Genomic DNA, 55,125 nt, shown 5'->3' with positions numbered 1-55,125 from the left:
TAGCTCGGGATGCATGAACACCCGACCCATGATGTTGGCGACCAGCACGCGCGCGCCGTTCCTGGCGATATAGACGCCTGAGCCGCGCCCCGGCGTACCCTTGGGGAAATTGGACGGACGCAGGAAGCGTTCTTCGCGCGGCGCGAAAATCAGCGCATCGCGCTGGTCCCAGACATGGTTGCCGGTGGTGACGACATCGGCGCCGGCCGAGATCGTCTCGCGAAAAATCTCCTCGGTGATGCCGAAGCCTCCGGCGGCGTTCTCGCCATTGACGATGACGAAGTCGAGTTTGAAATCCGAGATCAGGCCGGGCAGTTGTTCCCACACCGCCGTACGTCCTGTCTTGCCGACCATGTCGCCGAGGAAGAGAAGTCTCATATAAGCGCGATCCCGAACCGAAGGTCAGCGAAGCAAAAGCTGCATGACTTTCGGAAAAGACCATGCGTCCAGGAACTTATCTACAATTTCGGCGCGAACCGGCGCAACCCGCTCTCGGTGAGTATTTCGGGAATGATCACGTCATGCGGCTCGTCCGGCACCAGGGCCACCTCCTGGCAGTCGAAGGCAATGCCGATCAGCCGCGGCTGCTGGCCCTTGTCGGCCAGCCGCCCGATCGCCCGATCGTAATAGCCTGCGCCGTACCCGATTCGGTGCCCGCGCGCATCGAAGGCGGCAAGCGGCACCAGCATAAGCTGCGGATCGAGCACCTCGGCTTCCTCATGCGGCCCGACTGTGCCGAAACCCATGTCGATCATCGGCGCGCCGCGCACCAGTTCGCGAAAAACGATGGTGGTCTTGTCGAGGATGGCCGGTAGGCAGAGCCTTGCGCCCTTCTCGCGCAGGGCAAACATCAGCGGCCGGACGTCGACTTCCGAGCGCATCGGCCAGAAACCGGAGACGATCTGGCCCGGCTCGACCGTGATCCGGTCGCGCGCCGTCTCGGCCATTTCGAGTGCTGCCTCCACACGCCAGAAAGGATCGAGCGCATCGCGGCGCCCGAGGGCTTGGTTGCGGAGATTTTTTTTCAGGTCTTTTGGGGATGCCATGCGCCGACGGTAGAAAAGGTCAGATTTGGATGGAGTGTTACGAGCGACGTTTTGGAGGAGCGGGGCGAACTTGTCGTTCGTGAGCACCGCACAAAGCGGCGCGACGACAAGATCCGCCAGATGGCCTTTTCGATAGGTGACGATCCACACAACCGGTGGAGAGAGCGATCCCGGGAACCTACAAAGTAGGTGGGCGCCGTATGAGAAAACCCACGGGTCTTCCCAGGGACAGCTCCCTAGGGATCATTAAGGCCCCGGGGAAAATGTTCTCCTGCCGGGAAGCGCAGACCGTCATCCCCAATATAGGCTGACGCCACACCAAGCGCCAGAGAGGCGACATGTTTCGAGGCGTAATTCGACGCAGAACCCCTCGGCGAGGGCCGCGCCGGTAGATCCCCGCTTCGCCAGCGACGCCTTGCACAGCGAAGGCCGCGTCCTTAGGGTCGCGCGATGAACTCGGGAGCAAAAATGGGTTTCGAAGGCACGGCGGCCTATGTTGCCGACAAGGATCTGATGGTGGCGGTCAACGCGGCGATCGCGCTTGAGCGGCCATTGCTGGTCAAGGGCGAGCCCGGCACCGGCAAGACCGAACTTGCCCGTCAGGTGGCGGCAGCGCTCGGCCTGGATTTGATCGAATGGCACGTCAAATCGACCACCCCGGGCGCAGCAGGGCCTCTATGAATATGATGCCGTCTCGCGGCTGCGCGACAGTCAGCTCGGCGACGAGCGCTTCAACGACATCCGCAATTACATCAAGCGCGGCAAGCTGTGGGACGCCTTCGCCGCCGGCAAGAAGGTGGTGCTTCTGATCGACGAGATCGACAAGGCCGATATCGAATTCCCCAACGATCTGTTGCAGGAACTGGATAGGATGGAGTTCTTTGTCTACGAGACCGGCCAGACCATCCGCGCCACCGTCCGGCCGATCGTCATCATCACCTCCAACAACGAAAAAGAGCTGCCGGACGCCTTCCTGCGCCGCTGCTTCTTCCACTACATCCGCTTTCCCGACGTCGAGACGCTGCACAAAATTGTCGACGTGCACTATCCCGGCATCAAGCAGAACCTGGTGCGCGCCGCACTCACGCAATTCTATGAAATCCGCGATGTGCCGGGCCTCAAGAAGAAGCCGTCGACCTCCGAGGCACTCGACTGGATCCGCCTGCTGGTTGCCGACGACATCGCGCCCGAGGATCTGCGCGCCGACGCGAAGAACGCGCTGCCCAAGCTGCACGGCGCCTTGTTGAAGAACGAACAGGACGTGCATCTGTTCGAGCGCCTGGCCTTCATGGCGAGACGGCAAGGGTGAGGGGCGGTCGACGAAAGCCGCCGGACAGCGCTTTCCCGTCGCTGGACCGTTGCCGCCAGCGAGGCGTGAAGGCAGCTTCGTGTTGCCGAGTTCAGAGGGAAATGAAATGACCGAGATCACCGTCCGCCCGCTTGCGCAATCCGACCATGCCGACTGGCGGCGTCTGTGGACCGCCTATCTCACCTTCTACGAAACCAAGCTGCCGGAAGACGTTTACGCCGTCACCTGGAAGCGGCTGTTCACGGCGGGCGAGTTCGAGCCAAAGGGTTTTGTCGCCACCCTCGACGGCAAGGCCGTCGGCCTGACGCACTATCTCTACCATCGCTCCTGCTGGTCGCAGATAAATAACTGTTATCTGCAGGACCTGTTCGCCGACCCCGATGTGCGCGGCAAGGGCGTCGGCGCCGCCCTGATCGAAGCGGTCAAGCAGGAAGCCGGCAAGATCGGCGTCAAGAACGTCTACTGGATGACGCACGAAACCAACACCACCGCACGCAAGCTCTACGACCACGTGGCGCGCAGGACCGGCTTTATCGAATATGATCTGCTCTGATGAAGCCAACGATTGAAATAATCACCTGTGCGCAATATATTGCGCACGATCAGGGGCGACAGTGCCGCGGATCGAGACCAACACGCGCAAGATTGTCACGAGGCTTTTACGTGACGGCTGGGTGAACGTAGGCGGCGGCAAACACGAGAAGTACGAGCATCCGGAAAGGCCGGAGATCATGATTATCGTGCCGCGGCATCGCGAACAATCTCTGGGTGTTGCGCGGTCGATCGCCCGGCTTGCTGGATGGATTTAAGGACGAATCATGACGCACTATGTCGGAATTCTTGACGGCGCAGATGAAGTCTGGGGAGTGCGGGTGCCTGATCTTCCCGGATGTCACGGCGGTGGCGCAAGTCCCGAAGAGGCGATAGCCGATGCGACTTCTGCCGTTCGCGAATGGGCAGAGACACGAATGGCGAAGAACTTGCCCTTGCCCGCCGCGCGCACTGTGGCAGATCTGCTCCGACTGGGCGAAGTCGATAGCGCTGCCGGTGAATCCGCCGTGATGATCCCTGTGCTGATCGATTCCGGACGGCCTGTCCGGGCCAATCTGTCGCTCGACGCAGGTCTTTTGGCGGCAATCGACGAAGAAGCGGGTCGGCGTGGTCTGACGCGTTCCGCCTTTATCGCCAGCGCCGCACGGGAGAAGATCGAGGGACACAGATAAAGTCGGACCATGTTCATCCCCTTCTTCCTCGAACTGAAGGCAGCGCGGGTTCCGGTCTCGCTCCGCGAATATCTGTCGCTGCTGGAGGGGTTGGAAGCCGGGCTGGTCGACTATGATGTCGAGGGCTTTTACTATCTCGCCCGCGCCGCGCTGGTGAAGGACGAGCGCCACATCGACCGCTTCGACCAGGTCTTTTCGCACATCTTCAAAGGTGTCGAGACGCTGGCTGGCGAAAACGCGGTCGATGTCGAAAACATCCCTGAGGAATGGCTGCGGAGCCTCGCTGAAAACCACCTGTCGGACGAGGAGAAAAAACTGGTCGAGGCGCTGGGTGGCTTCGAAAAGCTGATGGAGACGCTGAAGAAGCGGCTGGAGGAACAAAAGAGCCGGCATCAGGGCGGTTCGAAATGGATCGGCACCGGCGGCACCTCGCCCTTCGGCGCCTATGGCTACAATCCCGAAGGCGTGCGCATCGGCCAGCACGAAAGCCGCAACCGCCGCGCGGTAAAAGTCTGGGACAGGCGCGAGTTCAGGAATTTCGACGATGCCGTCGAGCTCGGCACCCGCAACATCAAGGTCGCGCTGAAGCGGTTGCGCCGCTGGGTGCGCGAAGGCGCCGAAGAGGAATTCGACCTGCCTGGCACCATCCACGCCACCGCCGAGCACGGTTATCTTGACGTCAAGACACAACCCGAACGTCGCAATGCCGTGAAGCTGCTGATGTTCTTCGATGTTGGCGGCTCGATGGACGACCATATCAGGAGTGTCGAGGAGTTGTTTTCGGCCGCCCGCGCCGAGTTCCGCCAGCTCGAATATTTCTACTTCCACAACTGCCTCTACGAAGGCGTGTGGAAGGATAATCGCCGCCGCCATGCCGAGGTGATTCCGACCTTCGACCTCATCTATAAATATGGGCCCGACTACAAGGTGATCGTCGTCGGCGACGCCTCGATGAGTCCCTATGAGATCGCCCATCCCGGCGGCTCGGTCGAGCACTGGAACCAGGAGGCCGGCGCGGTCTGGCTCGGCAGGCTGCTGCAGCAATGGCCGAACGCCATTTGGCTCAATCCGGAAGACGCGAAGAACTGGGGCTATACCCATTCCATTGCCATGATCCGCGATATCTTTGGCGGCCGCATGTTTCCGCTGACGCTCGCCGGCCTCGAAGCCGCGACGAAGCAACTTTCAAGGAAGCACTGAATGGATCCACGCAAAACAGGACGGTCGACCTGTTTCCTTTGCCTGCAATGCGGTGTCCAGTTCGCGGCGACAGCGACGCCGCCGCAACATTGCCCGATCTGCGAAGACGAGCGGCAATATGTGCGCTGGGAGGGCCAGGCCTGGATCACGCCGGAAGAGCTCGCGGCCGGCCATCGGATCGTGATGAGGGACGACGCCGGCGTGCTCGCCTTCGGCATAGAGCCGCGCTTCGCCATCGGCCAGCGGGCGTTGCTGGCGCAAACGCCGCACGGCAATGTGCTGTGGGACTGCATCTCGATGGTCAGCGACGAGGCGGTGGCCGAGATCAACCGCCGGGGCGGCCTGGCCGCCATCGCCATTTCGCATTGCCATTATCATTCGGCAATGGTCGAGTGGAGCGAGGCGTTTGGCGGCGTGCCGATTTATCTGCATGCCGATGATCGTCAGTGGATCATGCGGCCGCATCCGGCGATCATCAGCTGGGAAGGCGAAACGCGCGCCATAAACCCGTCGCTGACGCTCATCCGCTGCGGCGGCCACTTTGCCGGTGGCCAGGTGCTGCACTGGAAGCGCGACGGCGGCAATGCCATGCTGGCCGGCGACATCCTGCAGGTGACGCCTACGCGCCGTCATGTCAGCTTCATGTACAGCTACCCGAACTATATCCCGCTCAATGCGACGAAAGTGCTCGGCATCAAGGCCGCGCTGGAGCCTTTCACGTTCGACCATATCTACGGCGCATGGTGGAACCAGAATGTCATCGGAGACGCAAAGGCGGCATTTTCAGCATCGGTTGGGCGCTATCTCGCGGCCATCGCCTGAGGAATTCGTCGCATCAGGATAGGAAATACGAGCAAACGCCGTAACAAATGCCTATTTCAGGCGAAGTTGGGAAGGCAACCCAAATAGCGACATAAGCTAAGAGGAAAAAATGGACAGCCACACCTACCCCGTTAACCGCACCGATGCCGAATGGCGCGCCCGGCTGACGCCCGAGCAATATGCGGTGATGCGCAACCATGGCACCGAGCGGCCGGGAAGCTGCGCCCTGCTGCACGAGAAGCGCGCCGGCACCTTCTCCTGCGTCGGCTGCGACCAGCCCTTGTTTGAATCCAAGCTGAAATTCGAGAGCGGCACCGGCTGGCCGAGCTTCAACGATCCCGTGCCGGGCTCGGTCGAGACCACCGTCGACCGCAGCTACGGCATGGTCCGTACCGAGTGCCATTGCGCCCGCTGCGGCAGCCATCTCGGCCATGTCTTCGACGACGGCCCGCCGCCGACCGGCCTGCGCTATTGCATCAACGGTGTGGCGCTCAAATTCGAGCCGGCCGCCTGACCGTCAGGCCACAACCACCAGGATCAGCCACAACGTGGCGCCAAGCGTCATCAGCGAGGCCTTGGCGCCACTCGATTTTCCGGCAGTTCGCCAAACGGCAAAGGTCAGGAAGATATTGTAGGGCACCGGCGCGAAATGCACCGCCAGGACTAGCGCGAGCGGCAGCTTCAGCCCAAGCAGAATGAGCGCCGCCGCCGACAACGCGACGTTGATCGCTGTGCCGACAACGACCATGTCGCGCCAGAACAGCCGATCGAGCGGCACGCCGCCCAGCCAGCGTGAGCGGAAGAAGGCGGCAACTCGCGACATAATCGTCATCGATCGACCGGCTCCCTCGCTCTGCTCACCAGAGCGGTTCTAAGGATTGCGTCTGGAAATCCTGCTTTATTCCTGACCCAGAACTTCGGCAATCGCGCGCTCGAAACGTGAGGCTTCCGTAACCAGCCAGTCGGTCATCGCCGGCCAATTGTCTTCGGCAAAACAATTCACCCGCCACATCGAATTGATGCCGAGGCCGTCGCAACTTTGTTCTGGCCTGAGCTTCAGCCTGTCTTCGATGGCCGGCTGGAACGGCTTCAACCGTGACCAGGCTTGCGTGGCACCGAGTTTCTCGTTGCGGCCGAAGAAGACGCCGACATGATTGTGCGCAGGCGCGACATACATGGAAATGACCAATGCGAAATCGGGCAGCCCACGCTGCCAGAACCACGGTCCGCGCCTCGCCAGCAGAGCCCTTTCATCCGGATGCCGTTCCGCGAACAGCGTCCAGAAGCTGCGTTGGCGGAATTCAGAGGCGCGGCGGGCGCCAAAATCGAATTCGCTCATGGTTCGATGCTCGCTCCAGCATCAGGCCGAGATTGTTGCCGAGACTGTTTCGAAATTCGCTCTGGCGAGTCATATGGCGGTGGTTTCGAGAACCGGAGCGCAGCGGACTTTTAGGTCCGTGAGCATCGGAAGCGCCGAAACACCATCGGATTGCCGCCGGAGTAGAATTTCCAGACAGTCTCTACACCATTCCAAGCGCGGCCTTGTAGAGGTCGAGAATGGATTCCTCTTCCTGCCGCTCGGCCTGGTCTTTCTTGCGCAGCCGGATGATCGACCGCATCGCCTTGGTATCGAAGCCGGTGCCCTTGGCCTCTGCGAACACTTCCTTGATGTCGTCGGCAATCGTCTTCTTCTCTTCCTCGAGCCGCTCGATGCGTTCGATGAAGGCGCGCAGCTGGCCGGCGGCAACAGTCTGGCTGGTCTCGGTGATGTCGTCGGCCATATTCTTCTCTCCGCGTCGTTTCTCGCCGCGACTCGGGGTAACCCGAGCGGCGAATTGCAGCGGTTCGATGCCCGACCGGGCGCGGCGGGTCAAGGTGCTATCGATGCGGCATGAAGGGGTTGGGCACGCCTTAAGGTGTGTTGAGATTCAGGTCAGGCCGAGCCGAAAACGATGGCTGCCGAGAACCGGAGCGGAGCGTACCTGAGTACGTGAGCACCGGAAGTGCAGGAAGCCGGCGTTTGCAGGCCGGCATCACCTGAATATCAGCACACCTTACCCGAATGCGATCAGCAGATCCTTTGCATCGATCTGGTCGCCGGCCTTGACCAGCACCTCGGCAATGGTGCCGTCGCGTTCGGCATGCAACGCCGTTTCCATTTTCATCGCTTCGATCGACAGCAGCACGTCACCGGCCTTTACCGCCTGGCCGGCAGCGACCGCAAGCGCCGAGACGACGCCAGGCATCGGCGCGCCTACATGCGCCTCATTGCCCGGCTCCGCCTTACGCCGTACCTTGGCAGCGGAGGCGCCATGCGCCCGGTCCGGCACCTTCACCCGGCGCGGCTGCCCGTTGAGCTCGAAGAACACCGTGACCATGCCCTTTTCGTCGACGTCGCCCATGGCAAGGCAGCGCACCACCAGCGTCTTGCCTTTTTCGATATCGACGAAAATCTCGTCTTCCGGCTTCATTCCGTAGAAATAGGTCGGCGTCGGCAGCACGCTGACCGGACCGTAGGTCTCCTGCGCGGCGGCAAAATCGGAAAACACCTTCGGATACATCAGCCACGACGCGAACTCGAACTCACTGAGCTTGCGCTCGAGTTTTTCCTCGACGTCCGTGCGACTGGCCTTGAGGTCCGCCGGTTTGAGCAGCGAACCCGGGCGCACCGTGATCGGCTTTTCGCCCTTCAGCACCTTCTTCTGCAATGGCTTTGGCCAGCCGCCCGGTGACTGGCCGAGATCGCCGCGCAACATCGACACCACCGAATCCGGGAAGGCGATGTCCCGCGCCGGATTCTCGACATCGGCGACGGTCAGGTCCTGGCTGACCATCATCAGCGCCATGTCGCCGACGACCTTGGACGACGGCGTCACCTTCACGATGTCGCCGAACATCAGATTGACGTCGTGATAGGTCTGCGCCACTTCATGCCAGCGTGTCTCCAGCCCGAGCGAGCGCGCCTGTTCCTTGAGGTTGGTGAACTGACCGCCCGGCATTTCGTGCAGATAGACCTCCGATGCCGGCCCCTTCAGGTCGCTTTCGAAGGCTGCATATTGGTTGCGCACCGCCTCCCAGTAGAACGAGATGTGCCTGATCCATTGCGGGTCGAGACCCGGGTCGCGCTCAGTGCCTTTCAGCGCCTCGACGATCGAACCCAGGCATGGCTGCGAGGTGTTGCCCGATAGCGAATCCATCGCCGCGTCGATGGCGTCGACGCCGCTCTCCACCGCCGCCAGCACGGTTGCCGCCGACAGGCCGGATGTGTCGTGGGTGTGGAAGTGGATCGGCAGATCCGTCGCCTCGCGCAGCGCCTTGAACAGCACGCGGGCCGCCGCCGGTTTCAAAAGCCCGGCCATATCCTTGACGGCAATGATATGGGCGCCCGCCGCGTGCAATTCCCTGGCCAGGCCGACATAGTATTTCAGATCGTATTTGGCCCGCGCCGGATCGAGTATGTCGCCGGTATAACAGATCGCCGCTTCGATCAGCTTGCCCTCGGCGCCGACCGCATCCATGGCGACCCGCATGTTCTCGACCCAGTTCAGACAGTCGAAGACGCGGAACAGGTCGATGCCGCCGGCAGCGGCCTGGCGGACGAAATGCTGGACGACGTTGTCGGGATAGTTGGTATAGCCAACGCCATTGGCGCCGCGCAGAAGCATCTGCAGAAGAAGGTTGGGTGCCGCCTCGCGCACTTTGCTCAGCCGCTCCCATGGGTCCTCGGTGAGAAAGCGCATGGCGACGTCGAATGTGGCGCCGCCCCAGCATTCGAGCGACAAAAGCTGCGGCAGAGCACGCGCATAGGTGCCGGCAATTCCGGCAATGTCATAGGTGCGCACACGCGTCGCGAGCAAGGATTGGTGCCCGTCGCGCATTGTCGTGTCGGTGACCAGCACCTCTTTTTGCTCGCGCATCCACGCGGCGAATTTCTCCGGCCCGAGCACGTCGAACTTCTGCTTGCTGCCTTGAGGCACATTGCCGTTGAGATATGGCACCACCGGCGGCGCCGCATCGGCCTTTGGCTGCGGCCGGCCGCGTGTCTCGGGATGACCATTGACCGAAACGTCGGCAAGATAGTTGAGCAGCTTGGTCGCGCGGTCCTGCCGCTTCACACTGGCGAACAGTTCCGGCGTCGTGTCGATGAACTTGGTGGTGTAGGAGTTGTCGGCGAAGCTCGGGTGATTGATGATCGCCTCGAGGAAGGTAAGATTGGTCGCCACGCCGCGGATGCGAAATTCGCGCAGCGCCCGGTTCATGCGGGCAATGGTCTCGGCCGGCGTCGGCGCCCACGCCGTCACCTTTTCCAGCAGCGGATCGTAGAAGCGGGTGATCACCGCGCCCGAATACGCGGTGCCCCCATCAAGGCGGATGCCGAAGCCGGTGGCACCGCGATAGGCGGTGATGCGGCCATAATCGGGGATGAAATTATGTTCGGGATCTTCCGTCGTGATGCGGCACTGCAGGGCGTGACCGTTGAGCCTGATGTCCTTTTGCGCCGGCACGCCCGATTCCGCCGTGCCGATGGCAAAGCCGTCGAGGATATGGATCTGCGCCTTGACGATGTCGATGCCGGTCACCTGTTCGGTGACGGTGTGCTCGACCTGGATTCGCGGATTGACCTCGATGAAATAGAATTTTCCGGTGTCGGCATCCTGCAGGAACTCGACCGTGCCGGCGCCGATATAGCTGGTTTGGCGCGCAATTCTCAGCGCGTAGCCGCAAAGCTCTTCGCGTTGTGACATTTCGAGATACGGCGCCGGCGCCCGCTCGACGACCTTCTGGTTGCGGCGCTGGATCGAACAGTCGCGCTCGAACAGGTGCACGGCGTTGCCTTGGCGGTCGCCCAGCACCTGCACCTCGACATGGCGGGCGCGCTCGATCAGCTTTTCGAGATAGACCTCGTCCTTGCCGAAAGCCGCCTTCGCCTCACGCTTGCCCTCCATGACCTCGCGGGCGAGATCGGCCTCGGAGCGGATGGCGCGCATGCCGCGGCCGCCGCCGCCCCAAGATGCCTTGAGCATCACCGGGTAGCCGATCGTCTTGGCGAGTTCCCTTACCGCCGCCATGTCGTCCGGCAAGGGATCGGTAGCGGGAATTACCGGCACGCCGACTTCGATCGCGAGATTGCGCGCGGCGACCTTGTTGCCCAGCCTGCGCATCGTATCGGGCTTTGGCCCGATGAAGATGATGCCGGCCTTGGCGCAGGCCTCGGCGAATTCCGGGCTCTCCGACAGCAGCCCGTACCCCGGATGGATGGCGTCGGCGCCCGAAAGCCTGGCGACGCGGATAACCTCCTCGATCGACAGATAGCTTTCGATCGGCCCCATATCCCTGGCCAGATGCGGCCCGCGCCCGACCTGGTAACTTTCGTCGGCCTTGAAGCGATGCAGGGAATATTTGTCCTCCTCTGCCCAGATCGCCACGGTTTTAAGGCCGAGCTCATTGGCCGCGCGGAAGACGCGGATGGCTATTTCGGAGCGGTTGGCGACAAGGATCTTCGAGATTGCCAAGGACAGGGCTCCGGACGCGGGGAAGGGAACTGCCGGACATGATTAGCGCGAAAATGCTGCAGTGCAAACAAAATCGAAAAGAGGGATTAAACCGATTTAGTTAATCTAATCGCGTTGACGCATTGCGTGTCGATCCGGACAACGCCTGGGCAGTTCCGATCCAGGCTTTCGGGAACTCTCATAAAAAATGCCCGGCGCGAGGCGCCGGGCATTCTCATGTAGCAACGTCCGGTTATTTGCCGGGTTCGTTCTCGACATAGGTGTACTTGCCGTCGTCACCCTTCTTCCAGGTGTACATGACGTAGTCCGGACGGGTGATATCGCCCTTTGCGTCGTAGCCGATCTCGCCGATCGCAGTCTTCCAGGGGCCGGCCGACTTGATGGTCTCGGCTACCTTCTGAGCGTCATCGGCTGAGCCGGTCTTGGTGATGGCGGCCGCGATGATTTCCATCGCTGCGTAGGAGTAGAGCGTATAAGCCTCAGGCTCGAAGCCGGCCGCACGGAACTTCTCGACGAGTTCCTTGGCGTTCGGATTCTTGCGCGGATCCGGAGCGAACGTCATCAGCGTGCCCTCGACGGCGTCGCCGGCGATCGAGGCCAATTCGTTCGAGACGATGCCGTCGCCGGACATGAAGGTTGCCTTGAGGCCCTGGTCGGCGAGCTGGCGTATGATCAGGCCGGCTTCGGTGTGCAGGCCACCATAGTAGACGACCGAGACGCCCGCATCCTTCATCTTGGCGATGAGGGCCGAGAAATCCTTGTCGCCGACATTGATGCCTTCATACATGGCCTCAGTCACGCCGTTGGCTGCGAGCGCCTTCTTGGTTTCGTCGGCGAGGCCCTGGCCATAAGGCGTCTTGTCATGGATGACAGCGATCTTGGCATCCTTGAAGTTCGCGGCGAGATAGTCGCCAGCGACCTTGCCCTGCTGATCGTCGCGTCCGCAGGTGCGGAAGGTGTTCCACATGCCACGTTCGGTGAACTTCGGATTGGTCGCGGCCGGCGTGATCTCGAGGATGCCGTTCTCGGCGTAGACTTCCGATGCCGGGATGGAGACGCCGGAGTTGAAGTGGCCATCGACGTACTTGACGCCGTCGGCGACGAACTTGTTGGCGACCGAGATGCCTTGCTTGGGATCGGAGACGTCGTCGCCGACTTCAAGCTTGAGCTGCTGGCCAAGAACGCCGCCCGCCGCATTGATATCGGCGACCGCCTGTTCGGCACCCTTCTGAAGCTGGGCACCGAACGCTGCGTTCGGACCGGTGATCGGACCGGCAACGCCGATCAGGATGTCAGCCCACGCGTTGCCGCTGAACGCGACAAGCGCGGTCAGTGCGACGGCGGACAAAAGTGACTTTTTCATTGAAACGCTCCCATTTACCGAGTGGGCGTGGATGTTGCTTTCATGCGATGCCCACTCTTGCTCGCAGAAAGAGTACTTTGCCGATTTTCAGGCACTTGTCACGCCGATTCATCCCTGAAACGCCGTTAATGATAAATGTCAACCTTTCGGTTTCCAGCTCAAAAGAGAGGCTCTTTCGTAAAGCCAATTATACTGCGTTACCATCTGGTTCGTGCGCGTGTATTGGTAGCCAATGAAGCCCAATATCATCAGCACGATGGTATCGACCACATAGTAATGCAGCGAAAACATCGTTCCGCCGAACAGCGCATGATGGATGAATCTTACGCCGATGCCGAGCCCCAGCATATAGGCGAATAGCTGGGCGAAGCTGCGCCATGTCTGGGCACACGCCTTGCCCGTCATCCAGGCCGCCCAGCCGCCGAGCAGGCAGGTGACGAAAAAGAACTGCCAAATCGAGGGTTCCTCATAAAGAATGCCCTGCATGATGAAGACTCCTGAAACTCAGTGATGGCCGCCCTCGAGATAGGCGGCGCGCACTTCCGGATTGGCGAGCAGTTCCTTGCCGGTGCCGCTCATCGTCACATTGCCGTTGACCATGACATAGCCGCGCGTGGCGAGCTTCAGTGCGCCGAAGGCGTTCTGCTCGACCAGGAACACGGTCAGTCCCTGCGTGCGGTTCAGCTCGCGAATGGCGTCGAATATCTGCTTGACGATCAGCGGCGCCAGGCCTAGCGACGGCTCATCCAGCAAGAGCAGCTTCGGCCTTGCCATCAGCGCGCGGCCGATCGACAGCATCTGCTGCTCGCCGCCCGAAAGCGTGCCGCCACGTTGGCCGACGCGTTCCTTGAGCCGCGGGAACAGCGTGAAGACCCTTTCGACGTCCTCGTCGTAATGCTTGAGACCGTCGAGGCTGGCGCCCATCTGCAGGTTTTCCATCACCGTCATGCGCGGAAAGATGCGCCGGCCCTCCGGCGACTGCGCGATACGCATGCGCGCGATCTCGTGGGTTGGCATCTGGGTGATATCGGTGCCGGCGAAGGTGATGGTGCCGGCACGAGCGCGCGGAGCACCGAAGATGGTCATCATCAGTGTCGATTTGCCGGCGCCGTTGGCGCCGATCAGCGCCACGATCTCGCCCTGTTTGACGGTGACGTCGACGCCGTTCAGCGCCCTGATGTTGCCGTAGTAGGTCTGGACGCCCTTGATATCGAGCAGCGTTGTGCCGGCCATTATTTCCGCCCCCCACGCCGATTAGAGGTGCCGGGAGTTTTCGACTTCGCCGGAGCCTTGCCCGGCTTTGCCGTGGAAGATTTCGCGGCCGATTTGGTTTTGGCCGGCGATCCGGACTTTGCAGCAGCAGCGCTCGACCTTGCATCGATCTGCCCGGCCTTCGAAGCGCCCTTTGACACTGTGACGCGTTCGCCCTCGCTATGGCCGACGGTATCGGCCACCGGTCCGGCGAGATAGGAAGACGATGTGCCCGGTCCATGCGCGGCATCCGGACCCGTATCCAGTTGCTCGATGACGTCCTCGTCGCCGACTTCGGTCAGTACCGTCTCGACGTCCTCGTCTTCGACGCCGAGATAGGCGGCAATGACGCGCGGGTCGGTTCGTACCGATTGCGGGTTGCCGTCGGAGATCTTGCGCCCGTATTCGAGGACGACGACATGGTCTGAAATCTGCATGACCACCGCCATGTCGTGCTCGATCAAAAGGATCGAGGTGCCGGTGTTGTCCTTGATGTCCATCAGCAGCGCATTGAGCGCCGCCGATTCCTTCGGATTAAGGCCGGCGGCCGGCTCGTCTAGGCACAGAAGCTCAGGGCCGGTGCACATGGCGCGAGCAATTTCGAGCCGTCGCTGCGCGCCATATGGCAGATCGCCGGCAGGATCGTCGGCGCGGTCGACGAGATCGGCCTTCTCCAGCCAGTGCTCGGCGAGTTCAACCGATTCCGCCGAAGCCTGTCTGTATCCGCTATAACCGAACAGGCCGAGAACGGTATAGCCGGACGCCTTCATCAGTTTGTTGTGCTGGGCCACCAGCAGGTTCTCCAGCAGCGTCATGCCCGAGAACAGGCGGATGTTCTGGAAGGTGCGCGCCACTTTGGCCCGCGCCGGGATCTCATGGTTCGGCAGGCGTTCGAGCAGGAAGGTCGAGCCGTCGCGCCGGTTGAGCGTGATCATGCCTTCCGACGGCTTGTAGAAACCGGTGATGCAATTGAACACGGTGGTCTTGCCGGCGCCGTTGGGGCCGATCAGCGCGGTGATCTCGCCACGTTTGGCCTGGAATGACAAATCGCCGATGGCGATGAGACCGCCGAACTTCATCGACAGATGCTCGACCTGCAGGATGGCATCGTTCACGGAGGGGCTCGCGTTCATCAGCCGTGTCCCTCCTTGGTGAAGGACCCGGACACCGCCCTGCGCACCTTGAGGAAGGCTGTCGGCTCGCGGCTGCCGACGAAGCCACGCGGCTTCCACAGCATGACGATGACCATGGCCATGCCGAACAACAGCATGCGATAAAGCTCCGGCGTGAAGTCGGGGCCGAACCCGGGTATGACCTTGATGTTGCCCCAACTCAGGCCGGTCTTGAGGAAATCCAGTTCGCGCAGGATTTCGGTGCCGCCGATCATCACCATGGCGGCGACGGCAATGCCGACCAGCGAGCCCATGCCACCAAGCACGACGATGGCAAGGATGATCGCCGATTCCAGGAAGACGAAGGATTCCGGGCTGACGAAGCCTTGCCGCGCCGCGAAGAACGAGCCGGCGAAGCCGCCGAACATCGCACCCGTGGCAAAGGCCGTGAGCTTGGTGGTGGTGGTGTTGATGCCGAGCGAGCGGCAGGCGATCTCGTCCTCGCGCAGCGCTTCCCAGGCGCGGCCGACCGGCAGGCGCCTGAGCCTCACCGTGACGAAGGCGGTCAGCAGGCAGAGTCCAAGGATCAGGTAGTAGAGGAAGATCTTGTAGTAGGCACCGGACTGCGCGATGCCGAGCACCTTGGAGATGTAGTTCGGGTCGGAGACGTTGAACGACATCAGGCCGAAGAACGAGACCTTCGGGATGCCGGAAATCCCGGCCGAGCCGTTGGTCACTTCGCGCCAGTTGATGATCACCAGCCTTATGATCTCGCCGAAAGCGAGCGTCACGATCGCCAGATAGTCACCGCGCAGGCGCAACACAGGGAAGCCCAGCATCACGCCCCAGAATGCAGCCATCAGGCCGGCGGCGGGCAGCAGGATCCAGAAGGAAAGGCCGTAATGCGTGCCGAGCAGCGCATAGGCATAGGCACCGACGGCGTAGAAGGCGACATAGCCTAGGTCCAGCAGGCCGGCCAAGCCAATAACAATATTCAACCCCCAGGCCAGCATCACGTAGATCAGGATCTGGATGCCGAAATTGTCGACATACTTCAGCGAACCCTGGAAACCGGCCGCCATGGACCCGGCATATAGCGCCAGCACCAACACCACGATAATCGGGTAGAGCGCCAGTGCGGTTATGCCCAATGCCGAGAAATGAGAATGAATGAAGGCCCGGAACCGATATATCAGCCAGGCTAGCGCATAGATGATTGCAAGTGCCCGCAGGAACCGCACAAAATCGGAAAGTTCCGGCCCTAAAGCCTCGGTCAGGAAGCCGCTGAGCGCGAGCAGAATAACGGCGACGGCGAGCGCCACGATGAACGCGGGAAGGCGGAAGAATCGCGAAGCCAGGCTGACCGGCAGCAGGCCGGTAGCGACGTCGACGATCTTCTGGTTCGCCAGGAAGGGCTGGCCATAGGCGACATAAAGGAAGCGTCCGGCCATGGTGGCGATCACGACGCCGGCGAGCAAGCCCCAGCGCTGCACCAGGATCAGTTCGTTGGAGATGTTCTGGTCGGTCTTCAGGCCGATGAAGAGCACGAACAGGCCAAGCGAGATGGCGCCGGCATAGAGCGCTTCGCGAAAAGCGCGCTGGACCGGGGTGGCGACGACGGTGCTTTCCGGAGACACGGTAACCGCCATGATCTCAGACCTTTTCGACTTCTGGCCGGCCGAGAATGCCGGAAGGCAGGAAGATCAGCACGATCGCCAGGATGGAGAAGGCGGCGACGTCCTTGTAGTCGATCGAGAAGTAAGCCGACCACATGCTTTCGATGAAGCCAATCATCAGGCCGCCGAGCACGGCGCCGGGCAGTGAGCCGATGCCGCCGAGCACCGCGGCAGTAAACGCCTTCACACCGGGCGTAAAACCGTCGGAAAACACCACCACGCCGTAATACATCAGGAACAACGTGCCGGCGACGGCGGCGAGGGCGGCGCCCATGATGAAGGTGATCGAGATGGTGCGATCGACGTCGACGCCGAGCAGTGCCGCCATCTTGCGATCCTGCTCGCAGGCGCGCTGCGCCCGGCCGAGCGAGGTCTTGTTGACCAGGTACCAGAACACCGCGAGCAGGACTATGGTGACCAGGACGATGATGATCTGCTTCAGCGAGACGCTGATGCCTTCGATGTTGTAGACCGTGGACACCATTGGCGGGACCGGCTTGTTGCGCGGCCCTTGCGTCACCTGGACGAAATTGGACAGCGCAATCGACATGCCGATCGCAGTGATCAGCGGCGCCAGCCGGAATGAACCACGCAAAGGCCGGTAGGCCACCTTCTCGATCGTCCAATTATACAGGCTGGTCAGCAGCATCGCGACGATCATCATGATCAGCAGCGCAACGACGATCGGCAGCGAATAGAACAACGCACCGAGGATAAGGAAAACGATGAGCGCGGTGAAAGCGCCGATCATGAAAATGTCGCCATGGGCGAAATTGATCATGCCGATGATGCCGTAGACCATCGTATAGCCGATCGCTATCAGCCCATAGATCGATCCCAGCGTCAGCCCGTTGATAAGCTGCTGGACAAAATACTGCATGCTGTCGTGGCTCCCCTGGAATGTCGCCCATGCAGACGCATTCCTTTTCGTATTTTCCCTAGTCGTAAAGTTTCGAGCCCGGATTGCAACGTGATTTTTCGATCATTACGCGTGTTTTCGCCGCACGCCGTCCGATTGCCCGTTTTGTTCCCGTCCGCCCCCTGGACCATCGCGGACCCTACCATTGGCCTAACGCAATGTCTTTGACGATTCAATCGCTCCATGCGCCTCATGTCGAAGAAATCGCCGTCAAAATAAGTTGATGAGCGGGATCGTTGCGCCGTCGAAGGCATCCGTTTGCGCTCTCTTTCCTTCCCTAGCGTCAGCGTTTTCTCTATTTGACGACGAAGCCGTGTGCAAACGGGTCGCGGTCGTCGATGAAGATCGTGTTCAATCCAGTCATCCGCGCCCACCCGCCGATCGACGGAATGATTGCCGGCTTGCCGGCGACGGTGACCTCTTTCTCCACCCTACCCTTGAACAGCGACCCGATGATCGATTCATGGACGAAGTCGTTGCCGACCCCAAGCTTGCCCTTGGCGTGAAGCTGCGCCATCCGCGCCGAGGTGCCGGTGCCGCAGGGCGAGCGGTCGATTGCCTTGTCGCCGTAGAAGACGGCGTTGCGGGCATCGGCTTGCGGGTTGGCCGGCGCGCCGGTCCACAGTATGTGCGACAGCTTGTCGATGCCGGGATTCTCCGGGTGGACGAAGGAATATTTCTCGTTGAGCCGCTGCCGCACCACCGGGCTCCAGGCGATCAGCTCGCCGGCCGAATGGTCGGCCATGTCGCGATAGTTCTTTTGCGGTTCGACGATGGCGTAGAAATTGCCGCCGTAGGCGACATCGACGCTGATCTCGCCGAGCCCGGGGCATTCGACCGTCAGTGCCTCGGCATAGAGGAAGGACGGCACATTGGTGATGCGCACCTCCTCGACATAATCGCCGACTTGGCTGTACTCGGCGACGACCACGCCCGCCGGCGTATCCAGCCTGAGCACGCCCGGCGTCTTCGGCTTGATCAATCCATTTTCGACGGCAAAGGTCACCGTGCCGATGGTGCCGTGGCCGCACATCGGCAGGCAGCCCGAGGTTTCGATGAACAGGATGGCGATGTCGCAATCTTCGCGCGTCGGCGGATAGAGGATCGAGCCGGACATCATGTCATGGCCGCGTGGCTCGAACATCAGGCCGGTGCGGATCCAGTCGTATTCGGCCAGGAAATGCGCTCGCCGCTCCATCATCGTCGAGCCGTTGAGCAGCGGTCCGCCGCCGGCGACCAGCCGCACCGGATTGCCGCAGGTGTGGCCGTCTATGCAGAAGAAGGAATGCTTGGCCATGCCGGCTCCCAACTGAATGTCTTCGATCTCAAAATCGTTGCGGGCTGAACGGACCGAGATCGAGCGATGGACTCTGCCCGAGAACGAGCTCGCGGATCAAGCGTCCGGTCGCCGCGGCCTGCGTCAGGCCGAGGTGACCATGACCGAAACCGTACACCACCGACGGCGTTTTTTGCGACTGCCCGATCACCGGCAGCGAATCCGGCAGCGACGGCCGGAACCCCATCCATTCGCGCCCATTGGCCGGATCCAGTCCCGGCAGGAATTTCTGCGCCTTTTCGAGCAGCGCTTTCGAGCGCGCATAATTGGGCGGCCTTTCAAGCCCGCCGAGTTCGACCGCGCCACCGACGCGTAGGCCCGTCTCGAGCGGCGTGATGACGAAGCCATGCCCGGAAAAGATCAATTGCCGCCTTACGTCGAAGGCAGTCTTCGGCAGCGTCGTGTTGTAGCCACGCTCGGTCTCCAGCGGGATTCCGTCGCCGAGATGTCTCGCCAGCAGGTGCGACCAGGCCCCGGCAGCGATGACGAGATGCTTCGCCCGTCGCCTCGTGCCGTCGGCCATGGTCAGGATCGCGCCGTCCTGTCCCGCCTCGACACGCTTGATCCGGGCCCTTTCGAACCCGGCGCCCAACCTCTCGGCATAGGCCCATAACGCCTTTCCAAGCCGCTTGGGGTCGGCGACGGTTTTCCACCCCGGCACGAACGTTCCCTTGACGAAGCGCGGCGACAGACCGGGCTGCAAGGCGGCGAGAGCGCTCCCCTCGACATGGCTGAAGCCGATGCCGAAGCGCTGCCTTGCCGCCCAGCCGGGCAGTGAGGCCTTGAACTCGGCTTCGCTTTCGTAGAGTTCGAGCGAGCCGTCCTCGTGCAGCATCGGCCGTGTGCCGGAACGGTCGAGCAAACCCATCCATTCCGCCTCGGCGAGCTTCATCATCCCGGCCTGTGCGGCAAGGCCGGCTTCATAGCGGTCGCTTCGGCCGGCGCGGCAGAAGCGGACCAGCCAGGGCAGCAGCTTCAGCAGATAGGCGGGTGGGATGCTGAGCGGGCCGAGCGGGTCGGCGAGCCATTTCGGCAGCTGCCTGATCATCCCCTTGTGGGCGAGCGGCAGCACGTCGGAGAAGGCAAAGGCGGCGGCATTGCCGGAACTGGTCTCCTCGCAGATCCCCGTCCGATCGAAGATCGTGACGTTTCGCCCCGCCTCGGCCAGAAATGCGGCAGCGCAGATGCCGATAATGCCGCCACCAATGATGGCGACATCGAGCGTAGCATTGTCATTCATTGCCATGCGCCGCGCTGCACATCTGCAAACACCCTCGAAGGCACTGGATCAGAATGCCGGCAGTTGCGGCCGCACGGCCAGCGCATCCCTGACGACCTTTTCGACTGCCTTGCGCCGCTCGCCCGACAATGGCTGGCGCGGCATGCGCACGCGGTCGTTGGTGTTGATCGCCAAGACTTCGGCGAGTTTGATGTTCTGCACCAGATAGGTCGAGACGTCGAGGTCGAGCAGCGGCCGGAACCAGCGGTAGATCTTCAACGCCTCCTCGCGGCGGCCCTGTCTCATCAACTGATAGATGGCGACGGTCTCGCGCGGGAACGCGGTGACCAAGCCCGCCACCCAGCCGATGGCGCCGACCGACAGCGCCTCAAAGGCGAGATTGTCGACGCCGGTGAACAAGTCGTAGCGGTCGCCGAGGCGGTTGATGATCTCGGTCGAGCGGCGGATGTCGTCTGAGGACTCTTTTATGGCGACGAAGCGCTGGTCCTTGGCCAACTCCTCCATCTGGTCGACGGTGACATCGACGCGATAGGCAAGCCGGTTGGAGTAGATCATCACCGGCAGGTCGCCGGCCGCGGCGACGGCGCTGAGTGCCGCGACCGTCTCCTCGGCATTGGTATGGTAGATCGGGCTCGGCACCACCATCAAACCGTTGGCGCCTTCCTTGGCGGCGCGGCGTGCGATCGCCGCCGCCTCGCGTGTACCGGCCTCGTTGACCGTCAACAGCACCGGTTTTTTGCCGGCGATCTTCTGGGCGGTCTTCAGCACCGCGATCTTCTCGTCATGCGACAGCATCGGGCCTTCGCCGAGCGACCCGCAGACGATGATGCCGTCACAGCCGGCCTCCATCTGCACCGCAAAGCAGCGCTCCATCTCGGCATGGTCGAGGCCGTCGTCCTCGGTGAATTTGGTCGTAACGGCGGGGAAGACTCCGGCCCACATATCGATCGCTCCATCTGATATATCAGTCGTATATTTCTTAAGAAGCCGACTGTCAACGTTGAATCTGATATGATATATCAACAATATATCAGGAGAAGCCGCATTGGTATATGATAGCCCGGGCTCCGAGCCGGCAACTGCGAAGGCCTACCGCAGGCTCGAGCACATGATCGTAACTCTCGAGCTGGCGCCGGCGAGCTTCATCACCGAGGGGGCGCTGATCGACAGGCTCGGCCTCGGCCGCACCCCGGTTCGCGAAGCGATCCAGCGGCTGGCTTGGGAGGGGCTGCTTGAGGTCCGGCCGCGCGCTGGCATTGCCATTGCCCCGCTGCACCCCGGCGACTGGCTGCGTGTCCTCGACGCCCGCCGTGGCGTCGAGGTGGTGCTTGCCCGCTCGGCCGCTCGCTTCGTCACCCGCGAGGCCGCCGACCTGTTCCATGACGCTGCCCTTGCCATGCAAAAGGCGGTGATTTCGGAAAATGTGTTTTACTTCATCCAGGCCGACAAGGCGCTTGACGAGGCGCTGGCGCTGGCTGCCGACAACCCGTTCGCCGCGCGCCTGGCGGCGCCCTTGCAAACCCACAGCCGCCGTTTCTGGTTCCGCTACAAGGCCGATACCGGCTTGGCCGAATCCGCCGAGCATCATGTCGCGCTGATCCGCTCGATCCTAGCAGGCGACGAGGAGGCCGCGGCCAAGGACGCCAAGCGCCTGATGGCACTATTGCGCGGCCATGCCGAGGCAGCTGCCACACGCTGAGCCTGTCATTTCGTCATGCGCCCTGGCCGGGCAGGGCCATCACGTTTTCCCAATTGTCGCCGGCCGCGACGATGCAGCTTCTGCCGGCGATATCGGTGACGACGATACTCCAGGTTCCGGTCTCGGCGACAAAGACTTCCATGACCGCCTCATGACCGATCAGCCCCAAAGCAAACTGCCTTTCCTGGAACTTCTCGCTCAAATGGGCGACGAGCTCGCCATGTTCAACGCAGTATTGATATTGCGCGCTTGCGGTGTTCGTACCCACCGCCAATGCGCCCGCAAGAACCAGGGTTTTCACCCATCCCAACAGCGATTTGTGTGCCATAGGCACCTCCTTTGCCATCACGTTCCGGCAAAGGAGGGGTTTGACAGCCTCACTTTGCCGGAGCGATCCAGGCCGGTTCCGACGTCATCATCATCGCGTCGTTCCTTTCTGTGTTCCGGTCTGCCATCGGTGGGAACGATTCCAGATGTTCCCATTATGTTCCCGATATATGGTATCGGCAATGGAAAAGCGCAAGCAGGCGCCCAAGCGGGCGCCTGCAGATCCGTTTTACGGTTGTCGCCGAAGAATGGGGCCACCAGGCTGCGCGGCCATGCCGAGGCCGCTACTAGGCGCGAGCGTGGAACCTCATCAGGTGCCTGGCAGCGCCGCTATCGTCATCGCGCTCTCCCAGCCTTCGCCGACTGAAATCACGCAGCTTTGGCCTTTTGTGTCGCTGGCGAGGATGGTCCATGTGCCCTTGTCGGAAACGAAGACTTCAAGCACCACATTCGGATTGACGACGCCGACCGCGCTCGGATTTTCATGAAACTTCTCGCCGAGCGCCTTGACCATATCCGCGCGTGCCGCACATTGCTCGGCAGCCATTGCCGGGACGGCGGAAAGGGCCATCGCAGCGCAAGCTACAGTCGCCATGAGACGTGTCATCTGACACCTCCTTTGCGCCGGACGATATCCCCGGAGCCGTCACCAGCGCCGTTGGTTGATCTGCCAGCGTCTGCTTCGCGGCAGGACTGCAACCTAAGAAGATTGCTGCCTTCTTGGTTCCATCACATTAGTGTTCATGCCGATGAAGACCGCGACAAAAAAGGCCCGGGTCGAGCCCAGGCCTTCTTTTGCTTTCCGCGATCTGGATCAGTTCATCGTCGGGATGACGAATTCGGCGCCATCCTTCACGCCGGCCCGCGCGCCCGAAGCGGAAGGCGAGGACGCGCAGACAGAAAACCGTCCGGCTAATTCATCGTCGGAATGACGAATTCGGCGCCATCCTTCACGCCGGCCCGCGCGCCCGAAGCCGAAGGCGAGGACGCGCAGACAGAAACCCGTCCGGCTAATTCATCGTCGGAATGACGAATTCGGCGCCATCCTTCACGCCGGACGGCCAGCGCGACGTCACCGTCTTGGTCTTGGTGTAGAAGCGGAACGCGTCCGGCCCGTGCTGGTTGAGGTCGCCGAAGGAGGACGCCTTCCAGCCGCCAAACGTATAGTAGGCGATCGGCACCGGGATCGGCACGTTGATGCCGACCATGCCGACCTGGACCCGCGAGGCGAAGTCGCGCGCCGCATCGCCGTCGCGGGTGAAGATAGCGACGCCATTGCCCATCTCGTGCTCGTTGGCGAGCCTGATCGCGTTCTCGTAGGTCGGTGCGCGCACCACCGACAGCACCGGCCCGAAGATTTCTTCCTTGTAGATGCGCATGTCGGCGGTCACATTGTCGAACAGGCAGCCGCCCATATAGTAGCCGTTCTCGTAACCCTGCATGGAAAAGCCGCGTCCGTCGACGACCAGCTTGGCGCCTTCCTTGACGCCGGTGTCGACATAGGACTTGACCCGCTCCAGCGCCTGTGCCGTGACCAGCGGGCCGAAATCGGCGGAAGAATCCGTCGACGGACCGACCTTCAGGCTCTCGACCCGCGGCACCAGTCTTTCCATCAGCCGGTTGGCGGTGTCGTTGCCGACCGGAACGGCCACCGAGATGGCCATGCAGCGCTCGCCGGCCGAGCCGTAGCCGGCGCCGATCAGCGCGTCGACGGTCTGGTCCATGTCGGCATCGGGCATGATGATCATGTGGTTCTTGGCGCCGCCGAAGCACTGCACGCGCTTGCCGGCCGCGCAGCCGCGCGAATAGATGTACTGGGCGATCGGTGTCGAGCCGACGAAACCGATGGCCTTGATGTCGGGATCGTCGAGGATGGCGTCGACCACTTCCTTGTCGCCGTTGACGATATTGAGGATGCCCGCCGGCAGGCCGGCCTCGATGAACAGTTCGGCAATGCGCATCGGCACGCCCGGGTCGCGCTCGGACGGCTTGAGGATGAAGGCATTGCCGCAGGCGATGGCCGGCGCGATCTTCCACAGCGGGATCATCGCCGGAAAATTGAACGGCGTGATGCCGGCGACGACGCCGAGCGGCTGGCGCATCGAATAGACGTCGATGCCGGGGCCGGCGCCATCGGTGAACTCGCCCTTCATCATGTGCGGTGCACCGATGCAGACCTCGACCACTTCGAGGCCGCGCTGGATGTCGCCCTTGGCGTCGGCGATGGTCTTGCCGTGTTCTCGCGCCAATATCTCGGCGAGCGCGTCATACTCCTTGGCGATCAGCTCGAGGAACCGCATCAGGACGCGCACGCGCCGCTGCGGGTTGGTCGCCGCCCAGCCGGGCTGTGCCGCCTTGGCGTTTTCGACCGCCGCGCGCAATTCCGCCTGCGAAGCCAGCGCCACCGTGCCGCGCACCGCGCCGTCCATCGGCTGCATGACGTCCTGCTTGCGGCCGCTGGTTCCGGCGACGCGCTTGCCGCCGATGAAATGACCGTACTCGATCATGGTCTCTCTCCCTGGTTCGTGATGAGGCATTGTCCGCCTTTGCGAGAGCGATGGCAACGCGAGCGAAAACGCAACCGTTGTGCAGAAAATAGATAGCAGCGGGTGTCTGTGCATCAAATCGCGCAAATGATAGAGATGTGTGGTGTACGCTATGGGATAGAGAAATTGAGTTTCTTCGCCGTCGAGCGCTGCCGTAATCGTCATCATCCGGACCATCCCGATGAACTGGGATGATGCCCGCATCTTCCTTGCCGTGGCGCGGGCCGGTCAGATCCTCGGCGCCGCCAGGCGGCTGGAGCTTAATCACGCGACCGTCTCGCGCCGCATCGCCGCCCTCGAGGATGCGCTCAGGACAAAACTGTTTCGCCGGCTTACCACCGGCAGTGAGCTGACGCCGGCGGGCGAGCGTTTCCTTGAGATCGCCGAACGCATGGAGAGCGACATGATCGCCGCGCGCTCGACTGTTTCAGGCGAAGGCGATGACGTCTCGGGCACCGTGCGGATCGGCGCGCCAGACGGGTTTGGCGTCGCCTTCCTGGCCAGGCGCCTCGGCGCGCTGACCGCTCTGCACCGTGAACTCACCATCCAGTTGGTGCCGGTACCACGCTCCTTCTCTTTGTCACGGCGCGAGGCCGACATTGCCATCACCGTGGAGCGGCCGACGGAAGGCCGCCTGGTGGCGGGAAAGCTGGTCGACTACACGCTCGGCCTGTTCGCGTCGCGTGCCTACGCCGACACGCATGGCCTGCCCCGAACCGCCGCCGAGCTAGGGCAGCATACGCTGATCGGCTACGTACCGGATCTGATCGTCAGTCCCTCGCTCGACTACGCGGCCGAATTCAGCGCCGCCTGGCGCACCAGCTTCGCCATTTCCTCCGCGCTCGGCCAGGCCGAAGCGGTGCGTTCCGGCGCCGGCATCGGCATACTGCACACCTTCGTTGCCCGCTCGATGCCGGAGTTGGTGCCCCTCGATATCGTCGCACCCATTCGCCGCGCCTACTGGCTGGTCTATCACGAATCGGTCAGGCCGCTGCGCCGCGTCCAGGTCGTTTCGAGCTTCATCACCAAGGCCGTCGAACGGGACAGGGGTTTGTTCGCGTGAAGCCTATCGGCCGGCGGCTGTCTTAAGTTGCCGGGGGTCTTACTTGGCATATCGTCCCGGCCCGAGATCGCCGACGTCGATGTCGGGCACCCGGCTGGAGATGATGTCGGCTAGAACCTTAGCCGAGCCGCAGGCCATGGTCCAACCGAGTGTGCCATGGCCGGTATTGAGATAGAGATTGGAGAAATCGGTGCGGCCGATCAGCGGCGGCCCGTCCGGTGTCATCGGCCGCAGCCCGCACCAGAAGGTCGCCGATCGCATGTCGCCGCTGCCCGGAAACAGGTCGCTGACCGAATGTTCGAGCGTGCGGCGCCGCGATTCGTGCAGCCGCAGATCGAAGCCGGAAATCTCCGCCGTGCCGCCGACCCGGATACGATCGCCGAGCCGGGTGATCGCTACTTTGTAGCTCTCGTCCATCACGGTCGAGGCCGGTGCGGCGGTGGCGTCCTTGATCGGCAGGGTGATCGAATAGCCCTTGACCGGGTAGACCGGGATGGGGCGCTTCAGCATGCGCATGAACCGCGCCGAATAGCTGCCCATCGCCATCACATAGGCATCAGCGACCATCCAGCCCTTGCTGGTGCTGATGTTGGTGATGCGATCGCGCTTCTTGACGACGCGCCGTATCTCCGTGTCGTATTCGAAGGTGACGCCGCGTGCCGCGCAAAGCTCGGCAAGCCTGTCGGTAAACATCTTGCAGTCGCCGGTTTCGTCGCCGGGCAACCGCAGGCCACCGACGAATTTTTCGCGCACGCCAGCCAGCGCGGGTTCGGCCGCAATGCACCCGTCGGGATCGAGGACCTCGTAAGGGACGCCATAGGTCTTCAGCACCTCGACATCGCCGCCGACGCCGTCGAGCTGCTTTTGCGTTCGGAAAAGCTGCAGCGTGCCCTTGGCGCGCTCGTCATAGGCGATGCCGGTCGCCTCGCGCAGCGCCTTCAGCGTGTCGCGGCTGTACTCGGCCAGCGGCACCATGCGCGCCTTGTTCAGCGCGTAGCGTTCAGCCGTGCAATTGCGCAGCATCTTGACCAGCCATATCCACATATGCGGATCGACGGCCGGGCGCACCACCAGTGGGCCGTGCTTCATCAAAAGCCATTTGATGGCCTTCAGCGGAACGCCGGGCCCGGCCCAGGGCGAGGCATAGCCGGGCGAGATCTCGCCGGCATTGGCAAAGCTGGTTTCCAGCGCCGGGCCTTTCTGGCGATCGATCACCGTCACCTGATGGCCGGCCTCGGCAAGAAAATAGGCGGTGGTGACCCCGATCACGCCGCCGCCCAGCACGAAGATCTTCATCGTTTGGTTCTCCGCGGCGGCATCTCGTCGGGATTCGAGACCGGGATCATCGCCGCCTTCTGTCTGCCGGATTCTGCGGCGTCAGCCAAGTGCCGATGCTCAGGGAAAAGACATGCGTGAGGACAACAAGCTTGCGTCCTAGCGATTCACATAGCGCCGGTGAAAACGGTGGCCGAGGCTGGTCAAGACCTCGTAGCCGATAGTGCCGGCCTGGCCGGCTACCTGGTCCACCGTCTGCGACGACGGCCCGATCAGTTCAACGAGGTCGCCGGCCTTCAGCTTGCCAGGCGGCAGTGCGGAAATGTCAAGGATGATCGTATCCATCGAAATCCGGCCGACGAAGGGCAGCCGCACATTTTCGAACCAGGCAGCGGAAGCGGCGCGACGATGCCAGCCATCGCCGTAGCCGAGCGAAATCGTCGCCGCGGCAAGCGGGGCCTTGGTATGGAAAGTGTGGCCGTAGCCGACACCAGCGCCGGCCTCCAGCACCCGCATCTGGATGACCTTGGCCTGCAATCGCACCACCGGCAGCATCGGATTGTCCTTCGCCGGCGTCGGATTGACGCCATACAGAGCGGCACCCGGACGAACGAGGTCGTAATGATAGCGCTGCCCGAGAAAAATGCCTGATGAATTGGCAAGGGAAGCCGGCGCTTCCGGCAGCATTTGGCGCAGCCGTTCGAATTCCAGCCGCTGCCGCTCGTTGGCCGGTTGCTCGGGTTCGTCGGCGCAGGCGAGATGGCTCATCACGAACGTCAGTTCGACACCGTCGAAGGCCTGTGGATCCCGCGCGACTGCCTTCACCTCGGACGGCGTCATGCCGAGCCGCGACATGCCGCTGTCGACCTGGAGGGCGGCCGGCAGCTTACGGCCCACCCGTCCGGCCATTTCGCGCCATGCCGCGAGTTGGCTGGCGCTGTTGAGTACGCTGCAAAGCCCTGCTGCAACCGCTTCCCTTTCCGCACCCGGCGGAATGCCGTTCAGCACATAAATGGCTGGGTCTGAGCCGAGCGCCTTGCGCAGCAAGATGCCGCCGGCCAAATGCGCAACAAAGAAGGTATTACAGCCCTCAGCCATCAGTGCCGCCGCCACCGGTGCCGCGCCAATCCCGTAACCGTCGGCCTTGACCACTCCAGCACAGCTGACGCCGCCCAGCCGCGCCTTCAGCCGCCGGTAATTCTCACGGATGGCGCCGAGATCGATGGTCAGGATTGCCCCCGCCGCCGCTTCGCTGATCGGCTCGCTCGGGGCGCCAGCCTGCCGTGGAGCAACGGCCTGCGGAAGAGATTTGCTGGAGATGTCGTTCATGCCGACCTGTTTTAGCGGAAGGCCAGTGGCTACGCCACCAAATGCCGGAACGCTGCCACCACGTCTTCGTAGACCTTGCGCTTGAACGGCACGATCAGGCCGGGCAATTCCAGCATCGGCCGCCACGCCCACCGGTCGAACTCGGCCTTGTGGCCACCCGGTGGCGGATTGATCGCGATCTCGCTTTCGTCACCGTGGAAGCGGAAGGCAAACCATTTCTGCGTCTGGCCGCGATACCGTCCCTTGAAGGCGACGCCGACCAGATGCGCCGGCAGGTCGTAGTTGATCCAGTGCGGCGCCTCGGCCAGCAGCGACACCGAGCGCATGCCGGTCTCTTCGTAGAGTTCGCGCGCCGCCGCGGGCAGCGGCTCCTCGCCATCGTCGATGCCGCCCTGCGGCATCTGCCAGAGCTGCGTCGTTCCAGCGAATTCGCTGTCCGGCTCGGCAATGCGACGGCCGACCCAGACCAGGCCGTCGCCATTGAGGACCATCACCCCTACGCAGGGCCGGTAGGGCAGTGTCTCGGCGTCAACGAGCTTGTTCTTTGCCATCTCAGCCTTTTTCCGGATCTATGGCCACCGCCGAAATCGGCACGATCTCGATGCCGCGCTTCTTGGCCTCGGTCACCCAGGAAGACACGGTATCCACCGTCAGGTCGAAAGCCGAGCCGATGCCGACGGCAAACCCTTTCGCCCGCGCCGTCGCTTCCAGCCCATCCAGTTTCTTCAATATGGCGCCGCGGTCCTGCACCGCGTCGATCGCCGTATCGCCGCCGACGAACGGCACGCCGTCCTTCAGCGCCAATTCGGGTGCCAGGCTGCGCGCTGAGGAACCGTCATCGACATAGGCGAGGCCACGCTTGCCAAGCTCGGCCATCAATGGCCCCATTGCCGTCGCGTCGGCCGAAAAGCGGGCGCCCATATAGTTCATGACGCCGGTGTAGTTGGTCGTTCGCGACAGCGCCCAGCGTAAATTCTTCAAATTCTCGTCCGGCGTCGCAGCCACGGTCAGCGTGTTGCGGCCGGGATTGACGTTCGGATAGTCGAACGGCTCGAGCGGCACCTGCATGATGACCTCATGGCCGCCCTGCCGCGCCACCTGCATCCAGCGGCCGATGCTGTTGCCTTGCGGCGCGAAGGCCAGCGTCACCTCCGCCGGCAGCTTGGCGATGGCTGCCTGCGTGCCGGTCTGCGACACGGCAAGACCGCCGATGACGAGCGCCACGCGTGCACCGCGTGCGCCGGACCACGGCCGTGCATAGACATCGAACGGGCGCCGGCCGTCGGCGGCGCGGATCGGCAGCGGACCGGTCTCGCTGGCCTCGATCAGTGCCTTGTCGGGAATGTGCGCGATCCTGAGGTTCTGGCCGATCGTCGAAGGGTCGCGGATGACGATGGCCGCCTCGGGTGGACCATCGCCCTCCTCGGTCTGGACATGGATGATCTGCGGACCGCCCGTCTTCGGCCCGCTTATGTTGGCCCCGCTTGCGTTGCTTGGCGCTGCCGTTTCGGGCGTCGCCTTGGCTGGCGCCGCGGCGGTATCCGCCGCCGCCGGCGTTTTCGGCGTCGAGACCGCTACTTCCTGCAGCTTCCGGAACGGCTTGTCGCGCAAGGCGATCGCGCTGGAGACGCCGACCACCGACAGCACGACAAGCGCGGCGGCGACCGCACCGGCGCTGATCCCGCTGCCCGAGCGCGACGGCCGGATCGCCTGTCCGAGAGGTCGTTCTATGTCCTTGCCGATATCAGCCAAGCCCGCACCCCCGGCGTGCATCCCCGAAGTAAAACCTTCTCCGGAGGCGCAAGATCCAAAATGTCGGCGCGTCCCCTTGCTTCACTGGACGCGCAGCATGCCGGCCGCAGCCCCGAATCAAACTGCCGGAGCCTCGCGGCCCCGGCAGCATCGCATCGCTTCGCTCAGGCAGCCAGACCCGTTTGGCCCGGCTTGCCCGCCCTTACTGGTTCAACACGGCCTTTTGCGGATTCGGCGGGAACGCCGGATCGGTCTTCTGGCCGCGCAGCAGCTGCTCGGCATAGATGAGCTGCAAATCGTCCTTCGGCTCCGGCGGCACATAGGCTGCCGAACCCGAACCGGTCGTGCCTTCGTCGGCGCCCTTGATATGGCCCTTGAGGTCGGATTCGCCGCGCGTCAGATCCCTGCCCTGCAGTTCCGCCGGCAGCGGCTGGTCGACCTTGATGTCGGGCGTGATGCCCTTGCCCTGGATCGACTTGCCGGACGGCGTGTAATAGAGCGCCGTCGTCAACCGCAGCGCCCCGTTCTCGCCAAGCGGGATGATGGTCTGCACCGAACCCTTGCCGAAGGACTGCGTGCCGACCACCGTGGCGCGGCGCAGATCCTGCAGCGCGCCGGCGACGATTTCCGAGGCACTGGCCGAGCCGCCATTGACGAGCACGATCAGCGGCTTGCCGCCGATGTCGTCGCCGGCCCGTGCGTCGAAGCGGGTGACGTCCTTCGGATCGCGGCCGCGCGTCGAGACGATCTCGCCACGGTCGAGGAAGGCATCCGACACGCTCACCGCCTGGTCGAGCAAACCGCCCGGATTGAGGCGCAGGTCGAGCACGTAGCCCTTGAGCTTGTCGTTCGGCACCTGCTTCTTGATGGTGTCGATGGCATTCTCGAGGTCGTCATAGGTCTTTTCGGTAAAGGAGGTGATCTTCATGTAGCCGATGTCGTTTTCGACCCGGAACTTGACCGCCTTGACCTTGATGATGTCGCGCACGACGGTCAGTTCGATCGGCTTGTCGGCGCCCTGGCGCAGGATGGTGAGCTTGATCGGCGTGTTGACCAGCCCGCGCATCTTCTCGACGGCGTCGTTGAGCGTCAGGCCGCGAACCTCCTCGCCGTCGATCTTGGCGATATAGTCGCCGGCGAGCACACCAGCCTTGGCGGCCGGAGTATCGTCGATCGGCGTGATCACCTTGACCAGGTCGTTCTCCATGGTGACCTCGATGCCGAGGCCGCCGAACTCGCCCTTGGTTTGAACGCGCATGTCCTGCGCTTCTTCGGCGTTCATGTAGGAGGAGTGCGGGTCGAGCGAGGACAGCATGCCGTTGATGGCATTTTCAACCAGCGACTTGTCGTCGGGCGGCGTCACATAATTCGCCCGCACCCGTTCGAAGATATCGCCGAAGATCGCCAGTTGCTTATAGGTCTCGGAGCCCGCAGCCTTCGCCGTCGAGCCGGGCGCGCCATAGACCAGGCTCATCGCCGATGCACCCATCAGCGCACCGGCAAACAGAAGCGACAGTTTCCGCATCATTCACGTCCTTCCAGAAAAACGGTCCGCCCACCATGGGGCCGGATCGACGGGTTTTCCATCCTTGCGGAACTCGACATAGAGCTCCGGCGTGGCATTTCCATTCTTCGATGCCGAGGTGCTCGCCACCCGGGCCTCTCCCATCGCGCCGACCGGCTCACCTGCGAGCACCGACTGGCCAGACGCGACGCTGATTCTGCTCATCCCCGCCAGGACGACATGATAGCCGTCACCCGCATTCAGGATCAAGAGTTGACCGTAAGAGCGGAAAGGCCCCGCATAAAGCACATTTCCATCCGCCGGTGCTGTGACGATGGCTCCCGATTGTGTCGCAACCATGTCACCGAGCATCACCGCGCCGTTACCGTCGTTGGCGCCGAAGCGCCGCTTGATCCTGCCGGTGACCGGCAGCGCGATCTGCCCTTGCAGCGCGGAAAACGGCGCGGCAGCGGTGAGCCTGTTGCTCTCCGGCACCGGCAGCGAGGCCAATTCCGTCGACGCCGCAGCCGATGCCGGGCCCTTGTCGGCGTCGGCCGTCTTTTGCTCGGCTGCCTTGGCCGCATCCGCCGCCTTGCGGGCCCTATCGGCCTCGAGCGAGGCGATCAGTTCTTTCAGGCTGCCGGCCTTGGCCGCCAACGTCGCGGACCGCTGCTTTTCGGCGGCCAGCGCGGTTTGCGTATCGGCGGCGAGCTTCTGCTTGGCTTCGAGCAGCATGCCGAGCCGCTTTTTTTCCGCCGCCTGCTCGCCGATCGCTGCCGTCAGCCGCGCCCGCTCGGCCTCGATCGAGGCCGTCACCCGCGACTGCTCCTTGAGGTCGGCCAGCAACATGTCGGTCTGCTGCCGCAGTTCCGGCACCACGGCACCGAGCAGGATGGCGCTGCGCACCGACGACAATGCGTCCTCCGGCTTGACCAGGATCGCCGGCGGCGGATTGAGTCCCATGCGCTGCAGCGCGCCGAGCACTTCGGCCAGAACGTCGCGTCTGGCGGCCAGTGAGGCGCGGATCTTCTGTTCCTGCGCCTTTAGCCCTTCGAGCTTGCCGCCAATGTCCTCGATGTCCTGGCCGAGCTTCTGCTCGGTCATCGCCGACTGGATCAGCGCCGCGGTGATCGAGGCGTGGTCCTTCTTGACCGCCGCGATGTCGGCGGCGAGCTTGGCCAGCCGCTCGGACGACAGCGTGATCTCTTTCGATACTTTTTCGTATTCGGCGCGGCTCTGGTCCGGGTCGGGCGCCAGGTCGAGCGTGTTCTCGGCCCGGGCGACGCCGAGCGAAAGCGCGATCGCCGCCACGGCGATGGCGTAGCGCACGCGCCAGGAGCCCGTTCGTGTTTTCCAGTCTTCAGACATTGAAGCCTAACTCTATGCGCGGCTTCGTTAACGAACCATCAACCATGTTCGAGCCCGGCCGCGATCCGCAAACCCCATGAGCCCAAACTGTCGATGAGCATTGGGGCAAAAATCCGGGCGGCTGGCATCAATTCGCCGACGGAGCCAACTTCATGGACGATGGTAGGGGTGACCGGAAAGGATCGTGGCCGCCCGGTAAAGCTGCTCGCCCAGCATTACGCGGACCAGCTGATGCGGCCAGGTCAGCGCGCCGAGCGACACCGTCAGATCAGCCAGGTCGCGCAGCGACTGGTCATGGCCGTCGGCGCCGCCAACGGCGATCACCAGCGCCTTGCGCCCGCCATCGCGCAGCGAGCCTATGCGGCCGGCGAAATCCTCGGAGGAAAGGTTCTTGCCGCGCTCATCCAGCAGCACCAGAGCCGTGCCCGGTTGCAAGTGTGTTTGCAGCTTCTGGCCTTCCTCGCGCCGGCGCTCATTGGCCGTCTGCGCGCGGCCTTCGGCAATCTCGACGATCCCGGCGAATTCGAGGCCTACGGCAGGACCGCTCTTGGCAAAACGCTCGAAATAGCGATCGGCCAACTGCTTCTCGGGGCCGGCTTTCATTCGGCCCACGGCATGAACGGTAATCTTCATCCTTGCCTCGACGAGCCGCTGATGCATGTCGGACGACGACATGCATCACGACGAGTACGGCTCAGTGGAGGGTCTCCTCCTCGAGATCGGGCGCCTGCCACATCTTTTCGAGATTGTAGAAGTCGCGGACCTCGGGACGGAAGACATGGACGATGATGTCGCCCGAATCGATCAGGACCCAGTCGGCGCCAGCCAGCCCCTCGACGCGCGCCGTGCCGAGCCCGGCATCCTTGAGCGCCTTGAGGAGATGATCGGCGACAGCCGAGACATGACGGTGCGATCGGCCCGATGCGACGACCATGTAGTCGCCGAGGCTCGATTTTCCCTGAATGTCGATTGAGACGATGTTTTCGGCCTTGGAGTCTTCCAGACTGTCAAGGACTGTCTTGATGGCGCGGGACACGGCGTCGTTTACGCTGATCCCGGCCGGCGAAGGCACGATGTCGGCCTTCTTCCGAAGTGCTGTTCTCAGTGTATTTCCTTTCGCAGCAAGAACAACCAAATCACCTTCAAAATCAGGTGACACTGCTTAGATAGGCAGAGTTAGGTTGCAGTTTCAAGACACCGCTCGCAAGCAGGCGCCCGGCAGCGGCCGAATATGCGGCTTTCCGAGCGAGAAAATCGGAACCGCCTCGCCCCGCAGCGGTTATCGGCTCATCCACGAACCGGAATCCCGACATGCCGATCGATCCCCAGAACGCCCTCCTCACCGTGCAATCCGGCCTGGCGCAACTCAGCACGCTGATCGTCTCCTACTCGCTTTCGGCGGTCGGCGCCGTCATCCTGCTGGTCATCGGCTACATCGTCGCCGGCCTCGCCGAGCGTTCGATCTATGCCGGCCTCGGCCATATCCATGGCTTCGACGAAACGCTCCGCCATTTCTTCTCGCAGGTCGTCCGATACGCCATCCTCGGGCTGGTCGTGATCATGGTTCTCGGCCAGTTCGGCGTGCAGACCGCTTCGATCATTGCCGCCATCGGTGCCGCCGGCCTGGCCATCGGCTTGGCGCTGCAAGGCACGCTGCAGAACATTGCCGCCGGCATCATGCTGCTGGCGCTGCGGCCGTTCCGCATCGGCGAATATGTCGAGGTCGGCGCCATATCCGGCACCGTCGAGGAGATCGGCCTGTTCGCTACAACGCTGCGGACGGTCGAAGGCGTCTACGTGCTTGCACCCAACTCGACCCTGTGGAACCAGCCGGTCCGCAACTTCACCCGCAACGGTGTGCGTCGCGGCGACATCACGCTCGGCATCGGCTCGTGGAACGACATCGATTTCGCGCAAAAGACCATGCTTGGCGTTGCCGCCGCCGACCGGCGTGTCAGGCGGCAGCCTGCGCCGATCGCCTTTGTCGCGACCGTCGGCGACAGCACCGTCGCCATCACCTTGCGCTACTGGACGGCGGCTGCCGACTTCTTCGCCACCCAGATCGACCTTACCAAGAGTGTCAAGCAGGCGTTCGATGCCGAGGGCCTTTCGGTCCCGGCGCCGGCACCGAAAGCGCCGCAGGCGGATGCCTCAGCCACACGGCAATAGAGCATTTGAAGCCAGCTGGAGGGTGTTCAAATTTCTTCGCGCCCGCGTTGACCTTCGGGCGCGAAGGCGAGATCGACGGGCAACGGCGCCTGCGCCGTCATCGGCGCGAAACTGCCGGTCTCGGTGGCAGGCACGGGCCGCACCATGACGACTCGCCAAAGAACGAACAGGCAGTACGCGGCGGCAATGACGATTGCCACATAGATGAAGGCCTGCGTGCCATAGACGGCGGAAAGCCCGGTCACGATGCCGGGGACGACGAAGCCGGACAGCGACCAGGCGAACAAAAGCGAGCTCGACAGCGCCACCATGTCGTCCTTGCCGGCGCGATCGCCGGCATGGGCGCTGGCCAGAGAGTAGATCGATTCCGAGGCGCCGTCCCAGACCACGTAGATGACGAGCAGCGCCACCAGCGCGCCGCCGTCGAAACCGAGGGCAAACAGGCCCGCCGCGGCGGCAAGCGCCGACGCCGCGATCAGCACGAAGCGCCGGTCGGTGCGGTCGGAAATCCAGCCGAGCGGGATCTGCAGGATCAGCGTGCCGACCGGCATTGCCGAAAGCAGCAAAGCGACGTCGGCCTGGCCGTAGCCCTTGGCCGTGGCATGGATCGGCGCAAAGCCCGAGATCGTCATCGACAGGCCGCCGACGGCAAGCATGCCGGCAACGCCCACCGGCGAGATCCGCCAGGCGCGGCCGAGCGCCACGGACGCCGCTTGCGGCGCCGGTGGCTGCGCGAGCCGCGTCAGCCCGACGGGAAGGATCGACAGTGCGGTGAAGGCAATGCCGATCAGCGGCGCGTCGGCCGCGCGGATATCGATCAACGCCAGCGTCGAATAGCCGACGCCGAGTCCGGCGACATAGGCAACGTAGAAGATAGCCATGACCCGGCCGCGGATGGCGTTGGCAACGACATCGTTCAGCCAGCTCTGCGCGACGATGAACAGGCCGCAAATGGCAAAGCCGTAGAGCGCCCGTGCAGCGATCCACGGCAAGGGATGCGGCCCGGCGCCGACCGCGGCGTTGGACAGCACGATGAGTGCCGACAGCACCATGAACACGCGGGCATGGCCGACACGCCGCACCAGCGGCCCGGTCAGGATGCAGCCGGCGAGGCCGCCAGCCGAAAGGCCGGTGACGATCAGCCCCGCCCAAGTCGGATCGAAGCCCGCGGCGCCGAGCCGGACTGGGATATAGGCGAACATGAGGCCATTGCCGACGGCGATCAGCGCCATCGACAAGAGGATACTGGCAATGGCGATCGACGGGGCCGGCTGCCCTAGACCGTTCTTGTCCTGGTCGCGCTCGAGAATCGTCATGACCGAGGATCGCCCATCAAGCTGGTCAAGGCAGCGGCAAAAGCGACATCAGCGGTCTTGCCTTCCGTGTCGGCTCAGCCCCTTGCTACCTTGCGGATCGCGCTCGACGACAGCGACGAACGAGGGCCGTGGATGAAGGTCCAGGCCGGCGCGTCCATGCGGGCGAGCCGCGGCGCGTCGCCCTCGTCTACGCGGGCATAGTCGAACGTCTTGGCGACCACAGACGACAGGAACGACAGTGTCGCGCCCGGCCGGTCGACCACCGCGATCGGGAACGTCATGACGATGCGGCGCCAGCGCTGCCAGCGGTGGAAGTCGCGAAGCGAGTCGGCCCCCATGATCCAGACGAAATCGACGCCGGGGTTACGCGCCTTGACCAGCGCCAGCGTATCGGCGGTGAAGCGGACGCGGTGGGCCGCCTCGAAGGCGGTGACCTTGATCTTCGGGTTCTTGGCGATCTTTTCGGATAGCTCCAGCCGCTTGGCCAGCGGTGCCAGGTCACCGGCATTCTTGAGCGGGTTGCCGGGCGTCACCATCCACCACAGCTGATCGAGCGCAAGGCGTCTGAGCGCGATCTCGGCGACCAGCGCATGGCCGGCGTGCGGCGGGTTGAACGAACCGCCGAACAGCCCGACCGCCACGCCTTTCCCGGCATGCGGCATCTTGAGGTAGCGCGGAGGGACGGGATGCTCGGAAGGGGATAGCATCGTGCTAAGCACCCCCCTTGCGGAGGAGATGTCCGGCAGGACAGAGGGGGGTGGCTGGGCGCAAACTTCAAGCCCTAGCGGCGAAAAAGGTCAAGGCCTCACCTGTCCCGACCCGCGTACGCGGTATTTGAACGACGTCAGTTGCTCGACGCCGACCGGCCCGCGCGCATGCATCTTGCCGGTGGCAATGCCGATTTCGGCGCCCATACCGAACTCACCGCCATCGGCAAACTGGGTCGAGGCGTTGTGCAGAAGGATCGCCGAATCGATCTCGCTGAAGAACCGTTCGACGGCCTTTGCATCCTCGGCGATGATCGCCTCGGTGTGATGCGATGAAAAATTCTCGATATGCTCGATCGCGCCGGCAACGCCGTCGACCAGCTTCACCGCAATGATGGCATCGAGATATTCGGTCACCCAGTCTGCATCGGTCGCGGGTTGGGCATCGGCATAAAGCTTCAGCACCTCGGCATCGGCATGGATCTCGCAGCCTGCCGCCTGTAGGGCCCCGAGGATCGGCACCAGGTGCGTGCCGGCGACGGCACGGTCGACCAGCAGCGTCTCGGCAGCACCGCACACCCCGGTGCGCCGCATCTTGGCATTGACCGCGATCTTGACCGCCATGTCGAGATCGGCCGATCCGTCGATATAGAGATGACAGATGCCCTCGAGATGCGCGAAGACCGGCACCCGTGCCTCGTTCTGCACACGCTCGACCAGCCTGCGGCCGCCGCGCGGGATGATGACCTCGAGATTGCCGGAAAGCCCTTTCAGCATTTCGCCGACGGCGGCGCGATCGGTGGTCGGCACCAACTGTATGGCATCCTCCGGCAGCCCGGCTGTCTTCAGCCCCTCGACCAGGCAGGCATGGATCGCGGCGGAAGAATTCGCCGAATCCGAGCCGCCGCGCAGGATCACCGGATTGCCCGCCTTGAGGCAGAGCGCGCCTGCATCGGCGGTCACGTTCGGCCGGCTCTCATAGATGACGCCGACGACGCCAAGCGGCGTGCGCACCCGTTCGATATGCAACCCGTTCGGCCGCTCCCAGGCGGCAATGACATCGCCGACCGGATCGCGCAACCCGGCGATTTCATTGATCCCGTCTGCCATGGCGCGGATGCGGGCGGGATCGAGCTTCAGCCGATCTATGAAGGAGGCGGAAAGCCCGGATTCGTGACCATTCGAAACATCGATGGCGTTAGCATCGAGAATGTCCTGCTCACGGGCGATGATGGCGTCGGCCATGGCGAGGAGCGCGGCATTCTTGGCAGCAGTGTTCGCAATGGCCAGCGGTCGGGCGGCAGCGCGCGCCTTGCGGCCTATCCGTGTCATCAAACTGGCTACATCATCGCCTTGGTGTTTGTTCAGCATTTGACCGATCCAGTGAAGCTGGTGGATTTACACGCGGGCAGCCTTCGCGGCAATGGCCGCAAATTTGAGGAAGCAGAATGAAGACAGTTATCCTCGTTGCTCTCGGCGCGATGCTCATACCGACAAGCCTCCGTGCCGCGGACTACTGCGACGACAAATTTGAACCTGGAGAGAGCCCCGACGGCAAGGCCATGCTTATGGTAAGCTCGATGATGTCCCTCGCACTCGCTGAGCGCTATTGCGGCGCGCCACCGACACCGCTTTCCCAGATCAACGTCGTTGTTGAAGAGTTGCATGGATGTGGGCCGCGCGCTCGGCTTGAGGCGGAATTCAAAAAAGGATGGAAGGGGCAGAAGCAATGACGACTGACGCGCTCATCCGCGATCTCGTCGTCGAAGACGACAAGGATGTTCCCCAAGCCGAAGTGGATCGACGTGCCAAGGCTGGCATCGAAGCGGAGTTGGGAGGTTGCAGCGAACTTCTGAAGATATACCAGGACTTTCAGGATCGATATCGCAACCCACCCAAATGGCCGCATGAGCCTGACCAGTAGCGCGCCGTCAATGGCGGGCTGCATCTCCGTCGGCCGCGCCGCTCACCACGAGGTCGTCGCGGTGGATCATCGCCGAACGCGCCTCGTAGCCGAGCACGGTTTCGATCTCGGTCGTCTTCAGGCCAGCGATCCTTACGGCATCGGCGGCATCATAGGCAACCAGCCCGCGCGCTATCTCGCGGCCCTCGGGCGACAGGATGGCCACCGTATCGCCGCGCGCAAAATTGCCGCTGACCAATTTGACGCCGGCCGGCAGCAGCGACTTGCCGGAGAGCAGCGCGCTGATCGCGCCGGCATCGACGGTCAGCCGTCCTGCAGGTTCGAGCTGCCCGGCGATCCAGGTCTTGTAACCCTTGACCGGATTGGCGCTCGGCCGGAAGAAGGTGGCGCGCTCGCCGCGCTCGATTGCCAGCAGCGGCGACAGCCGCGTGCCCGATGTGATGATCATGGCGGTGCCGGCGGCGGTGGCGATCTTGCCGGCGTCGAGCTTGGTGCGCATGCCGCCGCGCGACAATTCCGAAGCGGCAGCACCCGCCATTGCCTCGATGTCGGGAGTGATGCGGTCGACGACGGGAATGAACCGAGCTTGCGGGTCACGCGCAGGCGGTGCCGTGTAGAGCCCGTCAATGTCGGAAAGCAGCACCAAAAGGTCGGCGCCCATCATAGTGGCGACGCGCGCCGCCAGCCGGTCGTTGTCGCCATAGCGGATTTCCGATGTCGCCACCGTGTCGTTCTCGTTGATGACCGGCACTGCCGTCATCTTGAGCAGCGTCGAGATCGTCGCCCGCGCGTTGAGGTAGCGGCGGCGCTCTTCGGTGTCGCCGAGCGTCAGCAGGATCTGGCCCGATTTCAAGCCATTCTTGCCGAGCGCATCCGACCAGGCGCCGGCCAAGGCGATCTGCCCGACGGCAGCAGCGGCCTGGCTCTCCTCGAGCTTCAGCGCTCGCTTGCCGAGGCCGAGGATGGTGCGGCCGAGCGCAATCGCCCCGGAAGACACGACGAGAATTTCGGCGCCGCCATTGGCCAGCACGGTGATGTCGTCGGCAAGCGAGGCCAGCCAGTCGCGCTTCAGGCCCGTCGTGCGGTCGACAAGCAGCGCCGAGCCGATCTTGACGGCAATGCGCCGATAATTTTTCAGCGATTGCGCGGCCATGGCTATGTGTTCCAGCGCGTCTCGACCGGCGCAGCGACAGCTTCGCGGGCCTCCGCCACCACAGCCATCAGCGCGCGCAACACCGCCTCGACGCCTTCGCCGGTGACAGCAGAAAGCAGCATCGGCGCGCGGCCGGCGGCGCGTTTCAGCGAGGCGGTCTTTTTCTTGCGTGCGTCGGCATCGAGTATGTCGACCTGGGAAAGCGCGACGATTTCGACCTTGTCGGTCAGCCCGTTGCCGTAGGCGTCGAGTTCGGCGCGCACGGTCTTGTAGGCCTGGGCCGGATTTTCTTCCTGTGCCGAGACAAGATGCAGAAGGACGCGCGTGCGTTCGACATGGCCTAGGAAGCGGTCGCCGATGCCGACCCCTTCATGCGCGCCTTCGATCAGGCCGGGAATGTCGGCGATGACGAATTCGCGCCCGTCGATGCGGGCCACGCCAAGGCCCGGATGCAGGGTGGTGAAGGGATAGTCAGCGATCTTCGGCTTGGCCGCGGTGACCGCCGCCAGGAAGGTCGACTTGCCGGCGTTGGGCAGCCCGACAAGGCCGGCATCGGCGATCAGCTTCAGCCTGAGCCAGATGTTGAGCTCTTCGCCTGGCAGTCCGGGATTGGCGCGGCGCGGCGCCTGGTTGGTCGAGGTCTTGAAGTGCTGGTTGCCGAAACCGCCATTGCCGCCCTTAGCCAACAGAAAGCGCTGGCCGACGACCGTCAGATCACAGATCAGCGTCTCATTGTCCTCGGCAAAGACCTGTGTTCCGGCCGGCACTTTCAGCGTTACGTCGGCCCCCTTGGCGCCGGTCATGTTGCGGCCCATACCGTGCGTCCCGGTCTTGGCTTTGAAATGCTGCTGATAGCGATAGTCGATCAGCGTGTTTAGTCCGTCGACCGCCTCCACCCAGACATCGCCGCCGCGGCCACCGTCGCCACCGTCCGGACCGCCGAACTCGATAAACTTTTCGCGCCGGAACGACACCGAACCGGCGCCGCCGTCGCCGGAGCGGATGTAGACCTTGGCTTGATCGAGAAATTTCATCGGATTGTATGGTTTCTGTTATTGGCTTTGCGGGATTGCTCTAAACCAAGGCGGGTCGAAGGGCGAGGGCCGTTTTTACTACTGTAACGTCGCGCGTATCTCTGGACGCGTAGCCTTTGGTTGACCCTTGCCGAAAATCGATCTTCGGCTTTCCAAGCGCGAGATGTCGCAATGAAGCTGGTAACTTACAATATCCACTACGGCGTCGGTCTCGACGGCCGGTACGATGTCGGCCGTATCGCCGATGCCGTGCGCGGCGCCGACGTGATCGCGCTGCAGGAGGTCTCCCGCGCCAACCCGAAGAATGGCGGCCGCGACATGGTGGCCGAACTCGGCGAGGCGCTGCCCGACTATTTTGCCGTTTACGGCAGCAATTTCGAAGCCGACGCTGGCTCGCGCTTGGAAAACGGCCGCGCCATCACGACCACCTTCCAGCTCGGCAACATGGTGCTGTCGAGGACGCCGATCCATCTGTCGCGCAATCTCCTTTTGCCGCGCAGCCGCAGTTTCGAAGCAATGAACTTCCAGCGCGGCGCGCTGGAGGCGCTGATCGAAACGCCGCTTGGTCCGATCCGCTTCTATTCCACCCATCTCGACCACCGCAGCCCGGTTGAACGCCTGAGCCAAATCCGCTTTCTGCGCGAACGCCTATTAAACTACCCGCTCGAGGGCGGCGGGCTCTCCGGCGTCGCCGAGATCGGCTTGCCGGACCTGCCTTGTCCTGAAGCCTTCGTCGTCATGGGCGACTTCAACATGCTCGCCGGATCGTCGGAGCACGTCGAACTCGCCGGCCAACCCGACCATGAATTCGGCATGCCGGTGACTGCCGACCTCGCCGTCGATGCCGCCGTGCGCCTCGGCGCTGCCGGCGCCGATCTCGTCACCTGGGTCGACCCCAAGCGGCCAGGCGATGCCAGCCGCTACAAGCGCATCGACTACATCTTCACCAGCGCCTCGCTTGCCAAATCGCTGAGGCGCCTGTGGGTCGACCGGCAAGCGGCCGGTTCGGACCACTTGCCGGTCTGGCCAGAGATGGCGTGAGCCGCATCCATCAAAAATGCACCCAGTTCCTGAGACTGGTCCAGGTCTTGCGATCGAGGCGGTAGCGTTCGACCGGCACCTGACCGGCAACGATCGAATTCAGCATGCCCTGGCCGGCATACTGGAAGCCGCATTTGTGGATGACGCGGCGCGAGGCCGGATTGATAACCCGCGTCGAGGCGTGCAGCACCTGGATCGTGGTTCTCTGGAAGGCAAGGTCGACCAGTGCGTGCGCTGCCTCCGTCGCGTAGCCGCGTTTCCAGTACGGCTCGCCGATCCAGTAGCCGAGCTCCAGCCCGCGATCCGTTGTGTTGAGTCCGGCACAGCCGACGAAGGTCTCGGTGCCGGCCAGCGTCAACGCATAGGCGATTCCAGCCCGGCGCGATGCCGTCATAGCCAGGAAAGCGCGTGCCTCCGCCTCGCCATAGGGATGCGGCATGCGAGCCAGCATTTCCGCGACATGGCGGTTGTCGGCGAGCGCCACCAATTGCTCGATGTCGCTTTCACGCGGGGCACGCATGACCAGCCGCTCGGTCGCGAGCACCGGGCAATCTATCGTGTAACTTTCGTCGTCTGAGTCTTCCGCTTCGGCAACCATGTCAGTCCTCCAGGCAAGAAAAAAGGGAGATGGAAACCCATCTCCCCTGATCCTTTTCCTGGCTTGGCCAGACACCGGTCCCGAGATGGGTGCCGGTGTTCTCGTGCGGAACCGGCTACTCCGCTGCCTTCGTCATCGGGTTCACCGATACGTAGGTTCGGCCATTGGCTTTTTTGTTGAAGGTGACTGCGCCAGCTTCGAGCGCAAACAGCGTGTGGTCCGTGCCAATGCCGACATTGGTGCCGGGATGCCACGTCGTGCCACGCTGACGAATGATGATGTTGCCCGGAATCACGGCTTCGCCGCCAAACTTCTTCACGCCGAGTCGCTTGGAATGGGAGTCGCGACCGTTGCGCGACGATCCGCCAGCTTTCTTGTGTGCCATCTAACTACTCCGATGCGCCGTGAGGCGCCTAAACGATCTTATGAACGCGTTCGCGTTCCGTTTCAAGTCCGATCCGGCGACGATTGCGCCGGTTCGTTCTACTTTTTCGCCAATTCCTTGGCCTGCTCGCGCCAGTCCTTGATCTGGTCGGCGCTGAACGGCATGTGCTCGTCGATCTTGGCGACATCCTTGTCGGACAGTTTGGCGATCTGTGCGAAGGTCGTGATGCCCTGTTCGTTGAGCTGGCCGGCTGCAACCGGGCCGATGCCCTTGATCACGGTCAGATCGTCCGGTTCGCCCTTCGGTGCCTTGAACAGCGGAGCGGCGGTTTCGGTTGCCTTGGCCTCGGTTTCCTTCGGCGCAGCCTCTGCGTTGGCTTCCTTCTTGGGAGCAGCCTTTACCTCAGTCTTGGCGGCGGCCTTCTTCGCCGGCTTGGCGCCATCCAGCAGGATCTCGGCGATCCTGACGGTGGTCAAAAGCTGACGATGGCCGATCTTGCGGCGCGAATTCTGCCGGCGGCGCTTCTTGAAGGCGATGACCGTGCGGTTCTTGCCCTGTTCGACGACTTCGGCGGTGACCAAGGCGCCGTCGACGAACGGCGCACCGAACGTGACGTTCTCGCCCTCGCCATGCGCGAGCACCTGGCCGATCTCGACGATATCGCCGACATTGGCTTCGAGTTTTTCGATCTTCAGGAGATCGTTGGCGGCAACGCGATACTGCTTGCCGCCCGTTTTGATGACTGCGAACATTTTTTGCCTTTCGCTGTTCGGTCGGCCTTGATGAACCGCCTTAGGCGGTTCGGCCGTCTTTTTGTCAGTCTGCGGGTTCAAAAAACAAGCGGCGCGGAAGATCCCTCCACGCCGATTGCGCGCTGTCCCTAACCGAAGGTTCGGTTTGAGTCAAGGCAAGCGCCGCGGGCAAGCTGCAAACGGGTGAGCCCAGTCCTTGCAAATATCGAGCAGCGGCTGCCGGAGGCTCGAAGGAAGCAGGGACAGAAGCTGCGGCGACGGGGCAGATTGGCCCTTGTAACCTGCCTGTCCAGCCGTTATCTAGTGCGCCGCGCCGGCAACGGCGGACCATGACCGCGGAGAGGTGGCAGAGTGGTCGAATGCACCGCACTCGAAATGCGGCATGGGTGCAAGCCCATCGGGGGTTCGAATCCCTCCCTCTCCGCCACTTCGGAATGGTACGACCCGAGCCATAGATAACTGCATCTCTCATCGCGCCGGTAATGGCTTAAGATCGCGGCCTATGCAGCCTTCCGCCGCAATTGGCTCACACTTAGCCACACCGCCGAAACCAGAAAGTAGAGGGCGCCTACTGCGGCATAGCCGGCCACGTTGCTGATGGATGGCGGCATCGGCATCCGCGCCTGCACGATGAAAAAGGTGCCTGCCAGCGCTGATTGCCCTCCGCTCAGGATCATCGCCCACTGTGCACCAGAGCTCTTCCAACGGCGGACAGCGGTGCCGAGTTGAAGCAGGCCGGACAGGATCGCCCATAGGCCGAACACCCCGAGCACCCAATTCATGCTCATCTTCAGCGCAACAACGACCGCGAGCGTTGTCGCCACACTGACCACGACGTTGATGGTCTGCGTGCGATTCTGTCCCAATCCTCCGCTGCGCGATGCGTCGACAAAATTGGCCAGGGCATCCCATGCAGGATAAGCCACGAGTAACACCGCCGCGATCTCCCCGGAATTCTGTCCCACCGTAAAGGCAGCCGCCACCCAGGCAGCCGAGAACGCCGTCCGAGCGAAGTAATAGAGCTTGAGCCATTGTTCCTGGCTGGCACGGGAAAGATCGCGATTGTGAACCGTCATTGGATGTCCTTTCGACTAGTAGGTAGAGAGTCTTGACGAACGTCGCGGAGCCGTTACGGCTATGGTTGGTTGAGATCTTAGTGTCGTATGTGGAGGGAACGCGGAGCGAGCCGCTCCAGGAGCGGGCCTGTTATGACGCCGAATATCGTCGGGTCGCCATAGGCCCGTGCCGAAAGCATCGCGCCGTGGACAGTCGCCATGAACGCTTCAGCCTCGGCGCGAGGGGTACTCATCAGTTGAAATTGGCCGCGCCGCGCGCCGCGCTCCAGCACGGATGTAAGCCAAGCCGACAGGGAGCGGAAATGCGCCCGGACCTCAAGGCTGACTTCCTCGGGCAGAACGGGGAGCTCGCTTGCCAACAGCGCGCAGATACAAAACGGGGCGCTGGCGTCCGCAATGCAGGCTTCCCAATACCTGGCATAGATCCGCAACTGTTCGAGCGGATCGGATTCGTGAAGTTCGACATTTGCCATCCCCGCTTCAGCTTCTTCCCGATACCCCGCAACCAGCGTCCGAACCAGATCGACTTTGCTTGGGAAATGGTGATGGATGCTCGCCTTACGGATCCCGACCACATCAGCGATGTCGGCATAACTGAAACCGTTGTAGCCGCCAGCGACGATCAGAGAACGCGCACAAGCCAGGATGTCGTCAGAGGTGGTAGACAAGTTGCTCATGCCCGTACCTACCTTCTGGTAGGATGGCCGTCAAGCCTACTTGCAAAGCGAGTAGCGTGAAATTGGGTGGCTTTGGCGTAGACGTCATTCGATCTTCATTGATCTCGGCTCGCCATAAATTCAGAAAGCGCCGGGTGTTTGTCGATCGAGGTAGCCATCCCACTTCGGGGAGGAGGGCATCGCCCTCCGGCCGACCGGATCATTGCGATCGCCGGGCGGCACTAGGCGTTTGCACTGACTGCGCTATCTCCCCATCGTTAGCCTTGTTCTATCGCTGGTTGAAGACTGGGAGGTTTCCATGGATCGGCGACTATTTTTGACAGGAATGTTTGGCATTGCCGGGGCCGCGGCCCTTGCAAGCACAGTTCGGCCAATCAACGCAGTGGCCGGCGTTCCAACTGCCAGAAGCGGCATTCTCGATGAACTCGAGGCGCCGGATGTCGAAACCTTCGACGACGACGAAACTCAAGCCGAGTTGCAACCAGTCTATCATCGCCGGTGGCACCGGCCGCGTCGGCGCCGCCGGCGTGCTTGGAGAAGGGTCTGTCGCGTTTACTGGCGAAATGGCTATCGGCGCAGGCGGTGCTTCCGCAGGCGCGTGTGGGTCTGGTTTCGATTCTAGCAACTGGCCGGCTTGAACCCTGGCCATTGCGGCCGGGGTTCAAGCCTCGGCGACCGTTAGCGCCCTTGGAGAGTTTGTCTAAGGGCGCCCGAGGAGGCTGACGGTGTTTGCAGGTTTCAGAGCCACCAGCTTGCGACTGGACGATACGACCATTTTCGCAAGGGTTGGTGGCACCGGTCCGCCGCTGCTGCTTCTTCACGGTTTTCCAGAAACGCATCTGATGTGGAGGGATATCGCCGCAGCCTTGGCGCCCCACTTCACGGTGGTCGCCGCCGACCTTCGAGGCTATGGGCAAAGCGGATGCCCGGTTTCCTCTGCCGATCATAGCCCATACGCCAAGCGCGCCATGGCCGGCGACATGGTTCAGGCCATGAAACAGCTGGGGTTTGAGCGGTTCATGGTTGCCGGGCATGACCGTGGCGGGCGGGTTGCCTATCGCCTGGCGCTCGACCATCCCGACAAAGTGCTCAAAATCGCCGTCCTCGACATCATCCCCACCGCCGCAACATGGGATCGGGCGGATGCCAAACTGGCGCTCGGCTTCTGGCCCTGGAGCCTTCTTGCCCAGCCGGAGCCCCTGCCGGAGCGTCTGATAGGCGCGGCTCCCGATGCCGTCGTCGACGATGCAATAACGCAGTGGGGATCGTCGGCGAAAATGGTCTCCAAAGAGGTCAGGGACGCCTATGTTGATGCGCTTCGCGATCCCGCGCATATTCACGCCATCTGCGAAGAGTATCGCGCCGCTGCGACGATCGATCGTGAACATGACGCGCTGGACCAGGTAAACGGTCGTCGCATCGAGTGTCCGCTACTGGCGCTTTGGAGTGGCGAAGGCGCCCTGGAGAACTGGTATGCGCAAGAAGGCGGGCCGCTGGCCATTTGGAGGAAATGGGCCGACAGGGCGGAAGGACGCGCTGTCCAAGGCGGGCATTTTTTCCCAGAAGAGCACCCCGAAAAGATCGCAGCGGCACTCTCGGAATTCTTCGAGGATAAACAGGACGGTCAGCACAGAGTATTGTAGAGGTCACATGCTTCAGTTACGCCGAACCTCGGGAGTGCTTCGCGGCCTGAGATCGAGAACCCTCCGAAATTCGCTCGGCCGGCGTCAACGTGCTTAAAAAGAAAATGAAGGCGATCTCCACGGCCGCGCCTCTGATATGCAGCCTGATGTTTGTCGGAAGTTGCGCATCGCCTTTGCCTGCATCCTTCGATGCTGCGAAATACGACAAGATGAGTTGCGTCGAGCTCAACGTGGCGATGGGCGCTGTCGCCGACGAAATGTCGGCGACAGCCATCGCTCGCGGCAAAGTCGTCCACACCAACATTCCGGGCTGGCTGTTGGGAGGGCAGCGTGTCGCCTCTGCTGTTACTGCCCGCCAGAGTGCGAAGATCGAGCGCTTGCGGCAGCAGGAGGCTGCGATTGCGGCGGCGAGGCGAAGCAGGTGCTGATTACGTCACTGAAGTGGGTCTTCAGCCCGCCACACCAGATTGATGCGCAGCGATCGCGCCGAGGAATATCTCGCCGAAATCCTTGAGCTTGGCGGCGCCGACGCCGTTGACCGCGGCGAAGGCGTCCAGATCGCGCGGGCAGCGTTCGGCCATATCGATCAGTGTACGATCCGAAAAGATCACGAAGGCCGGCACCTGGCGTTCCCGGGCAAGACGCAGCCGTACAGCCTTGAGCGCGGCCAGCAGCACCGAATCCAGACCTTCCGTGCCTGCTGCGGTATCCTGTGCGGTCCGTATCTTGCCTCGCGATGACTGGCGCGCGTCCACGCGATACCGGAACGATGCCTCGCCCCGAGCCAGCGCACGGCCCTTCTCGGCAATGGCGACGCCGCCATGGCCGGTTGAGTCCAATGTCAGAAACCCTCCCGCGACGAGCTGGCGCACCAGCGACAGCCACACATTTTTCTTGTGCGCGACACCGGTGCCGAAGCTGGCAAGCCTGTGGTGGCTCCTGTCCAGGACCTTCTCGGTTTCGTGGCCGAGCAGAACATCGACGACATGGGCGGCGCCAAAGCGCTCGCCGGTCTGTGCGATCGCCGCCAAGATGATCCGCGCCTCCGCTTCGCCATCCGCATGCGGCCCCTGGTCGAGGCAGTTGTCGCAATTGCCGCAAGGCGAAGCACTCTCGCCGAAATAGCCAAGCAGGATCTGACGGCGGCACTGCGTCGTCTCGCAATAACCGATCAGCGTATCGAGTCGGCCATGCGCGCGCCTTTTGTGCTCAGCCGGCGCGTCCTCGTCTTCGATGAAAAGCCGACGCATGCGGATATCGCCGAGACCGAAGAGCATATGTGCCTCGGCCGCCCGCCCATCGCGGCCCGCCCGCCCGATTTCCTGATAATAGGCCTCCAAGCTGCCCGGCAGGTCGGTGTGGAAGACATAGGCGACGTCCGGCTTGTCGATCCCCATGCCAAAGGCGATGGTCGCCACCATCACCACGCCGGACAAGGTCATGAAGGCGTTTTGATTCGCTTCACGCGCGTCCTTGCTCATTCCGGCATGATAGGCGAGCGCGCGTACGCCGTTCCGCTCGAGGAACGCCGCCATCTCTTCGGTCTTTTTGCGCGACAGGCAATAGACGATCCCGCTGCGGCCTGCATGGCGCTGCACGAAGTTTAGCAATTGGCGCTTGCTGTCCTGCTTGGGCTCAATGCCTAGCTTGATGTTCGGCCGGTCGAAGCCGAGCACCACCGTATCGACGCGCCCGTCGAACAGTTGCGCGGCAATGTCGGTGCGCGTCGTCTCGTCCGCCGTCGCCGTCAGCGCAATGATCGGCACTTTCGGGAAGATATCACGTAGTCTCGACAATTCTTCGTATTCGCGCCGGAACGCCGGTCCCCATTGCGAGATGCAATGTGCCTCGTCGATGGCGATCAGCCGGACATCGAGCTTGGTCAACGCCTCGAGCATTCGCACGGTCATCAACCGCTCCGGTGCAAGATAGAGCAGGCGCGTCTGGCCTGCGGCGACACGGCGCCATGCAGCGACATTGGCATCGCGGTCGAGCGAGGAATTGATCGTATCGGCCGCCACGCCGGCAAGCCGCAATGCGGCGACCTGATCCTGCATCAGGGCCACCAGCGGCGAAACGACAATGGTGAGCCCGCCCAGCACCAGCGCCGGGACCTGGTAGCAGAGCGATTTGCCGGCGCCGGTCGGCATGACAGCCAGCACATGATGCCCGGCCAGCAACGCCTCCATCACGGCCGCCTGGCCGAGACGAAAATCATCGAAGCCGAATACATCCTTCAGGACGCGCCGCTTGGAATCCTCCACCGGGACGCTCGCCGCTATCTGCATTAGGGAACTTTCGGGGATACGACCTGCCGAAATTCGCCGGCGAATCGCCAGATGATTGCCTGGACAGCAGATTCGAACATTTATCGACCCCTCTGGTCCTGTCCGCGGCACCGCCCGAGGCGAACTTCTCTCTCATTGGCCGATATCAGACCGTCCTTCCAGCCCCTATTCGCTTTGGCTGTGAATATCGCACCGCCTCGGAGCGGTTAATCCTATCTTCACCATCATTCGGCAGGTTCAGGTTCTGCGGTGATGTTTTGAGTACCGCGGCGCCACAAGCGCCCAGGCAACACGCCCGCGTCTCTCCGGAGGCGCGGGTTTTTTCGTTCTGAGAACCGGTTGCCTGATCTTCGGGCCCACAGCTCAGTCGAGGAAATCGGCGCGGTGCGGCGTAAAGCTGTCGACCAGTCGTCCCGCCTGCAGCGCCTTGACGCCATGGACAAGGTTGGAAGGAACGATGAAGCTGCTTCCTGCTCCCAGGATCTCGGTCCTGCCGTCGATGGTGACCTCGAAGCGCCCTTCAGCGACGTAGCTCGCCTGGACGTGCGGGTGCGAGTGCAGCGCGCCGACGCCACCCTTGTCGAAACCAAACTCGACCATCATCAGCTCGTCCGTGTGCAGGAGCACGCGCCTGCGGTTGCCATCCGGCGTCGGCGTCCATGCGCCTTCACCGGCATGCGAGAAGATTTTGGTTCCGGTCATCGCCAAACTCTCATCTTTGGTTGTTCATCGCGCCAGCCAGCCGCCGTCCACCGGCATCACCGCGCCATGCATATAGTTCGACGCCGGCGCCAGCAGGAAGACGGCTGCGTCGCCGATGTCTTCCGGCGCGCCCCAGCGCCCGGCCGGAATGCGCGCCAGGATCGACGCGCTGCGGTCGGGATCGGCGCGCAGCGCCTCGGTATTGTTGGTCTCGATATAGCCCGGCGCAATGCCGTTGACATTGATGCCCTTTGCCGCCCATTCGCAGGCAAGCAGCCGGGTGATGCCGAGCACGCCATGTTTGGAGGCGGTGTAGGAGGCAACGCGGATGCCGCCCTGGAAACTCAGCACCGAGGCGATGTTGACGATCTTGCCGCGCCGCCCCGGCTCGGCAAGGACACGCCTGGCAAAGCGCTGGCTGAGGAAGAACACCGTCTTGAGATTGACGCCGATGACGTCGTCCCAGTCGGCTTTGGTCAAGTCGACCGCATCGGCACGCCGGATGATGCCGGCATTGTTGACCAGGCCATCGAGCGGCCCCGTATCATCCCAGACGCGGTCAAGCATCGCCTGGGCAGCGGCATCGTCGCCAAGGTCGCAGCGGACTGCCTCGAAGCGGCCGCCGGCCGCCGCAATCTTCTCCGCCGTCTCGTCCATCGCCGACCGGCCAACGCCGACCACCGCGCCACCGGCGCGCGCGATCGACACGGCGATGCCCTGGCCGATGCCGGTATTGGCGCCGGTAACGAGGATGCGCTTGCCGGCAAGGCTGAACGCAGAGAGTTCGCTCACCTGAGCTCCTCCATCATTACCAGGTCGACGTCGGTATAGTCGACATTGTCGCCGGCCATCGCCCAGATGAAGGCGTAGTTCGAGGTGCCGGCGCCCGAATGGATCGACCATCCCGGCGACAGCACCACCTCCTCGTTTCGCATGACGAGATGGCGCGTTTCGTCCGGCTCGCCCATGAAATGAAACACCCGCGCCGCCTCCGGCAGATCGAAATAGAGATAGGCTTCCATGCGCCGGTCATGCACATGGCATGGCATGGTGTTCCAGACCGAACCGGAGGCAAGCTGCGTCATGCCGACGACAAGCTGACAGGTCTTTACCCCATCGGCATGGATGAACTGGAAGATCGAGCGCTCGTTGGAGGTCGCCTGGCTGCCGAGATCGAGCCGCTTGGCATCGCCGATGCGGATCAGCCGGTTGGGATGGCCCTGATGCGCCGGCGCGCTGAGCAGGTAGAATTTAGCCGGCGCTGCCGGATTGGTCGCAGCGAACGATACCTCATCCGTGCCCATGCCGAGATAGAGCATGTCGCGCGCCGGCAGCTCGTAGGATTGACCGCCGGCTTTCACGATGCCGGCACCGGCGATGTTGACGATGATCATCTCACGGCGGTCGAGAAAATTCTTGGTCCCGGTCGGCTTGATCGCCTGCAGCAGCAGCGGCGTACCGGCGGGCATGGCGCCGCCGACGATCATGCGGTCGTAGTGGGTGTAGGTCAGGCCGATGCGGCCGGGCCGGAACAAGCCCTCGATCAGGAAATTGTGTCGCAGTTCGTCCGTTCCCATGGCAGCGGCAGAAACGGGATCGATGGCGAAGCGGGAGGTGAAATCCGTATGATTGTCAGTGTGATTCATTGCTGTCCCATGGGGCTGCCTCAATTGCTTATTCAGTTCCCGCGGCCTTGACCGAGTCGGCATAAAAAACCTGGCGCGCGTGCAGGCGCTCGCGATAGCGCTGCTGGCTGGCACCGAGATGCGCGCGCATCGCCTCCCGGGCCGCCTCCGCATCGCCTGCCGAGATGGCCTTGAGGATCACCAGATGCTCACGTTGCAGGCCGCGCTGGTAGGCGTCCGATTGGGCGATCTCGGTCGACCATGGCGAGGTCACGTCGCAAGGAATGGCGCGCCGGCCGAGCACGTCGAGCATCTCGACATAGAACGGATTGTTGGTGGCGCTGGCGATTGCGCGGTGGAAAGCAAGGTCGGCCGGTCCCGTCGGCTCGCTGTTGAGGAGCAGCCGTTCGAATTCGAAGAAGGCTTCCTGGATCGCCGCTTCCTGCGCGGCGTTGCGGCGGATGGCAGCGAGCCCGGCGGATTCGATCTCGATCGCCAACCTGACTTCGAGCACGTTGAGGGCGATCGAATCCTTGCTGCCCATCTCCGCTGCCAGAGCACCGAATGCTGTCGAGATATGCTCGGTGACGAAGACGCCGGCGCCTTGGCGCGGCTCGACCAGGCCGTCCGCGGCAAGTTTGGCCAGCGCTTCGCGTATCACCGTGCGGCTGACCCCGAAGGTCTCGGTCAACTGGCCCTCGGTCGGCAGCTTCTGCCCTGGCTGGATCTCGCCCGCCTGCAGTTGCTTGCGGATCGCCGCAACGACGGTTTCCGAAAGTTTCGGTCTTCGTTCGACGCGGAGGCCGGCTGCGGTGTCTGAGGCCATGTCGCACCTCCTATTTGAAGACGCTCGGCAGCCACAGCGAAATGGCCGGAATGTAAGTGACGAGCCCCAGCACCACGAGGCCTGCGCCATAGAACGGCCAGATCGAGCGCATCGATTCCCAGACGGATATCTTGCCCACTGCGCACGCCACGAACTGCACCGCGCCCACCGGCGGCGTGTTCAGCCCGATGCCGAAATTGAGGATCATGATGATGCCGAAATGCACCGGATCGACGCCGTAGGCCTGCGCCACGGGCAGGAAGATCGGCGTACAAATGATGATCGTCGGCCCCATGTCCATAAAGGTGCCGAGGAACAGCATCAGGAGGTTGAGCAGGAGAAGCACGACCAGCGGATCGTCCGAGATCGCGTTCATAGAGGCGATGAGCGCTGCCGGCACTTTCAGGAACGCCATCAACCAGGAGAACGCCGCCGCCATGCCGATGATGAGCAGCACCATGGCCGTGGTGCGCACGGCGCCGTAGGTGGCATGAACGAAACCTTCCCAGGTCATCTGCCGGTAAACGAAGACGGTTACGAACAACGCATAGATGACGGCGATACAGGAACTCTCGGTAGCCGTGAACACGCCCGATCGTACGCCGCCGAAGATGATCGCGATCAGCAGCAGGCCGGGCACCGCGACGGCGAAGAGATGCGCAACGGCGGTGAAGCCCGGAAACGGCTCGGTCGGATAGCCGCGGGAGCGCGCCACGAAATAGGCGGTGATCATCAGTGACAGGGCCAACAGCAGGCCCGGGATGATGCCGGCCGTGAACAGATCGGCGATGGAGATCTTTCCGCCTGCCGAGATCGAATAGATGATCATGTTGTGCGACGGCGGCAGCAGCAGCGCGATCAGCGCCGCCATCGATGTAACGTTGACGGCGTAGTCCGCTCCATAGCCGCGCGCCTTCATCTGCGGGATCATCAGGCCGCCTACCGCCGCTGCCTCCGCCACCGCGGAGCCCGAAATGCCGCCGAACAGTGTAGCGGTGGCGATGTTGACCTGCCCGAGGCCGCCGCGCAAATGACCGACGAGCGAGCCGGCGAAGGCAACGATCTTGCTGGCGATGCCGCCGCGCACCATCAAGTCGCCGGCGTAGATGAAAAACGGAATGGCCAGCAGCGAAAAGACGCTCATGCCGGAATTCAGTCGCTGGAACACGATGAGCGGCGGCAGGCCCATATAGAGGACGGTGGCAAGGCTTGCGACGCCGAGGCAGAAAGCGATTGGCGTGCCGATAAGCATCAGCAGGGTGAAGACGCCGAACAGAATCCACAGTTCCATGGCGTCAGACCTTCACGTTCGCGGTGTCGAGTTCGGCCGCGACTTCGGCCGGCGGCAGTTCATCGAGGGCATCGTCGATCGGCGCACCGGAGAGGCGAAGCACGATGCGCTCCAGCGTGAAGAGCACGATGAGCGCGCCTCCCGCGACAAGCGGGACGTAATCCCAGCCCCCCGATATGCCGAGTGACGGCAAGGTAGAGCCCCAGGTCAATGCGACCAGCTGGCTGCCATACCAGATCATGCCGATGCCGAAGGCGAGCGCGACGAGGTCCGAAATCATCCGCAGCCAACGCTTGCCGCCTTTCGGCAGCACGTAGAGCAGGACGTCGAAGCCAAGATGGTAGTTCTCGCGCACACCGACGGCGGCGCCGAGGAAAATGAACCAGCTCATCAGCATCACCGAGCCCGGCTCGGTCCAGCTCGGCGAGCGGTTCAGAACATAGCGGCCGAACACCTGCCATGCGACGAAGGCGGTCATCAGCACCAGCCCGATGCCGGCGATCGACAGCGCCGCCGTGCTGACGCGCGACATCACTTGCGCGACGCCGGACAGGAGCGGTCTTGGTTTTGGGCTGGAAGTCACCGGTTTTCTCCGCAAGAGGATGGCGGCGCGGAATGTCCGCGCCGCCGCCTGATCACTGCACGGCCTTGATGGCTTCGACCATGGCCTTCAGCTTGTCGTCCTTGACGTGCTTCTCGTAGACCGGCCCCATCGCGTCGATGAAGGGCTGCTTGTCCGGCGTCGTGATCTGCGAACCTGCTGCCTCGACCTTGGCGCGCGATTCCTTGACCTTGGCGGTCCACAGCTCGCGCTGCTTGGCGACGCTTTCTTTGGCGGCCGCCTTGAAGATCGCCTGGTCTTCCGGCGTCAGCTTGTCCCAGCTCGACTTCGCCATGACGAAGGCTTCCGGCACCATCGTGTGCTCGTCGAGCGAATAATACTTGGCGACTTCCGCGTGCTTGGCAGTGTCGTAGCTCGGAAAATTATTCTCCGCGCCGTCGATGACCCCAGTCTCGATCGCCGAATACACTTCGCCATAAGGCA

General features: G+C 62.9%; 58 protein-coding genes, 1 tRNA gene, 1 other RNA gene and 2 pseudogenes (2 of these 62 cut by a window edge). 17 read left to right on the top strand and 45 right to left on the bottom strand.

What is annotated here, in order from left to right:
* The 3 genes from NKJ72_RS23600 to ssrS all read right to left on the bottom strand — a co-directional run.
* On the bottom strand, window positions 1-378 hold the start of the coding sequence (locus tag NKJ72_RS23600) for a TIGR00282 family metallophosphoesterase (RefSeq protein ID WP_023678036.1). 447 nt of this gene lie to the left of the window's left edge; 378 of the gene's 825 nt are visible here — the first part of the coding sequence; the start codon lies at window positions 376-378; its stop codon lies off the left edge, out of view.
* A gap of 80 nt (window positions 379-458) precedes the next feature.
* Window positions 459-1,046 carry a 5-formyltetrahydrofolate cyclo-ligase gene (locus NKJ72_RS23595; RefSeq protein WP_254816432.1) on the bottom strand — a complete coding sequence of 196 codons (588 nt, stop codon included), beginning with the start codon at window positions 1,044-1,046 and terminating at the stop codon, window positions 459-461.
* Between the two features lie 137 nt (window positions 1,047-1,183).
* A non-coding RNA gene (ssrS, locus tag NKJ72_RS23590) (6S RNA) lies at window positions 1,184-1,339 on the bottom strand.
* Between the two features lie 175 nt (window positions 1,340-1,514).
* Here ssrS and NKJ72_RS23585 point away from each other — a divergent pair.
* The 7 genes and pseudogenes from NKJ72_RS23585 (at window position 1,515) to msrB (ending at window position 6,114) form a co-directional block, all read left to right on the top strand.
* A pseudogene (locus NKJ72_RS23585) lies at window positions 1,515-2,355 on the top strand (AAA family ATPase).
* A 106-nt stretch (window positions 2,356-2,461) separates the two neighbouring features.
* Window positions 2,462-2,908 carry a GNAT family N-acetyltransferase gene (locus tag NKJ72_RS23580; protein WP_352479624.1) on the top strand — a complete coding sequence of 149 codons (447 nt, stop codon included), beginning with the start codon at window positions 2,462-2,464 and terminating at the stop codon, window positions 2,906-2,908.
* Between the two features lie 61 nt (window positions 2,909-2,969).
* Window positions 2,970-3,164: a type II toxin-antitoxin system HicA family toxin gene (locus NKJ72_RS23575; RefSeq protein ID WP_352479623.1), complete on the top strand. Its 195-nt coding sequence runs from the start codon at window positions 2,970-2,972 to the stop codon at window positions 3,162-3,164.
* Window positions 3,165-3,173: 9 nt separating this feature from the next.
* A complete protein-coding gene (locus tag NKJ72_RS23570; RefSeq protein ID WP_254816428.1) occupies window positions 3,174-3,578 on the top strand; it encodes a type II toxin-antitoxin system HicB family antitoxin in 405 nt (134 codons plus the stop codon).
* Between the two features lie 9 nt (window positions 3,579-3,587).
* Window positions 3,588-4,778 (top strand): vWA domain-containing protein, encoded by a 1,191-nt coding sequence (locus NKJ72_RS23565; RefSeq protein ID WP_352479622.1) that lies wholly within the window; start codon window positions 3,588-3,590, stop codon window positions 4,776-4,778.
* Window positions 4,779-5,600, top strand: coding sequence for an MBL fold metallo-hydrolase (locus tag NKJ72_RS23560; RefSeq protein ID WP_352479621.1), 822 nt, complete (start codon window positions 4,779-4,781; stop codon window positions 5,598-5,600). It begins immediately after the preceding gene.
* Window positions 5,601-5,709: 109 nt separating this feature from the next.
* Window positions 5,710-6,114: a peptide-methionine (R)-S-oxide reductase MsrB gene (gene msrB, locus NKJ72_RS23555; RefSeq protein ID WP_352479620.1), complete on the top strand. Its 405-nt coding sequence runs from the start codon at window positions 5,710-5,712 to the stop codon at window positions 6,112-6,114.
* Window positions 6,115-6,117: 3 nt separating this feature from the next.
* Here msrB and NKJ72_RS23550 read toward each other — a convergent pair whose 3' ends face one another.
* From NKJ72_RS23550 to NKJ72_RS23490, 13 genes and pseudogenes are all read right to left on the bottom strand, one after another.
* Entirely contained in the window at window positions 6,118-6,432 is a 315-nt protein-coding gene (locus NKJ72_RS23550) for a hypothetical protein (protein WP_352479619.1), read from the bottom strand.
* A 66-nt stretch (window positions 6,433-6,498) separates the two neighbouring features.
* Entirely contained in the window at window positions 6,499-6,939 is a 441-nt protein-coding gene (locus NKJ72_RS23545) for a DUF4268 domain-containing protein (RefSeq protein WP_254816424.1), read from the bottom strand.
* A 181-nt stretch (window positions 6,940-7,120) separates the two neighbouring features.
* Window positions 7,121-7,381, bottom strand: a complete 261-nt coding sequence (locus NKJ72_RS23540) for a DUF2312 domain-containing protein (RefSeq protein WP_023719653.1) — start codon at window positions 7,379-7,381, stop codon at window positions 7,121-7,123.
* Window positions 7,382-7,654: 273 nt separating this feature from the next.
* A complete protein-coding gene (pyc, locus tag NKJ72_RS23535) occupies window positions 7,655-11,113 on the bottom strand; it encodes a pyruvate carboxylase (protein ID WP_352479618.1) in 3,459 nt (1,152 codons plus the stop codon).
* 232 nt (window positions 11,114-11,345) lie between these two features.
* Window positions 11,346-12,476, bottom strand: coding sequence for a branched-chain amino acid ABC transporter substrate-binding protein (locus tag NKJ72_RS23530; protein WP_254816422.1), 1,131 nt, complete (start codon window positions 12,474-12,476; stop codon window positions 11,346-11,348).
* A gap of 138 nt (window positions 12,477-12,614) precedes the next feature.
* On the bottom strand, window positions 12,615-12,962 hold the full coding sequence (locus tag NKJ72_RS23525; RefSeq protein ID WP_254816421.1) for a DUF6867 family protein: 348 nt from the start codon (window positions 12,960-12,962) through the stop codon (window positions 12,615-12,617).
* A gap of 18 nt (window positions 12,963-12,980) precedes the next feature.
* Window positions 12,981-13,709 (bottom strand): ABC transporter ATP-binding protein, encoded by a 729-nt coding sequence (locus tag NKJ72_RS23520; RefSeq protein WP_254816420.1) that lies wholly within the window; start codon window positions 13,707-13,709, stop codon window positions 12,981-12,983.
* An 8-nt stretch (window positions 13,710-13,717) separates the two neighbouring features.
* Window positions 13,718-14,860 (bottom strand): annotated as a pseudogene (locus NKJ72_RS23515) (ABC transporter ATP-binding protein); the annotation flags it as partial.
* Window positions 14,860-16,488: a high-affinity branched-chain amino acid ABC transporter permease LivM gene (gene livM, locus NKJ72_RS23510; RefSeq protein ID WP_254816419.1), complete on the bottom strand. Its 1,629-nt coding sequence runs from the start codon at window positions 16,486-16,488 to the stop codon at window positions 14,860-14,862. The pseudogene NKJ72_RS23515 and the gene livM, both read right to left, overlap by 1 nt.
* 4 nt (window positions 16,489-16,492) lie before the next feature.
* Window positions 16,493-17,395, bottom strand: a complete 903-nt coding sequence (locus NKJ72_RS23505; RefSeq protein ID WP_254816418.1) for a branched-chain amino acid ABC transporter permease — start codon at window positions 17,393-17,395, stop codon at window positions 16,493-16,495.
* 334 nt (window positions 17,396-17,729) lie between these two features.
* Window positions 17,730-18,731, bottom strand: a complete 1,002-nt coding sequence (locus NKJ72_RS23500; protein ID WP_352479617.1) for a 4-hydroxyproline epimerase — start codon at window positions 18,729-18,731, stop codon at window positions 17,730-17,732.
* Between the two features lie 28 nt (window positions 18,732-18,759).
* Complete coding sequence (locus tag NKJ72_RS23495; protein ID WP_352479616.1) at window positions 18,760-20,010, bottom strand: NAD(P)/FAD-dependent oxidoreductase; 1,251 nt, start codon at window positions 20,008-20,010, stop codon at window positions 18,760-18,762.
* A gap of 48 nt (window positions 20,011-20,058) precedes the next feature.
* Window positions 20,059-20,952: a dihydrodipicolinate synthase family protein gene (locus NKJ72_RS23490; RefSeq protein ID WP_352479615.1), complete on the bottom strand. Its 894-nt coding sequence runs from the start codon at window positions 20,950-20,952 to the stop codon at window positions 20,059-20,061.
* 166 nt (window positions 20,953-21,118) lie between these two features.
* Here NKJ72_RS23490 and NKJ72_RS23485 point away from each other — a divergent pair, with 166 nt between their 5' ends.
* On the top strand, window positions 21,119-21,709 hold the full coding sequence (locus tag NKJ72_RS23485) for a GntR family transcriptional regulator (RefSeq protein ID WP_502895519.1): 591 nt from the start codon (window positions 21,119-21,121) through the stop codon (window positions 21,707-21,709).
* Window positions 21,710-21,722: 13 nt separating this feature from the next.
* Here NKJ72_RS23485 and NKJ72_RS23480 read toward each other — a convergent pair whose 3' ends face one another.
* The gene (locus tag NKJ72_RS23480) at window positions 21,723-22,055 is read right to left on the bottom strand and encodes a hypothetical protein (protein WP_352479613.1); all 333 of its coding nucleotides are present in this window, start codon (window positions 22,053-22,055) and stop codon (window positions 21,723-21,725) included.
* Between the two features lie 291 nt (window positions 22,056-22,346).
* Complete coding sequence (locus NKJ72_RS23475) at window positions 22,347-22,643, bottom strand: hypothetical protein (RefSeq protein WP_352479612.1); 297 nt, start codon at window positions 22,641-22,643, stop codon at window positions 22,347-22,349.
* 136 nt (window positions 22,644-22,779) lie between these two features.
* Between NKJ72_RS23475 and NKJ72_RS23470 the strand changes: the two genes are divergently transcribed.
* Complete coding sequence (locus NKJ72_RS23470; RefSeq protein WP_352479611.1) at window positions 22,780-22,968, top strand: hypothetical protein; 189 nt, start codon at window positions 22,780-22,782, stop codon at window positions 22,966-22,968.
* A 78-nt stretch (window positions 22,969-23,046) separates the two neighbouring features.
* On the opposite strand, the gene NKJ72_RS23465 is transcribed toward NKJ72_RS23470, so the two are convergent.
* A complete protein-coding gene (locus tag NKJ72_RS23465) occupies window positions 23,047-24,543 on the bottom strand; it encodes a CoA-acylating methylmalonate-semialdehyde dehydrogenase (RefSeq protein ID WP_352479610.1) in 1,497 nt (498 codons plus the stop codon).
* A 220-nt stretch (window positions 24,544-24,763) separates the two neighbouring features.
* On the opposite strand from NKJ72_RS23465, the gene NKJ72_RS23460 reads away from it, so the two are divergent.
* Entirely contained in the window at window positions 24,764-25,645 is an 882-nt protein-coding gene (locus NKJ72_RS23460) for a LysR family transcriptional regulator (protein WP_352479609.1), read from the top strand.
* A gap of 39 nt (window positions 25,646-25,684) precedes the next feature.
* Here the strand turns inward: NKJ72_RS23460 and NKJ72_RS23455 are convergent, their stop codons facing one another.
* From NKJ72_RS23455 to rsfS, 8 genes are all read right to left on the bottom strand, one after another.
* Window positions 25,685-27,013, bottom strand: a complete 1,329-nt coding sequence (locus NKJ72_RS23455; RefSeq protein WP_352479637.1) for a D-amino acid dehydrogenase — start codon at window positions 27,011-27,013, stop codon at window positions 25,685-25,687.
* 66 nt (window positions 27,014-27,079) lie between these two features.
* Complete coding sequence (gene alr / locus NKJ72_RS23450) at window positions 27,080-28,249, bottom strand: alanine racemase (protein ID WP_352479608.1); 1,170 nt, start codon at window positions 28,247-28,249, stop codon at window positions 27,080-27,082.
* A gap of 29 nt (window positions 28,250-28,278) precedes the next feature.
* Complete coding sequence (locus tag NKJ72_RS23445) at window positions 28,279-28,800, bottom strand: RNA pyrophosphohydrolase (RefSeq protein WP_292658495.1); 522 nt, start codon at window positions 28,798-28,800, stop codon at window positions 28,279-28,281.
* A 1-nt stretch (window position 28,801) separates the two neighbouring features.
* Window positions 28,802-30,001 (bottom strand): divergent polysaccharide deacetylase family protein, encoded by a 1,200-nt coding sequence (locus NKJ72_RS23440; RefSeq protein WP_352479607.1) that lies wholly within the window; start codon window positions 29,999-30,001, stop codon window positions 28,802-28,804.
* A 202-nt stretch (window positions 30,002-30,203) separates the two neighbouring features.
* Window positions 30,204-31,529, bottom strand: a complete 1,326-nt coding sequence (locus NKJ72_RS23435) for a S41 family peptidase (protein ID WP_023719673.1) — start codon at window positions 31,527-31,529, stop codon at window positions 30,204-30,206.
* Window positions 31,530-32,873, bottom strand: a complete 1,344-nt coding sequence (locus NKJ72_RS23430) for a murein hydrolase activator EnvC family protein (RefSeq protein ID WP_352479606.1) — start codon at window positions 32,871-32,873, stop codon at window positions 31,530-31,532.
* A gap of 150 nt (window positions 32,874-33,023) precedes the next feature.
* Entirely contained in the window at window positions 33,024-33,506 is a 483-nt protein-coding gene (gene rlmH / locus NKJ72_RS23425) for a 23S rRNA (pseudouridine(1915)-N(3))-methyltransferase RlmH (RefSeq protein WP_352479605.1), read from the bottom strand.
* Window positions 33,507-33,567: 61 nt separating this feature from the next.
* Window positions 33,568-33,945, bottom strand: coding sequence for a ribosome silencing factor (gene rsfS / locus NKJ72_RS23420; protein ID WP_352479604.1), 378 nt, complete (start codon window positions 33,943-33,945; stop codon window positions 33,568-33,570).
* A 239-nt stretch (window positions 33,946-34,184) separates the two neighbouring features.
* Here rsfS and NKJ72_RS23415 point away from each other — a divergent pair, with 239 nt between their 5' ends.
* Entirely contained in the window at window positions 34,185-35,042 is an 858-nt protein-coding gene (locus tag NKJ72_RS23415) for a mechanosensitive ion channel family protein (protein WP_254816404.1), read from the top strand.
* A 26-nt stretch (window positions 35,043-35,068) separates the two neighbouring features.
* On the opposite strand, the gene NKJ72_RS23410 is transcribed toward NKJ72_RS23415, so the two are convergent.
* The 3 genes from NKJ72_RS23410 to NKJ72_RS23400 all read right to left on the bottom strand — a co-directional run bounded on the left by NKJ72_RS23410 (window position 35,069) and on the right by NKJ72_RS23400 (window position 38,436).
* Window positions 35,069-36,358 carry an MFS transporter gene (locus tag NKJ72_RS23410; protein WP_352479603.1) on the bottom strand — a complete coding sequence of 430 codons (1,290 nt, stop codon included), beginning with the start codon at window positions 36,356-36,358 and terminating at the stop codon, window positions 35,069-35,071.
* Window positions 36,359-36,432: 74 nt separating this feature from the next.
* Complete coding sequence (locus tag NKJ72_RS23405; protein ID WP_352479636.1) at window positions 36,433-37,020, bottom strand: nicotinate-nucleotide adenylyltransferase; 588 nt, start codon at window positions 37,018-37,020, stop codon at window positions 36,433-36,435.
* 135 nt (window positions 37,021-37,155) lie between these two features.
* Window positions 37,156-38,436, bottom strand: coding sequence for a glutamate-5-semialdehyde dehydrogenase (locus NKJ72_RS23400; RefSeq protein ID WP_352479602.1), 1,281 nt, complete (start codon window positions 38,434-38,436; stop codon window positions 37,156-37,158).
* A gap of 77 nt (window positions 38,437-38,513) precedes the next feature.
* Here NKJ72_RS23400 and NKJ72_RS23395 point away from each other — a divergent pair, with 77 nt between their 5' ends.
* A complete protein-coding gene (locus NKJ72_RS23395) occupies window positions 38,514-38,798 on the top strand; it encodes a hypothetical protein (protein WP_352479601.1) in 285 nt (94 codons plus the stop codon).
* Entirely contained in the window at window positions 38,795-38,989 is a 195-nt protein-coding gene (locus tag NKJ72_RS23390) for a hypothetical protein (RefSeq protein WP_352479600.1), read from the top strand. The genes NKJ72_RS23395 and NKJ72_RS23390 overlap by 4 nt, the downstream gene beginning before the upstream one ends.
* 7 nt (window positions 38,990-38,996) lie before the next feature.
* Here NKJ72_RS23390 and proB read toward each other — a convergent pair whose 3' ends face one another.
* The gene (proB, locus tag NKJ72_RS23385; protein WP_352479599.1) at window positions 38,997-40,142 is read right to left on the bottom strand and encodes a glutamate 5-kinase; all 1,146 of its coding nucleotides are present in this window, start codon (window positions 40,140-40,142) and stop codon (window positions 38,997-38,999) included.
* Window positions 40,143-40,144: 2 nt separating this feature from the next.
* Window positions 40,145-41,176 carry a GTPase ObgE gene (obgE, locus tag NKJ72_RS23380; protein WP_352479598.1) on the bottom strand — a complete coding sequence of 344 codons (1,032 nt, stop codon included), beginning with the start codon at window positions 41,174-41,176 and terminating at the stop codon, window positions 40,145-40,147.
* Between the two features lie 171 nt (window positions 41,177-41,347).
* Between obgE and NKJ72_RS23375 the strand changes: the two genes are divergently transcribed.
* Window positions 41,348-42,217 (top strand): endonuclease/exonuclease/phosphatase family protein, encoded by an 870-nt coding sequence (locus NKJ72_RS23375; RefSeq protein WP_352479597.1) that lies wholly within the window; start codon window positions 41,348-41,350, stop codon window positions 42,215-42,217.
* A 10-nt stretch (window positions 42,218-42,227) separates the two neighbouring features.
* Here the strand turns inward: NKJ72_RS23375 and NKJ72_RS23370 are convergent, their stop codons facing one another.
* The 3 genes from NKJ72_RS23370 to NKJ72_RS23360 form a co-directional block, all read right to left on the bottom strand.
* On the bottom strand, window positions 42,228-42,815 hold the full coding sequence (locus NKJ72_RS23370; protein ID WP_254820471.1) for a GNAT family N-acetyltransferase: 588 nt from the start codon (window positions 42,813-42,815) through the stop codon (window positions 42,228-42,230).
* A gap of 115 nt (window positions 42,816-42,930) precedes the next feature.
* Entirely contained in the window at window positions 42,931-43,200 is a 270-nt protein-coding gene (gene rpmA, locus NKJ72_RS23365; protein ID WP_023678077.1) for a 50S ribosomal protein L27, read from the bottom strand.
* Between the two features lie 98 nt (window positions 43,201-43,298).
* The gene (locus NKJ72_RS23360; RefSeq protein WP_352479596.1) at window positions 43,299-43,952 is read right to left on the bottom strand and encodes a 50S ribosomal protein L21; all 654 of its coding nucleotides are present in this window, start codon (window positions 43,950-43,952) and stop codon (window positions 43,299-43,301) included.
* 337 nt (window positions 43,953-44,289) lie between these two features.
* On the opposite strand from NKJ72_RS23360, the gene NKJ72_RS23355 reads away from it, so the two are divergent.
* A tRNA-Ser gene (locus tag NKJ72_RS23355) sits at window positions 44,290-44,379 on the top strand.
* Between the two features lie 73 nt (window positions 44,380-44,452).
* On the opposite strand, the gene NKJ72_RS23350 is transcribed toward NKJ72_RS23355, so the two are convergent.
* Window positions 44,453-45,028 (bottom strand): DUF308 domain-containing protein, encoded by a 576-nt coding sequence (locus NKJ72_RS23350; RefSeq protein WP_352479595.1) that lies wholly within the window; start codon window positions 45,026-45,028, stop codon window positions 44,453-44,455.
* 77 nt (window positions 45,029-45,105) lie between these two features.
* Window positions 45,106-45,705 carry a TetR/AcrR family transcriptional regulator gene (locus NKJ72_RS23345; protein ID WP_352479594.1) on the bottom strand — a complete coding sequence of 200 codons (600 nt, stop codon included), beginning with the start codon at window positions 45,703-45,705 and terminating at the stop codon, window positions 45,106-45,108.
* Window positions 45,706-46,430: 725 nt separating this feature from the next.
* Here NKJ72_RS23345 and NKJ72_RS23340 point away from each other — a divergent pair.
* Both NKJ72_RS23340 and NKJ72_RS23335 read left to right on the top strand, forming a co-directional pair.
* Window positions 46,431-47,348 (top strand): alpha/beta fold hydrolase, encoded by a 918-nt coding sequence (locus NKJ72_RS23340; RefSeq protein ID WP_352479593.1) that lies wholly within the window; start codon window positions 46,431-46,433, stop codon window positions 47,346-47,348.
* A gap of 173 nt (window positions 47,349-47,521) precedes the next feature.
* Complete coding sequence (locus NKJ72_RS23335) at window positions 47,522-47,776, top strand: hypothetical protein (RefSeq protein ID WP_352479592.1); 255 nt, start codon at window positions 47,522-47,524, stop codon at window positions 47,774-47,776.
* Window positions 47,777-47,797: 21 nt separating this feature from the next.
* On the opposite strand, the gene recQ is transcribed toward NKJ72_RS23335, so the two are convergent.
* The 8 genes from recQ to NKJ72_RS23295 all read right to left on the bottom strand — a co-directional run.
* Entirely contained in the window at window positions 47,798-49,636 is a 1,839-nt protein-coding gene (gene recQ, locus NKJ72_RS23330) for a DNA helicase RecQ (protein ID WP_352479591.1), read from the bottom strand.
* A 363-nt stretch (window positions 49,637-49,999) separates the two neighbouring features.
* Entirely contained in the window at window positions 50,000-50,338 is a 339-nt protein-coding gene (locus NKJ72_RS23325) for a cupin domain-containing protein (protein WP_352479590.1), read from the bottom strand.
* Between the two features lie 24 nt (window positions 50,339-50,362).
* A complete protein-coding gene (kduD, locus tag NKJ72_RS23320; RefSeq protein ID WP_352479589.1) occupies window positions 50,363-51,130 on the bottom strand; it encodes a 2-dehydro-3-deoxy-D-gluconate 5-dehydrogenase KduD in 768 nt (255 codons plus the stop codon).
* Entirely contained in the window at window positions 51,127-51,984 is an 858-nt protein-coding gene (gene kduI, locus NKJ72_RS23315) for a 5-dehydro-4-deoxy-D-glucuronate isomerase (protein ID WP_352479588.1), read from the bottom strand. The genes kduD and kduI overlap by 4 nt, the downstream gene beginning before the upstream one ends.
* A gap of 28 nt (window positions 51,985-52,012) precedes the next feature.
* Window positions 52,013-52,789 carry a FadR/GntR family transcriptional regulator gene (locus NKJ72_RS23310; RefSeq protein WP_254820462.1) on the bottom strand — a complete coding sequence of 259 codons (777 nt, stop codon included), beginning with the start codon at window positions 52,787-52,789 and terminating at the stop codon, window positions 52,013-52,015.
* A gap of 10 nt (window positions 52,790-52,799) precedes the next feature.
* Window positions 52,800-54,080: a TRAP transporter large permease gene (locus tag NKJ72_RS23305; protein WP_352479587.1), complete on the bottom strand. Its 1,281-nt coding sequence runs from the start codon at window positions 54,078-54,080 to the stop codon at window positions 52,800-52,802.
* A gap of 4 nt (window positions 54,081-54,084) precedes the next feature.
* Window positions 54,085-54,612 carry a TRAP transporter small permease gene (locus tag NKJ72_RS23300; protein WP_352479635.1) on the bottom strand — a complete coding sequence of 176 codons (528 nt, stop codon included), beginning with the start codon at window positions 54,610-54,612 and terminating at the stop codon, window positions 54,085-54,087.
* A gap of 103 nt (window positions 54,613-54,715) precedes the next feature.
* A protein-coding gene (locus NKJ72_RS23295; RefSeq protein ID WP_352479586.1) for a TRAP transporter substrate-binding protein crosses the window boundary here: on the bottom strand, window positions 54,716-55,125 show its 3' end. It continues 568 nt past the right edge of the window; only the last 410 of its 978 coding nucleotides appear in the window; its start codon lies beyond the right edge, outside the window; it ends in the stop codon at window positions 54,716-54,718.

The organism is Mesorhizobium sp. M0045 (assembly GCF_040323385.1).
GTDB lineage: Bacteria > Pseudomonadota > Alphaproteobacteria > Rhizobiales > Rhizobiaceae > Mesorhizobium.
This window is presented reverse-complemented; position numbering and strand designations above follow the sequence as displayed.

What these genes read in the sequence shown, in the direction of transcription:
- NKJ72_RS23595 (WP_254816432.1), bottom strand. Translation starts at nt 1,046, where the DNA reads ATGGCATCCCCAAAAGACCTGAAAAAAAATCTCCGCAACCAAGCCCTC.
- NKJ72_RS23580 (WP_352479624.1), top strand. Translation starts at nt 2,462, where the DNA reads ATGACCGAGATCACCGTCCGCCCGCTTGCGCAATCCGACCATGCCGAC.
- NKJ72_RS23570 (WP_254816428.1), top strand. Translation starts at nt 3,174, where the DNA reads ATGACGCACTATGTCGGAATTCTTGACGGCGCAGATGAAGTCTGGGGA.
- NKJ72_RS23565 (WP_352479622.1), top strand. Translation starts at nt 3,588, where the DNA reads ATGTTCATCCCCTTCTTCCTCGAACTGAAGGCAGCGCGGGTTCCGGTC.
- NKJ72_RS23560 (WP_352479621.1), top strand. Translation starts at nt 4,779, where the DNA reads ATGGATCCACGCAAAACAGGACGGTCGACCTGTTTCCTTTGCCTGCAA.
- msrB (WP_352479620.1), top strand. Translation starts at nt 5,710, where the DNA reads ATGGACAGCCACACCTACCCCGTTAACCGCACCGATGCCGAATGGCGC.
- NKJ72_RS23550 (WP_352479619.1), bottom strand. Translation starts at nt 6,432, where the DNA reads ATGACGATTATGTCGCGAGTTGCCGCCTTCTTCCGCTCACGCTGGCTG.
- NKJ72_RS23545 (WP_254816424.1), bottom strand. Translation starts at nt 6,939, where the DNA reads ATGAGCGAATTCGATTTTGGCGCCCGCCGCGCCTCTGAATTCCGCCAA.
- NKJ72_RS23540 (WP_023719653.1), bottom strand. Translation starts at nt 7,381, where the DNA reads ATGGCCGACGACATCACCGAGACCAGCCAGACTGTTGCCGCCGGCCAG.
- NKJ72_RS23530 (WP_254816422.1), bottom strand. Translation starts at nt 12,476, where the DNA reads ATGAAAAAGTCACTTTTGTCCGCCGTCGCACTGACCGCGCTTGTCGCG.
- NKJ72_RS23525 (WP_254816421.1), bottom strand. Translation starts at nt 12,962, where the DNA reads ATGCAGGGCATTCTTTATGAGGAACCCTCGATTTGGCAGTTCTTTTTC.
- NKJ72_RS23520 (WP_254816420.1), bottom strand. Translation starts at nt 13,709, where the DNA reads ATGGCCGGCACAACGCTGCTCGATATCAAGGGCGTCCAGACCTACTAC.
- livM (WP_254816419.1), bottom strand. Translation starts at nt 16,488, where the DNA reads ATGGCGGTTACCGTGTCTCCGGAAAGCACCGTCGTCGCCACCCCGGTC.
- NKJ72_RS23505 (WP_254816418.1), bottom strand. Translation starts at nt 17,395, where the DNA reads ATGCAGTATTTTGTCCAGCAGCTTATCAACGGGCTGACGCTGGGATCG.
- NKJ72_RS23500 (WP_352479617.1), bottom strand. Translation starts at nt 18,731, where the DNA reads ATGGCCAAGCATTCCTTCTTCTGCATAGACGGCCACACCTGCGGCAAT.
- NKJ72_RS23495 (WP_352479616.1), bottom strand. Translation starts at nt 20,010, where the DNA reads ATGAATGACAATGCTACGCTCGATGTCGCCATCATTGGTGGCGGCATT.
- NKJ72_RS23490 (WP_352479615.1), bottom strand. Translation starts at nt 20,952, where the DNA reads ATGTGGGCCGGAGTCTTCCCCGCCGTTACGACCAAATTCACCGAGGAC.
- NKJ72_RS23485 (WP_502895519.1), top strand. Translation starts at nt 21,119, where the DNA reads ATGATCGTAACTCTCGAGCTGGCGCCGGCGAGCTTCATCACCGAGGGG.
- NKJ72_RS23480 (WP_352479613.1), bottom strand. Translation starts at nt 22,055, where the DNA reads ATGGCAAAGGAGGTGCCTATGGCACACAAATCGCTGTTGGGATGGGTG.
- NKJ72_RS23475 (WP_352479612.1), bottom strand. Translation starts at nt 22,643, where the DNA reads ATGACACGTCTCATGGCGACTGTAGCTTGCGCTGCGATGGCCCTTTCC.
- NKJ72_RS23470 (WP_352479611.1), top strand. Translation starts at nt 22,780, where the DNA reads ATGCCGATGAAGACCGCGACAAAAAAGGCCCGGGTCGAGCCCAGGCCT.
- NKJ72_RS23465 (WP_352479610.1), bottom strand. Translation starts at nt 24,543, where the DNA reads ATGATCGAGTACGGTCATTTCATCGGCGGCAAGCGCGTCGCCGGAACC.
- NKJ72_RS23460 (WP_352479609.1), top strand. Translation starts at nt 24,764, where the DNA reads ATGAACTGGGATGATGCCCGCATCTTCCTTGCCGTGGCGCGGGCCGGT.
- alr (WP_352479608.1), bottom strand. Translation starts at nt 28,249, where the DNA reads ATGAACGACATCTCCAGCAAATCTCTTCCGCAGGCCGTTGCTCCACGG.
- NKJ72_RS23445 (WP_292658495.1), bottom strand. Translation starts at nt 28,800, where the DNA reads ATGGCAAAGAACAAGCTCGTTGACGCCGAGACACTGCCCTACCGGCCC.
- NKJ72_RS23435 (WP_023719673.1), bottom strand. Translation starts at nt 31,529, where the DNA reads ATGATGCGGAAACTGTCGCTTCTGTTTGCCGGTGCGCTGATGGGTGCA.
- NKJ72_RS23430 (WP_352479606.1), bottom strand. Translation starts at nt 32,873, where the DNA reads ATGTCTGAAGACTGGAAAACACGAACGGGCTCCTGGCGCGTGCGCTAC.
- rlmH (WP_352479605.1), bottom strand. Translation starts at nt 33,506, where the DNA reads ATGAAGATTACCGTTCATGCCGTGGGCCGAATGAAAGCCGGCCCCGAG.
- NKJ72_RS23415 (WP_254816404.1), top strand. Translation starts at nt 34,185, where the DNA reads ATGCCGATCGATCCCCAGAACGCCCTCCTCACCGTGCAATCCGGCCTG.
- NKJ72_RS23410 (WP_352479603.1), bottom strand. Translation starts at nt 36,358, where the DNA reads ATGACGATTCTCGAGCGCGACCAGGACAAGAACGGTCTAGGGCAGCCG.
- NKJ72_RS23405 (WP_352479636.1), bottom strand. Translation starts at nt 37,020, where the DNA reads ATGCCGCATGCCGGGAAAGGCGTGGCGGTCGGGCTGTTCGGCGGTTCG.
- NKJ72_RS23400 (WP_352479602.1), bottom strand. Translation starts at nt 38,436, where the DNA reads ATGCTGAACAAACACCAAGGCGATGATGTAGCCAGTTTGATGACACGG.
- NKJ72_RS23395 (WP_352479601.1), top strand. Translation starts at nt 38,514, where the DNA reads ATGAAGACAGTTATCCTCGTTGCTCTCGGCGCGATGCTCATACCGACA.
- NKJ72_RS23390 (WP_352479600.1), top strand. Translation starts at nt 38,795, where the DNA reads ATGACGACTGACGCGCTCATCCGCGATCTCGTCGTCGAAGACGACAAG.
- proB (WP_352479599.1), bottom strand. Translation starts at nt 40,142, where the DNA reads ATGGCCGCGCAATCGCTGAAAAATTATCGGCGCATTGCCGTCAAGATC.
- obgE (WP_352479598.1), bottom strand. Translation starts at nt 41,176, where the DNA reads ATGAAATTTCTCGATCAAGCCAAGGTCTACATCCGCTCCGGCGACGGC.
- NKJ72_RS23375 (WP_352479597.1), top strand. Translation starts at nt 41,348, where the DNA reads ATGAAGCTGGTAACTTACAATATCCACTACGGCGTCGGTCTCGACGGC.
- NKJ72_RS23370 (WP_254820471.1), bottom strand. Translation starts at nt 42,815, where the DNA reads ATGGTTGCCGAAGCGGAAGACTCAGACGACGAAAGTTACACGATAGAT.
- rpmA (WP_023678077.1), bottom strand. Translation starts at nt 43,200, where the DNA reads ATGGCACACAAGAAAGCTGGCGGATCGTCGCGCAACGGTCGCGACTCC.
- NKJ72_RS23360 (WP_352479596.1), bottom strand. Translation starts at nt 43,952, where the DNA reads ATGTTCGCAGTCATCAAAACGGGCGGCAAGCAGTATCGCGTTGCCGCC.
- NKJ72_RS23350 (WP_352479595.1), bottom strand. Translation starts at nt 45,028, where the DNA reads ATGACGGTTCACAATCGCGATCTTTCCCGTGCCAGCCAGGAACAATGG.
- NKJ72_RS23345 (WP_352479594.1), bottom strand. Translation starts at nt 45,705, where the DNA reads ATGAGCAACTTGTCTACCACCTCTGACGACATCCTGGCTTGTGCGCGT.
- recQ (WP_352479591.1), bottom strand. Translation starts at nt 49,636, where the DNA reads ATGCAGATAGCGGCGAGCGTCCCGGTGGAGGATTCCAAGCGGCGCGTC.
- NKJ72_RS23325 (WP_352479590.1), bottom strand. Translation starts at nt 50,338, where the DNA reads ATGACCGGAACCAAAATCTTCTCGCATGCCGGTGAAGGCGCATGGACG.
- kduI (WP_352479588.1), bottom strand. Translation starts at nt 51,984, where the DNA reads ATGAATCACACTGACAATCATACGGATTTCACCTCCCGCTTCGCCATC.
- NKJ72_RS23310 (WP_254820462.1), bottom strand. Translation starts at nt 52,789, where the DNA reads ATGGCCTCAGACACCGCAGCCGGCCTCCGCGTCGAACGAAGACCGAAA.
- NKJ72_RS23305 (WP_352479587.1), bottom strand. Translation starts at nt 54,080, where the DNA reads ATGGAACTGTGGATTCTGTTCGGCGTCTTCACCCTGCTGATGCTTATC.
- NKJ72_RS23300 (WP_352479635.1), bottom strand. Translation starts at nt 54,612, where the DNA reads ATGTCGCGCGTCAGCACGGCGGCGCTGTCGATCGCCGGCATCGGGCTG.